The sequence below is a fragment of the Crossiella sp. S99.2 genome (assembly GCF_023094165.1).
Taxonomy (GTDB): Bacteria; Actinomycetota; Actinomycetes; order Mycobacteriales; family Pseudonocardiaceae; genus Crossiella.
The window spans coordinates 1-57,671 of sequence record NZ_JALMDK010000019.1 but is presented as its reverse complement, the minus strand read 5'-3'; the positions used below and the strand labels follow the sequence as shown (position 1 = coordinate 57,671).

Genomic DNA, 57,671 nt, shown 5'->3' with positions numbered 1-57,671 from the left:
GGCGGCCGGACTGGACGAGGTCACCGGCCTGACCGTCTACTTCGGACTCATCGACCGGTTCACCGCGGTCGCCGCCGACGAGTACCTCCAGGCCGTCGCGGACGGGCTGAGCACGCCGCGGGCCGCCTGGCGCAACGGGATCCAGCTCGGCGCGCTGACCCGGCGGGACGACATCCGGCTGCCGTTCGTGGCCGGGGAGATCACCGCACTGCCCCAGCTCACCACCGAATCCGTGCGGCTGGCCGAATCACTGGGCCTACAGCGCGGTGACTGGCACACCGTGCTCTCCGGCACGCACGTGCTCAGCGTGTTCGACCGGGTGCACGCCCTCGATCGGGCCGAGGCCATCGAGGCGTTGTGCCGCACCAGCCTGCTCGACCTGGCCGGACGCGCTCTCTTGGCGGTGCTGGCGGTCCGTGCCGAGGGTGTCAAGGACGGTCAGCCCGCCGAACTGTCCTCGGTGCTGCGCGGTCCGGGCAACGCGCCGATCACCGGTGCGGTGGCCGCCTTCGCCGCACGGGCGGTGGCCAGGGGCGAGGTTCCGCCGGGGCGGCACTACGCCACCGATGTGCTGGACCCAGTGGCCGTGGTGGCCGAGCTGACCGGTCCCGGTGGCCCGGCCGTCGCGGGCGCGGTGCACAGCATCGACACCGACGAGGAGGGCGAGCTGTGACCGGCCCGGAAGCCATGCGGCAACTGGAGAACATCGGGCTGGCCGCCATGGCAGAGATCGTCGCGGGCGCGGGCGAAGGCACCGCCGAGGAACTCGCCGCCACACTGCGAGTCGCGCCCCGGCACCGCGGGCTGTTCGGGCGCTGGCTGGTCGCACTCACCGGCGCGGGCCTGCTGACTGCCAACGGCGATCGGCTGCGCTGCGCACCCTCTGCCCGCACCAACGGGCTCGACGCCGCCTACGCTGAACTCGGCTTCCCGCAACGGATGGCGGCCTTCCACTGCGCCGCGCTCGCGTCATTGCCGCAGCTGCTGCGGGGTGAGATCGCCGTGCAGGACCTGCTCTTCGCCGACGGCGACCACCTCGCCGCACTGGCCGCCTACCAGGACAACCACGCCACCAAGGCCCTCAACGCCGCCTGCGCCGACCTGGTGCGCGCCGCCGCGGGACCAGAACCGTTGCGGGTACTCGAAGTCGGCGGCGGCGCGGCGGGCACCACCGAGGCCGTGCTCGCCGCGCTGGCCGGACTTGAGGTGGACTACCTGTTCACCGATCGGTCCACACTGTTCACCGTGGCCGCGGCCGGACGGCTCAACGTGCGCACCGCCCGCCTCGATCTCAACCGCGACCTCGCCGACCAGGGTTTCGCCCCGGGCAGCACGGACGTGGTGGTGGCGGGCAACGTGCTGCACAACGCGGTCGACCTCGGCTTCTCCCTGCGGGAACTACGCGAGGTGCTCGTGCCCGGCGGCACGCTGGTGTTCACCGACTGCGTCCGGGACAACCACGCGGTGCTCACCTCCATGCACTTCCTGCTCTCCGCCCAGGACGGCGACCCGGCCCCGGGCAGCGGCGATCGGCGCGGCGCGGAACTGTTCCCGCCGGCCGAGCACTGGCAGGAGGAGCTGATCGCGGCCGGATTCATCCCGGCGACCGTGACCCAGCCGGACATCCCCGGCGGGCAACGGCTCTTCCACGCCGTGGCCGCACCGCGTACCAACGAGATCGACGACCTGCTGCGCGACGCGCTCGGACCGAACCCGGCGCGCACCGCGGTGCTGCTATCCGACGGCGTTGCCGCGCAAGCGGTGCGGGCGGCGGGCGGCACTGTCCTCAGTGGATCGGAGGACACCCGGCCCGCCGCCGTGCTCGCCTTCCTGGAACGCAGCGGGGCAAGCACGGCTGTCCTTCCCGCCGCACTCGCCGACGCTCTCGCCGCCGACCCTGCGGCGGCGCTGACCGACCTGGCCGAGCTGACCCGCGTGGTGTGCGTCGGCGAGCCGCACGACCCCGGCGCACTGGCCGAACTCGGTCCCGAGGTACACGTCGTGCGGCCAAGCACCCCGGCGGTGGAACCGGTCGCAGCTGCTGAAGCCGAGGCCGAACTTGCCTTGGCGGGCCTGGATGTCACGGCCGCGGCCGAGGTCTCCGACGCGGTGAGCGCACTGTGCCTGCGGGCCATGCTCGCGGCCCTGCACCACACCGGCAGCTTCACCGCCGGGTCCGCGCACACCGAAGCCGAGATCCTCACCACCGCCCGTGTGCTGCCCGAATTCCACCCGCTGGTCCGGCGCTGGTTGACCGTGCTCACCGGGGAAGGTCTGCTGGCACTGGCCAACGGCCGCTATTCGTCCACAGTGGACGCTGGCGCGGACCTCGCCGCCGACTGGGACCGCCAGGCCGAACGGTGGGCGGCCACGCTCGGCTCAGCGCACACCGTGGCCTACGTGCGCCAGAGCGCCGGCCTGCTGCCCGAACTGTTGCGCGGCACCGAACAGGCCGTGCACCTGCTGTTCCCGGAGGGCCGCACCGAGGTGGCGGCCGCGCTGTACCGGGAAAGCGCCACCGCGCGCTACCAGCGGGCTGCGGTCGCCGGAGCACTGCGCGCAGTGGCCGAATCCACGCCAGGAAGGTTGCGGGTGCTGGAGGTCGGTGCGGGCACCGGCGGCACTACCGATGCCGTGCTGCCCGCCCTGCGCGGCCAGGACGTCGACTACCTGTTCACCGACGTCTCCCGCTACTTCCTGGAACAGGCCCGCGGCCAGTTTGGCGACCGGATCCGCTACGGCCAGTACGACATCGACGCCGCCCCGGCAACCCAGGGCATGGCGCCCGGCCAGTTCGACGTGGTGCTGGCCGGTGGCGTGCTCAACGCCGCTGCCGACACCGACACCTCCGTTCGCTGGCTCACCGAACTGCTCGTGCCCGGCGGCTGGCTGGTGCTCACCGAACCCACCGCCGAGGAGCACTGGGTGATGGCCTCCCAAGGGTTCCTGATGGCCCAGGCCCAGGACGCCCGCGCCGAGTCCGGGGCCACCTTCCTGTCCCTGGACCAGTGGCTGGCCGTGCTCACCGGCGCGGGCCTGCACGTCGAACCCGTGCTACCGCCCGCCGAGCACCCGCTGACCCGCCTGGGGCATCGCGTCTTCCTGACCCGCACCCCTGAGAGGACCTGACATGTGCGGCATCACCGGCTGGGTCGCCTTCGAGGCCGACCTGACCACCCAGCGGCCAGTCGTCGAGGCGATGACCGCCACCATGGCCGACCGCGGCCCGGACGAGAGCGGCGTGTGGCTGGACCGGCAGGTGGCACTGGGACACCGGCGGCTGGCCGTGATCGACCTGCCCGGCGGCCGCCAGCCCATGCGCGCGGACACCCCGGCCGGACCGGTCGTGCTGGTCTACTCCGGCGAGGTCTACAACTTCACCGAACTGCGCACCCAGCTCACCGGCCTCGGCCACCACTTCCGCACCGGCAGCGACACCGAGGTGGTGCTGCGCGGCTACCTGGAGTGGGGCGAGCAGCTGGCCGAACGCCTCAACGGCATGTACGCCTTCGCGATCTGGGACGGCCGCGAGCAGAAGCTGGTGCTGGTGCGGGACCGGATGGGCGTCAAACCGCTGTACCTGCACCGCACTCCCGACGGCGTGCTGTTCGGCTCCGAACCCAAGGCGGTACTGGCCAATCCGCGCTTCCGCAGGCGGGTGGACACCGGATGCCTGCGTGAGCTGGTCGGTTTCACCAAGGCCCCAGGCTGGGCGCTGTGGCGCGATCTGCACGAGGTCGAACCGGGCACCGTGGTCACCGTGGACGCCTCCGGGGTGCGCGAACGCGTGTACTGGCGGCTGGAAACCACCGAGCACACCGACGATACCCAGGCCAGCATCGCCAGGGTCAGCGAGCTGCTCACCGATGTGGTGGCCCGCCAGGTGGTCGCCGACGTGCCGCGCTGCGTGCTGCTCTCCGGTGGCCTGGACTCCAGCGCGGTCACCGCCCTGGCCGCCAACGAACTCAGCGCGTCAGGCGAGAAACTGCGGTCCTTCGCGGTGGACTTCGCCGGGTACGAGGAGAACTTCCGCCCCGACGAACTGCGCGAGACCCCGGATTCCCCTTTTGTGCGCGAGGTTTCCGCGCACGTGGGCACCGAACACCAGAACGTGATGCTCGACTCCCGCGCGCTGATGGACCCTGCCCTGCGCCGGGCGGTGGTCGCGGCCAGGGACATGCCGATCGGCCTCGGCGACATCGACAGCTCGATGCTGTTGCTGTTCCAGGCGATCCGGCAGGAATCCACCGTCGCGCTCTCCGGTGAGTTCGCTGACGAGCTGTTCGGCGGCTACGCCTGGTTCCACCACCCGGCCGCCCGGGACGCCGACACCTTCCCCTGGCTGGCCTTCCAGAACACCTACACCGCCGACCGCAGCACCCCGCTGCGCCCGGAACTGCGGGCCGCACTGGACATCGGCGGTTACGTGGCCGACGAGTACGCCACCGCGGTGGCCAAGGTCGAGCACCTCGACGGCGCGGACGCGTTCGCCCGCCGGATGCGCACCAGCAGCCACCTGCACATCACCCGCCTGGTCCGGGCCATGCTGGACCGCAAGGACCGGATGTCCATGGCGGTGGGCCTGGAGGTGCGGGTGCCCTTCGCCGACCACCGCCTGGTCGAGTACGTCTACAACACGCCCTGGTCGCTGAAGAACGTGGACGGCCGGGAGAAGGGCCTGCTGCGCCAGGCCGTCGCGCACCTGCTGCCGCAGTCGGTCGTCGAGCGGGTGAAGAGCCCGTATCCGTCCACACAGGACACCGGCTACGCGCTGGCCCTACAGGAACAGGCCCGCGAAGTGCTCGCCGAGGCGGGCAGCCCGGTGTTCGCGGTGTTCGACCGGGCCTGGCTGCACCAGGTCGCCACCGGACCGGCCGAGGCGGTCACCGGCGGCGTGCGCACCGGCGTGGAACGCGCCCTCGACTTCCACCACTGGGCCGATCTCTACCGGCCCGAACTAGACCTGGTCTGAGGAGAACTCGATGCTCGACATGAGGGATGCCCTGCTGCTCGGCGAGGAGTTCATCCAGGACTCGCACACCGTCGCGGCCGGCATGCGCGAGACCACCCCGGTGCGCTTCGCCGTGCTACCAGGTGGATTCCCGGTGTGGCTGGTCACCGGGTACGCCGAGGCGCGCGCGGTGATGACCGACGCCCGGTTCAGCAGCCACCGCGTGTACGACCGCCTGGAACGGCTGCGAATCGGCCCGGACGCGGAGAGCTCCTTCTCCGACGACCTGGTGATGAACCTGCTCAACCTCGATCCGCCCGATCACACCCGGCTGCGCAAGCTGGTGGCCAAGGCGTTCACCACCCGCTCGGTAGAGCCGATGCGCGAGCGCATCGAGCAGATCACCGACGAGCTGCTGGACGCCATGGCGGGCAAGGAGTCCGTGGAGTTCCTGGCCGATTTCGCCTACCCGCTGCCGATCCAGGTCATCTGCGAACTGCTCGGCGTGCCCTTCGCCGACCGGGACGACTTCGTGGACTGGTCGCGCACCATGGTCGCGGCCACCACCCCGGAGGAGATCGGCGCGGCCTCCATGCGGATGGCCGCCTACCTCGGCGACCTGGTGGAGGCCAAGCGGATCGAGCCGACCGCGGATCTGCTGTCGGAGCTGGTGCACGTCAGCGCGGACGGTGATCGGCTCTCCCGCCGCGAGCTGATCGCCACCGCCGTCGTGCTGCTCACCGGCGGCTTCGAGACCACCGTCAACCTCCTCTCCAGCGGCCTGCTCGCCCTGCTGCGGCACCCCGACCAGCTCGCGCTGCTGCGCGCGGACCGCTCGCTGCTGCGCAACGCGGTCGAGGAGTTCCTGCGCTATGAGACCCCGAACAACCTGTCCTCACCGCGCTACACCACCGAGGACGTCGAACTCGGCGGGGTACGCATCCCCGAGGGGCACTTCGTGATGGTGTCCTGGCTGGCGGCCAACCGCAGCGACCGCTTCGCCGAACCGGACCGACTGGACATCACCCGGGCGGCAGGCGGGCACCTGGCCTTCGGACACGGCATGCACTACTGCGTTGGCGCGCCACTGGCCCGGCTCGAAGGCGAGATCGCCTTTGACAGACTGCTGGGCCGCTTCACCGAAATCGAGCTGGTGTCCACTGTGGACTCACTGCGCTGGCGGCACAGCACCGCCATGCACGGCCTGGAAACCCTGACGCTGAGGCTGCGCTGATGGCCGAGCGACCGTACCCGTTCAACAACCCGGAAAGCCTTGCCCTGTCGGCGGAATATGCCGAGATCCGGCAGTGCCCCGGCCTGACCAGGGTGCGCCTGCCCTACGGCGAACCGGCCTGGCTGGTCACCCGGCACGAGGAGGCCCGCGCGGTGCTGGCCGATCCCCGGTTCAGCCGCGCCGAGGCCAGCCGGCGGGACGCGCCGCGCACCACGCCGGTGAGTCCGATCGGCATCGTGGCCATGGATCCGCCCGAGCACACCCGGCTGCGCAAGCTGGTCGCCCAGGCGTTCACCGGCAGGCGCGCCGAGGCCCTGCGGCCGTTCGTGCGCGAGCAGGCCGAGCAGGCGGCACAGGCGTTGCGGGCACACGGCGGTCCAGCCGATCTGGTCGAGCATGTCGCGCTGCCGGTGCCGATCCAGGTGATCTGCGAACTGCTCGGCGTGCCAGTGGCCGACCGGGACCGGTTCCGGGCCTGGAGCGAGGTGGTGCTCTCCACCAGCGGCAGCACCCCCGCACAGTTCGGGCAGGCCACCGGGCAGCTGATGGCCTACATGGGCGAGCTGCTCACCGAGCGGCGCACCGCTCCGGCAGGCGACCTGATCAGCGCACTGGCCGAGGCGGGCGCCGATGGCGAACGACTGTCCGAAGTGGAACTGGTGCAGCTGTGCATTGCGTTGCTGCTCGGCGGTTACGAGACCACCGCCACCGAGCTGGCCAACTTCGCGCACACCCTGCTCAGCACTCCCGGCGCCTACGCCCGGCTGTGCGCCGAACCGGAGACGATCGCCGAGGCGGTGGAGGAACTGCTGCGCCTGGTCGCCATGCCCTCGGCCGCGGCCATGCCCCGCTACGCCCGCACCGACCTGGACATCGGCGGCCAGCACATCTGCCGGGGCGAGGCCGTGCTGGTGGCCCTCAGCGCCGCCAACCACGATCCCGCGCGCTACCCCGATCCCGAACATCTCGACCTGAACCGCCCGCCCCGGCAGCACCTGGCCTTCGGGCATGGCAGCCACCACTGCGTTGGCGCCGCCCTGGCCCGCGTGCAACTCCAGGAAACCCTGCGCGCCCTGACATTGAACCTGCCCGGACTGCACCTGGCCGGCGAGGTCAGCTGGAAGCCCGCCGCGTTCCTGCGCGGTCCGCGGGTGCTGCCGGTGGCCTGGTGAACGAGAGAGGAAACCCCGTGCTGCACCCGACCGACCCCGCCGCGCTGACCAAGCTGCTGGCGAGCACCCTCGACCTGCCCGAGCAGCAGATCGGCCCCGAGGACAACCTCATCGAACTCGGCCTGGACTCCATCACCATGATGCGCCTGGCCGGCTCGTGGCGGAAAGCCGGACTGCGCATCGCCTTCGGTGACCTGATCGCCGATCCGCGGGTGGCCGCCTGGCAGGTTCTCCTGGCAGCGGCCGAGGCCCCCGCACCCGGTGCCGCGCCAGTACTCGCCGAGATCGACGAGAGCGCGCCGTTCCCCCTCGCCCTGATGCAGCACGCCTACTGGGTGGGCCGCCAGCCCGGCCAGCGGCTCGGGGATGTGGCCGCGCACTTCTACCACGAGTTCGACGGCGACGGTGTCGACCCGGAACGCCTGGAACCGGCTGTGCGCCAGGTGATCGAGCGGCACGGCATGCTGCGGGTGCGCATCGGCGACGACGGCACCCAGCACCTCAGCCCGTCCCGCTGGCCCGGCCTGACCGTGCACCGCGACCCCGACCTGACCGTGTTGCGCGAGCGGTTGTCCCATCGTGCCATGGACATCGGCGCTGGCGAGGTCTTCGACGTGCAGCTGTCCCTGCTGCCGGATGGCCGCACCCGGGTGCACGTCAACCTGGACATGGTGGCCGCGGACGCGCTCAGCCTGCGGGTACTGCTGGCCGATCTGGCCACCGCCTATGCCGGACAACCGTTGCCGCCCTTGGCCTACAGCTTCCCGCGCTACCTCGCCGACCGATCCGCCGAACCCACCGCCGCCGACCTCGCGTACTGGCGGGACCGCCTGCCCGAACTGCCCGGCGCACCGCGACTGCCCACCACCGGCGGCGGCACACCCGTGGTGCAGCGCAGGCACCGCTGGCTGGCCCCGGACGAGGTGCGTGCGTTGGCGCACAACGCCCAGCGACACGGCCTGACCCCGGCGATGGCCCTGGCCGCCGTGTTCGCCGAAACGCTGACCGCGTGGAGCGCCGAACCGCGATTCCTGCTGAACCTGCCGCTGTTCGACCGCGAACCCCTGCACCCCGACGTGGACGCCCTGGTCGGCGACTTCACCTCCTCGGTGCTGCTGGAATGGGACGGCAGCCAACCCGGCAGCTTCGCCGAGCGCGCCGCCCGGCTGCAGCAACGTTTCCACGCCGATGTCGCGCACACCGCGCACTCCGGGGTGGACGTGCTGCGTGATCTGTCCCGCCTGCACGGCGAACAGGTCCTGGCCCCCGTGGTCTACACCAGCGCGCTCGGCCTGGGCGAACTGTTCTCACACCAGGTCCGGGACACCTTCGGCGACTCAGCCTGGATCATCTCCCAGGGCCCGCAGGTGTGGCTGGACGCCCAGGTCACCGAACTCAACGACGGCCTGCTGGTCAACTGGGACATCCGCGAGGACGCCTTCACCCCCGGCGTGCCCGAAGCGATGTTCACCGCCTACTGCGGCCTGCTGGACCGCCTGCTCACCACCGCCGACACCTGGACCACCGAGGTCCGCCCACTGCTGCCCGCCGCGCAAACCGAAGTCCGCGACCGGGTCAACGCCACCGACGTGTCCCGCCGGCCGCAGGCCCTGCACGAGCAGTTCTTCACCCAGGCCAAGGAAACGCCGGACGCGCCCGCGTTGCTGTGCGACCAGGAAGTGCTGACCTACGGCGAACTCGCCGCCGCCGCACTCCGGGTCGCGGGCCACCTGCGGGCCCAGGGTGCGGACGGCCTGGTCGCGGTGTCCCTGCCCAAGGGCCCGGAACAGGTGGTGGCCGTGCTCGGCGTGCTCGCCGCCGGGGCCGCCTACCTGCCGCTGGCCGTGGATGCGCCTCCCGTGCGTCGGGAGCGAATCCTGCGTGCCGCCGGCGTGACCCACTTGATCGACAGTATCGAGGTCGACGCGGAACCCTTGTCGGAACCGGTGTTCGCCGACGGACTGGCCTACGTGATCTTCACCTCCGGCTCCACCGGCGAGCCCAAGGGGGTGGAGATCACCCACGCCGCCGCGGTCAACACCGTCGCCGATCTCAACGCCCGCTTCGAGATCGGCGCGACTGACCGCACACTGGCGTTGTCCGCACTGGAGTTCGACCTGTCCGTCTACGACATCTTCGGCCCGCTCTCGGTCGGCGGCGCGGTGGTGTGCGTACGCGAGCACGGCCACCGGGATGCCTCAGCCTGGGTACGGGAACTGTTGCGGCACAACGCAACCGTGCTCAACTGCGTGCCTGCACTGCTGGACATGGTGCTCACCGCGGCTGACACCCCACTCCCGCTGCGCACTGTGCTGCTCGGCGGGGACAGGGTCACCGTGGACCTGCCCGCCCGCCTGACCACCCTCGCCCCCGGCGCGCACTTCGCCGGACTGGGCGGCACCACCGAAACCGCCATCCACTCCACGGTCTGCGAGGTCACCGCGGTCGATCCACAGTGGACCTCGGTGCCCTACGGCACGCCACTGGACAACGTCCGCTGTCGAGTGGTCGACGCGCTGGGCCGGGACTGCCCGGACTGGGTGCCCGGCGAACTGTGGATCGGCGGCGCCGGAGTCGCATTGGGCTACCGTAACGACCCGGTACGCAGCGCGGACCGCTTCGTCGAACACAACGGCCTGCGCTGGTACCGCACCGGCGACCTGGCCCGCTACCGCGACGGCGGCGTGCTGGAGTTCCTCGGCCGCGCCGACCACCAGGTGAAGCTGCGCGGCCACCGGGTCGAACTCGGCGAGGTCGAAGCCGCGCTCACCGAACACCCGTCGGTCAGCGCCGCGGTGGCCACCGTGCTGGACCGCCGGGTACTGGCCGCCGCGGTCACCGGCGCGGTCGATGAGACCGAGTTGCTCGCCTTCATCACCGAACGGCTCCCCGCCGCCATGGTGCCCGGTGTGCTGCTCACCCTGCCCGCCTTCCCACTCACCCCCAACGGCAAGGTCAACCGCCCCGCCCTGCGCGCCCTGCTGGAGGAACGCGACGCCGGGTCCGCACAGGTGATCACCTTGCCCAGCACCAAAACCGAGATGCTGCTCGCCAATATCTGGCAGGAACTCCTGGGCGTACCCGCCGTGGGCCGCGAGCACGACTTCTTCACCCTCGGCGGCGACTCCCTGCTGGCCACCCGCCTGATCGGCAAGCTGCGTGCGGCCGGACTGGCGGGCGCGGCACTGTCCGACCTGTTCGCCAACCCGGTGCTCGCCGCCTTCGCCACCACCCTCACCACCGTCACAAACGGCCCCACCCAACAGGAACTCATCGCCGACCCCGACCACCAGCACGACCCGTTCGCACCTACCGACGTGCAACGCGCCTACTGGCTAGGCCGTTCCAGGGAGTTCACCCTCGGCGGCGTCGGCTGCCACTTCTACCGCGAGTACGACGTGGCCGACCTGGACCTGACCCGCCTGGAAGCCGCGGTCAACCAGCTCATCGCCCGGCACGGCATGCTGCGCGCGGTCTTCGACGAACGCGGCGATCAGCGGGTGCTGCCCGAGGTCCCGCACTTCACCGTCGAAGTAGCCGAGAACCCGGAGCAGCTCCGAGAAGCCTTGTCACACCACGTGTTCGACCCGACGGAATGGCCGCTGTTCCGTATTGCCGTGGCCCCCAACGGAACCAGCACCCGGCTGGCCATCGGCATCGACAACCTCATCGCGGACGCGCTGAGCGTGCTCATCGTCTACACCGAACTCGCCGCCCTGCACGACCACCCCGGCACCACTCTGCCCCCGGTCGAGCTGTCCTTCCGCGACTACGTCAGGAGCCTGCCCGCCGAACCCGCTCCGGCCTCGTCCGCCTACTGGTCCACCCGCCTGGACACCCTGCCACCCGGCCCCGCACTCCCCCTGGCGATCGACCCGGCCGAGATCACCCGGCCCCGGTTCACCCGGCGCGCCACCGTGCTCGATCCCGTGCGCTGGCAACGGGTGCTGCACCTGGCCCGCGAGCACGGCAGCACCCCGTCCTCGGTGCTGCTCACCGCCTTCGCCGAGGTGCTCAGCGCGTTCAGCGCCCGCCCCGACCTCACCCTGAACCTGACCCTGTTCGACCGCCGCGAGGTGCACCCGCAGGTGGCCAGGGTGCTCGGCGACTTCACCTCGCTGCTGCTGGTCGGCTACCAGCCTCAGCCTGGCGAGGTGTGGCTGGACCGGGTGCGCGCGGTCCAGGCCGATCTGTGGCGCGCCCTGGACCATCGCGAGGTCTCCGCCATCCAGGTGCTGCGCGAACGCAGCAGGCGCACCGGCGAGGCCGAGGTCACCATGCCGGTGGTGTTCACCAGCGCGCTCGGCCTGCCCACCGCGGCCCCCGCCGGCGCCGGACTGCTGGCCAACCCGGTCTGGGGTGTCTCGCAAACGCCGCAGGTGTGGCTGGATCACCAGGTGGTGGAACGGCACGGCCCGGACGGCGTCGCGGTCGAACTGAACTGGGACGCCGTCGAGGACCTGTTCCCGGCCGGCCTCCTGGACGCCATGTTCGCCGCCTACCTGCGCCTGGTCGACTGGCTCTGCGCCGAGGACTGGACCAGCGCCGTCCCCAGCGCTTTGCCCGCCGCACAACGGGAAACCAGGGCCGAGGTCAACGCCACTGCCGAACCCCAGCAGGAAACCCTGCTGCACAACGGTTTCTTCACCCAGGCCGCCCGCCACCCGGACGCGATCGCACTGTACGCGGGCCCGGATCGGGTGACCTACGGCGAACTCGCCGACCGCGCCCTGCGGGTGGCCGGACTGCTCACCGAGCACCACCTCGCCCCCGGCGAACCCGTTGTCCTGCACCTGCCCAAGGGCGTGGACCAGATCGTCGCCGTGCTCGGCGTGCACGCCGCAGGCGGGGCCTACGTCCCGGTCGGCGTCGACCAGCCCGCCGTCCGCCGGAACAGGATCATCGCCACCTCCGGCGCCCGCCTGACCCTCACCGACGACCTCGCCCGCGGCCTGCCCGGCACCGTACTCACCATCTCCGACGCCCACACCCCAGCCGCCGAATTGTCCACTGTGGACAGTGACACCCTCGCCTACGTCATCTTCACCTCCGGCTCCACCGGCGAGCCCAAGGGCGTGGAGATCACCCACCGGGCCGCGGTGAACACCGTCGAGGACATCAACACCCGCTTCGGTATCACTGCCGCGGACCGGGTGCTCGCGGTGTCCGCCCTCGACTTCGACCTCTCCGTCTACGACATCTTCGGCCTGCTCGCCGCGGGCGGCGCACTGGTGCTGGTCGGCGAGGAGGAACGGCGGGATGCCCGGCGCTGGGCCGAACTGGTCCGCGAACACGGTGTCACGGTGTGGAACACGGTGCCCACCCTGCTGGACATGCTCCTGGTCGTCGCCGAGAACGGCCCGCCCCCGGAAACCCTGCGGCTGGCCCTGGTCTCCGGCGACTGGGTCGGCCTGGACCTGCCCGGCCGCCTCGCCGCCACCGCGCCGGCGGCCCTGCTGGTCGCGCTCGGCGGTGCCACCGAAGCCTCGATCTGGTCCAACGCCCTGGAGGTTCGCGAGGTCGACTCGGCCTGGCGCTCGGTGCCCTACGGCTATCCACTGCGCAACCAGCGCTACCGGGTGGTGGACGCCTTCGGCCGGGACTGCCCGGACTGGGTGCCCGGCGAACTGTGGATCGGCGGCACCGGCGTCGCGCTGGGCTATCGCGGCGCACCGGAACTGACCGCTCGGTCGTTTGTCGACACCCCCGACGGCCGCTGGTACCGCACCGGCGACCTCGGCCGCTACCAGCCCGGCGGCCTGCTGGAGTTCCTGGGCCGCACCGACCAGCAGATCAAGGTGCGCGGCCACCGGGTCGAACTCGGCGAGATCGAAGCGGTACTCAGCCAGCACGAAGCCGTGGAACGAGCCGTGGTCGTGCAGGTCCGTGGCCGCCTGTCCGCCGCGATCGTGCCCAACGGCAAGATCGCGGAACGCATCCTGCTGGACTGGGCCGCGGCCCGGCTGCCCGGCCACATGGTGCCCGACTCCGTCACCGAGTTCCCGGAATTCCCGTTGAGTGCCAACGGAAAGGTCGACCGGGCCGCCATCGCCGCCCGCAGTGGCACCCGCGCCGACACCGCGCACACCCCGTCCGGCCCAGTGGAAACCGCCATCGCCGAACTGTGGACCAGAGTCCTGGACGTGCCGCAGATCGGCCGCCAGGACAGCTTCTTCGCGCTGGGCGGCGACAGCGTGCGCGCCATCCGGTTCATCGAACTGGCCCGCCAGGAACTGCGCCGGGACATCCCCCTGGCTCGCTTCTTCGCCGCTCCACTGCTGCACCTGGTCGCCGCCGCCGCGGTCCCGGCCGGTGCGGCGGAGGTGGAGGAAGGGGAGATCTGACCGGCGCACCGGTCCCTACCGCCCGGTCGGCGCGGCCGCTCAGCCGCGCCGACCGGGTCCCTACCACTCGGTCGGCGCGCCATCCCGGCCGCGCCAGCCGGATCCGGTCACACCGTGAGCACCAGCTTGCCCCTGGTCCGCCCGGTCTCGCCGAGCTTGTGCGCCTGCGCCGCCTCGGCCAGCGGGAACACCGTGTCCACCTCAACCCGCAGCTTCCCCTGTGCCACCAACGCGTTCAGCTGCTCCAGCCCGGCGTGATCCGGCTCGACCAGCACCCCGGTGAACCGCACCCCGGCGGCCTCGGCGAGAACAGCGGCCGCCGGTGCGGGCGCGGAGGGCACCACGATCAGCAGGCCGCCCGGCCGGAGGGTCTGCACCGAGCGCTCGCCGTACTCACCGCCGATCAGGTCCAGCACCAGGTCCACGTCGCGAACGGCCTGGCCGAAATCGGTGGTGGTGTAGTCGATGAGTTCGTCGGCGCCCAGGTCACGCAGGAAGTCGTGCTTGGCCGCGCTGGCGGTGCCGATCACGTGCGCGCCGCGGGCCTTGGCGATCTGCACCGCGAGGTGACCGACGCCGCCGGCCGCGGCGTGCACCAGAACCCGTTGGCCCGGCTGGACATCGGCGGTGTCGACCAGGGCCTGCCAGGCGGTGAGACCGGCCAGCGGCAGGGCGGCGGCGTGCACGTGGTCAAGGGCGGCGGGCTTGCGCGCGAAATGCCGGGACGGGGCGGTGGTGTACTCGGCGTAGGCGTTGCCCCGGTGCGGGAAACGCGGCATGCCATAGACCTCGTCGCCGACCTGGAACCGGGTCACGCCCCCGCCCAGCGCCTCGACCACGCCGGAGACGTCCCAGCCCAGGATCAGCGGCGGCTCGCCCAGCAGTCCGGCGACGCCCTGGCCGGCCCGGGTCTTCCAGTCCACCGGGTTGATGCCCGCGGCCTTGACCCGGACCAGGATCTCGGTCGGCAGCGGTTCCGGCCGCGGCACCTCGGCCACCCGCAGCACCTCCGGCTCGCCGTAGGAGTCGAGCTGTACGGCGCGCATCGTGTTGCCCATGATCTTCCCTCTCCGCGTGGTCCCTGTCTGCGCACCACTCTCCTATCCTTGGTCTCTTTCGGCAATTAGGCACTTATTTGTGCTATAGGTACCTGAGAGAAACCATCGCTGAACTGCGGATTCAGCGGACGGGCGGCTGGTAGCGCCCACCGGGGAACGCGGGGTTCTGCTCGGCGTACACGCACAGGTACTTCCGCCCGGCCTCGACGTGCCACACCACCTTGTCCAGCATCTCCACCGCGAACGCCGGCGCCTCGCCCAGATCCGGCCAGACCACCACGAAGCGATTCCCCTTGGCCTCGTGGAAACCGTTGCGCACCGAGTCCAGCAGCGCGTCCCAGCTCAGTGAGCTGACCAGCACCGGGTCCTGCGGCAGGTGCCGGCGGACCGCGGTGAAGAAGGACTCGCGGCCGGGGTCGCCGTGCATGGACAGCTCGTAGCGCGGGTACCGGCAGCGGTCGGTCTCCGCCCGCACCTGCGCCAGCCAATCCGGCGTCCCGAACCACACGCCCGACCGGATCCGTAAGCGGTCAGCCACGGACCCGCACCACCAATTTCCCGATTGCGCCACCGTCTTCCATCAGCTGGTGCGCTGCGCGGATCTCCTCCAGCGCGAACACCTTGTGGATGCGCACCGGCAGCTTCCCGGCCTCGATGAGTCCCAGGTAGCGCTGCAGGTCGGCCTGGGACAGGTCGCTGCTCTGGCCGCTGTACGCGGTGAGCCGGACGCCGTTGGGCAGGTAGTCCATCGGGTAGAAGTCCGGGATGGTCCACTCGTCGCTGAGCATGCCGGTGAAGCAGACCGTGCCGTGTGTCCCGGTGGCGCGCAAGGTGTCCGGCAAGGTGTTGACGCCCACCAGCTCCAGCGCCGCGTGCACGCCTTCGGGCCGGATTTCCCTTACCCGTGCGGCAATCGAGCCGTCGTCGACCAGCGGGTGGTCCACACCCAGTTCCCGCAGCACGTCCAGGCGGGCCGGATTCCTGGTGGTGGACAACACTTCCAGGCCGTGTTCCTTGGCCAGCACCGCCGCGGCCACGCCCACCGAGGAGGTGCCGCCGCGAACCAGGAAACTCTGCCCCGGCTGGATCGCCAGCCCGGTGTGCAGCGACCCGTGCGCGGTCTGCAGCATCTCCGGCAGCGCACCCAGCGTGGCCCAGTCCAGGCTGGTGCGCACCGGGGTCACGCTGCTCGCGGGCACCACGGTGTACTCGGCGTATCCACCGTCGTAGGCCCGCCCCATCCCGCCCATCATCGCCACCACCGGCTGCCCGGCCGCGAACTCGCCGCCGGGCGCGAGATCCACGGTGCCGGTGGCCTCGATGCCGGGGATGATCGGGAACACCGGGTTGCTCGCCAGCCCAGTGCGCAGGTGCTGTTCGGACTGGTTGAGCCCGAACGCCTCCACCCGGATCCGCACCCAGCCCGGCTTGGGCTCGGGGATGGGCACCTCGCGGAGTTGCAACGCCTCGACCGAGCCCGGACCGTCCAGGACCACCGCACGCATCGTCGTCATGCGGTGATCAAACCCAATCCGGCCACCCGATGCAGCGCGGCTCGCCAGGCAACGGCGTCCGGCAGTCCGGAAAACCACCCAGCCGCATTCGCACACCAACTCCGGCGACACGCCGGAAAGCAATCCCGATATCGACGATCGGGACTGCCGATACGCGCGGCAGCCCCGATCGGGTAAATTCGGTTTTACATTCGCCCTGCTACGCTCACGCGGTGCAGAACAACGAACAGGACCGATCCACGCAGGTGCTCACCGCACTACTCGTGCCCGCATTCGCATTGGTCGCCATCGCCGGTTTCATTTCCGAACCGGAGTGGCTGAAGCTGACGCTGCTGATTGTGGCCATCGTGGCGATGTGCGCACTGGGCTTCGGCCTGCTGCGGATCATCCGGCGCCGCCGGGCCAGTCAGGACTGACCGGGAGCGCCCGTCAGCTGGACGCGCGCAGGGCCGCGATGGCCCACTCGAAGGCGGGCACCCCGTCCGGCCCCGGCCGCGGCGGCCACCCGTTGAGCACACCCAGCAGCGCCCAGTAACGCGCCACCCGGCGATCGGTGAACACCGCCCAGCCATCGGCCAGCCGCACCCGCTCCGCCGCGGACAACTCCGGCGACACCACCCGGCCGATGATCTCCTTGGCCTCGGCCGAATCCGGCGCGATGCCGGCCTCGACCGCCGCACCGGCCGCCGCGATCACCTGCTCGGCCGAGGGCCCCTGCGCCTGCACCTCCCGGCCGACCTCGTTCTGCCCGGCCACCACCATCTGCCGCACCCGATGCTGGAAGTCCTGGTCCCGCACCAGTTCCGCCAGCTCCACCCAGGCATCCACCTGCTCGTCGCTGGGATCATCCGGCAACTCCGCCGGCAACTGCCGCATCGCCGCCGCCAACCCGGCCCCCGGCGCCGCCGGGTCCGCGCCCTCGAAGGCACGCTCGACGAACTCGTCCAGGACGCGCTGCCGCTCCCCCGCGGACAGCCTGGCCAAATCGTTCATCAGTCTCATCTCCTCGGTCGATCCACCACGTCGAACGACCGCCCGCAACACCGCCCGGCGCACCCGCAAAGTCCGGATCTCCGCATCCAGCGCCGTCACATGCGTGCGCGCCACATCAGTCACCGTGACCTGCTCAGCCAGCACCCGCGACACCGTGCCCAGGTCCAGGCCCAGCTCACGCAAGGTCCGCACCAGCTCCAGCCGGGCCACCGCGGCCGCGTCGTAGAGCCGGTAACCCCCATAAGACCTGGTCGTCGGTGGTAGCAGGCCGCTGTCGGACCAGAACCGGATGGTCCTGGTCGACAGACCGGTGGCGTTGGCGAGCTGTCCGATGGTGAACAGCTCGGTCGGGTCGTTCACGGGACTCAGCCTGAACCTTCCAGCAGGTGGAAACTCAAGCCCATTCTCACCTAGACCCCGCTATCCGGCCCGGCACCACGTCCAGAGCGGCGAGCAGCAGCAGCGGGACACGCGCGGTCACTCCGGCGCGAACAGGTCGTCGAGTGTTGCTTCCCTGGCGACCAGCAAGGCGCCGGCGAGCACCGGATTTCCCACTACCTCACTGAAAGCCAGGCGGGGCTGAGAGACGGCAACGCCGGACAGCTCCTCGGCCAGCATCGCCAGTAGGCAGTCGCCACCGGCGGTCGCGGTCCGGCCGCCGAGCACGACCAGTTCCGGGTCCAGCACGCAGATCACCGCGGCCAGGCCGGTGGCGATCCGCACCGCCAGCTCGCGCAGAAACAGCTCGTTGCCGCGGGCGGTGACCTCCCAGGCGGTCTCGCCGATCAGACCGAACTCGCGGGCGAGTTCGAGCACGCCCTCGGCCCCGGCGATGAGCTGGTATCCGCCGTGGCCGCCGGTGCGGACCGTGCGGCTCAATGGGATGCCCGGCACGGGCAGGTAGCTCACCTCACCGGCCGCCCCGGTGGCCCCGGACCGGATCCGGCCATCGAGCACCAGTGCCATGCCCAGGCCCTCGTCCAGCCACAGCCACACGAACGACTCCGAGCCGCGGGCGACACCCACGGCCTGCTCGGCGCGGGCGACCAGGTTGACGTCGTTGTGCACGCTCACCGGCACCGCCAACTCCTCGGCGAGCCTGCCGGCCAGAGCCGGTTGCTGCCAGCCGGTCAGGTGGTCGGCGAAGGCCAGTCGTCCGGTGTCCGGGTTCAGCGCCCCCGGGCAGCCCAGCGCCACCCTGGCCAGGTCGCCGGTGCGCAGTCCGGCCTGGGCCGCCGCGGCGTCCACCACAGCGCGCAGCCGGCTCAGCGCGCTGTGGCCGGTTCGCGCGGTCGACACCACCTGGCCGGTCAGGTCCGCCACGGACACCTCGATGTGCTGGTGGGTCACGTCGACGGCGGCGATGTGCGCGGCTTTGGCGTTGGCGCTGAACAGCTTGGCGTTGGGTCCGCGGCCGCCCTCCTGGATTCCCGCGGGCAGCACCAGCCCTCTGGTCGCGAGGCGGTCAAGGAGCTGGGTGGTGGTCGGGGCCGCCAGGCCGGTCAGCCGGACCAGCTCGGTCCGCGAGCGGGGGCCGCCGGAGAGCAGCAGTTCGAAGGCGGCGCGGTCGTTGATCCGCCGCAGCAGCGCCGGCCGGCCAGGCTCCGGTTCGGTCCCCGCATTGGAAGTTTTCCTCACTAATCGATATTACCTGTTCAGACAAGGTCTTGACTTGACCACCTGCCGCGTCCATCCTTCTCGCAATACGAAGGTTTCCTTCCTAATCCTGCCGCCAGTCAGGAGACTGATCATGTACTCGACGTTCCCGCGGTTGGGCGCCCTGCTCGCCGCCGCGGCCCTGCTGCTGCCCGGATCCGCCGCCGGTGCCACCCCGAAGCCGGCGGACTGGGAGCTGACCTGGCAGGACGAGTTCAGCGGGCCCGCGGGCTCGGCGCCGGACCCCGGCCGGTGGCGGCACCAGGTCGGCGGCGACGGCTGGGGCAACGAGGAACTGCAGTACTACACCCCGGGCAACCGCAACGCCGCGCACAACGGGCAGGGGCAGCTGGAGATCACCGCCCGCCGGGAGACCCCGGCGGGTTCGGACTGCTGGTACGGCCAATGCCAGTACAGCTCGGCTCGTTTGGTCACCAACGGCACCTTCGCCCAGCAATACGGCCGGTTCGAGGCGCGGATCAAGGTGCCGCGGGGCCAGGGCATGTGGCCCGCGTTCTGGATGCTGGGCGCGGACTACGACGAGGTCGGCTGGCCGTACTGCGGCGAGATCGACGTCATGGAGAACGTGGGCAAGGAGCCCAATACCGTCTACGGCACGGTGCACGGCGATGGCTACTCCGACGAGAACGGCATTGGCGGCAGCACCACCAGCCCGGACGGCAGGCCGCTGGCGGACAATTTCCACACCTACTCCGTGGAGTGGGGTCCCGGTGAGATCAACTGGTTCGTCGACGGCAGGCACTATCACCGGGTGACCCCGGACGACCTCCCTTCGGGTGCCCCGTGGGCCTTCGACAAGCCGTTCTTCATGCTGCTCAACCTCGCCGTGGGTGGGGTCTGGCCGGGCAGCCCGGACGCGTCCACCCGATTCCCGCAGCAGCTGGTCGTGGACCACATCCGGGTCTACTCCTGGGCAGGTGGCAAGGCGCCCGCGCCTGCCAAGAACCGCACCGTCTCGTCCTGACCGGAGAAGGGGATCGCCCGGATGCCGGTGACCAGTACCGGTCAGGGCAATTGTTGCCACCGTTGAAGTATCCCTATGGTGCGCAACAGACTTCAGCCACCGACCACGTCTGTCCATAGTGGACCGATGCTGGCCGTCCGCACGGGAGGCAGGCAGATGGCCAAGCAGGTGAACCGGCGCGACTTCCTCCGGATCTCCGCGGCGGGTGCGGGCGCGGGGGCGGCGTCGATGGCGTTGCCTGCCGCGGCGGCCGATCCGGCGGACCCGGCGACCGAGCCTGGCCCGCTGGCGCTCACCGCGGAACGGCTGACCGTGGAGTACGCCGAGAACCCGCTCGGCACCGACGTGGGACGCCCGCGCCTGGCCTGGGTGCTGCGGTCCGATCGGAACAACACCGTCCAGTCCGCCTACCAGGTCCAGGTGGCCACCGATCCGGTTCGGCTGGCCAGGGGTGAGCTGGTCTGGGACAGCGGCCGGGTGAACTCGGCCCGCAGCCTCGGCGTGGTCTACGACGGCCCGGGTCTCAGCCCTGGCACCCGCTACCACTGGCGGGTCCAGGTCTGGGACGGCGTCCAGGTCGCCTCCGGCTGGAGCGCGCCGGCCTGGTGGGAGACCGGCAGGCTCGGCAGGCCGTGGGCCGCGTCCTGGATCGGCGCGGCCGCCCCGCCACCACAGCCCACAGTGGACGGCGCGTCCTGGATCGGCGGTCCCGGCTGGACTCTGGAAGGCGCCCCGGTGGGCTCGCGGTGGTTCCGGGCGGCGCTGGACCTGTCAGGGGCGGTACGCAAGGCGACGCTGGTCGCCACCGCCGATGACAACCTCACCGTGCACGTGCACGGCCGCGAGGTGATCTCCGCGATGGGGCCTGGCAATGAGTGGAATTCGGCCCACCTTCGCGATGTGACCGAGCAGGTGCGCGCGGCCGGTAACCGGGTGGTGCTGGCCGTCGAGGCGGCCAACCGCGGTGGCCCCGCCGGACTGCTGCTGCGGCTGATCGTGGAGTTCACCGACGGCACCACCCGGGAACTGCGCACCGGCGCGGGCTGGCGCGCCACCGACACGCACCGGCCGGACTGGACCAGCCCCGGCTTCAACGACACCGGCTGGCCGGCGGCCGGGGTGCTGGCGGTCTACGGCGAGGGTCCCTGGCGGCGGGATGTCGCGGTGCCCGTCCGGGAGAACCCGGCGCCGTTGCTGCGCAAGGACTTCCACCTCAGCGCGCCGGTCAGCCGGGCCCGGCTGTACATCAGCGGGCTGGCCTACTGCGAGGCTCATCTCAACGGGCGCCGCGTCGGCGACCAGGTGCTCGACCCGGGTTTCACCGGCTACGACAAGACCGTCTTCTACGCCGTGCACGACATCACCGAGCTGCTTCGCCAGGGCGCCAACACCATCGGCGTCACGCTGGGCCGCGGTTTCTTCGGACTCACCACCCGCAACGTGTGGGACTGGCATCTGGCCAAGTGGCACGGCGAGCCGAGACTGCTGGCCCAGCTGGAGATCGAGCATCTGGACGGCCGCCGGACCACAGTGGGCACCGACGGTTCCTGGCGGCTGACCGAAGGACCGACCCGGTCCAACTCGCTGTACTCCGGGGAGACCTACGACGCCCGGCTGGCGCCCCAGGGCTGGACCAGTCCCGGCTTCCAGGAAAACCCGCCGTGGACCGCCGCGCTGGTCGTACCTGGACCGGGTGGCACCCTGCGCGCCCAGCCCAACGAGCCGATCCGAGTGGTGGAGACGGTGCGGCCCACCAGCGTGCGCGAACTCCGCCCGGGGGTGCACGTGGTGGACATGGGCCGCACCATGTCGGGCTGGACCCGGCTGACCGTGCGTGCGCCGGCCGGAACCCGGATCTCCTTGCTGCACGGGGAAAAGCTCAACGCCGACGGCAGTGTCCAGTCCCAGAACGAGCATGTGAAGGACGCGCGGCAGCAGCGGGACGAGTACCTCGCCGCGGGCACCGGCCTGGAGACCTGGGAACCTCGCTTCTCCTACAAGGGTTTCCGCTACGTCGAGGTCACCGGTCTGCCGGTGGCGCCACGGCCGGAGGAGGTGGCCGGCCGGGTGGTGCACAGCGATGTCCGCCAGGTCAGCGAGTTCCGCTGCTCGCAACCGATGTTCGAGCAGCTGGACGGGATGATGCGGCGTACCATCCTGGGCAACCTGCACAGCATCCCCACCGACACCCCGATGTATGAGAAGAACGGCTGGACCGGGGACGCGCAGGTCGGCGCGCCCTCGATGGCCTATTCCTTTGGCATGCAACGCTTCTTCAGCAAGTGGATGGGCGATCTGGCAGACAGCCAGAACAGCGCGGGCCAGGTGCCGGTGATCGTGCCCAACGGTGGCCGCTGGGGCTACCAGCAGCTGGCCCCCTCCCCGGAGTGGACGACGGTCTTTCCTTTCCTGGCAAGGGAAATGCACCGCTGGTACGGGGACGACCGGATCGGCGCCGAGCACTGGACCGCGCTGACCCGCTACCTGGACTGGGAGATCAACCGGATGCGCGGCGGCCTGGCCGAGACCGCGCTGGGCGACTTCCTGCCGCCGGACTCCCCCGGCGGCATCGCCGGCGAGGACACCCGGCTCACCGCCACCGCCTACCTGCACCGGGCCTTGATCAGCACCGCCGAGCTGGGCGAACACCTGGGGCAGCACAACACCGCCGCCCGGTACCGTCAGGTCGCCGGCGCCGCCAGGGACGCCCTCAACCGCACGTTCCTGCGCAACGGCCACTACAACAGTGACCGGGACAACGGCTACCGCCAGACCAGCAACGCCATCCCGCTGGCCTTCGGGCTGGTGCCGGTGGAGGCGGTGCGCTCGGTGGTGGACAGCCTGGTCGCCGACATCCGCCGCCGTGGCGACCACCTCAACACCGGCTGTCTGGGCACCAGCGTGCTGCTGCCGGTGCTGACCGCGCACGGCTATCCCGATGTGGCCTACGCCATCGCGGTGCAGCGCAGCGAACCCAGCTGGGGCTACTGGATCGAGCGCGGGGCCGACACCATGTGGGAGATGTGGCATCAGGGCTCGCGGTCCCACAACCACTACTTCCAGGGCACGATCACCCAGTGGTTCCATGAGCACGTCGCCGGATTGCGGCCGCTGGCCAACGGATACCAGCGCATCCTGATCCGGCCGGATGCCCGGGTCGACCTGGGCTGGGCCCGCACCTCGATCGAGACCGTGCGCGGGCGGGCCGCGGTCGACTGGGCCCGGACCGGCACCGGCCTCACCCTGACCACCGCCGTCCCGGTCGGCGCCACCGCGGAGGTGCACGTCCCGGCGAACGCGCCCGCGGACGTCATCGCACCCGGTGGCGCGGTGTTCCTGGGACAGGACAACGGTTACGCGCGCTACCAGGTCGGCTCCGGCACCTGGACCTTCACCACCAGCCGAGCCTGAACCTTGCTCCGACGGAGTTCTCGTACCACTTGGGCCAACTGGTACGCCCGCTTGGGCAAAACCGGCGTACCAGTTGGCCCAACTCGCCGGATTGGGTCGCGCTATCGGCCGGTGGGCGGTTGAGTTGCGGTGAGGTCGGTCTTTACTCGCTCGGCGGTCTCCCGCAGGGCGGTGGCCAGTACCGGCTGCCGGTCGCGGGTGAAGCGGACGCTGGGCACGGCGATGGCCAGCGCGGCCACCACATCGCCCGCGTTGTCGCGCAGGCAGACGGCCATCGCGCTCACCCCGGCCTCGGTCTCCTGGTCGTTGATCGCGTAGCCGCGCCGCCGGGTGGCCGCGAGGTGGCGGAGCAGCTTGGCCATATCGGTGTGCTGGTCCTGGCCGGTGGTCGCGTACAGCTCCGCGACGGCCTGCGGGGTCAGGTCCGCGAGCATCGCCCGCCCGCCGGAGCTGATCGCGGCGGGCAGGATCAGGCCCCGGCGATCGCCCACCCGCAGTGTCTGCGAGCACTCCACGCTGGCCACGAACCGGGTCTCGGTGCCCACCCTCAGCAGCAGGTTCACCGTCTCCTGCAGGGTGTCGCACAACGTTTCCATGTGCGGGCGGAGCAGGCGCCGCAACTCCAGCACGCGCCCGCCGATCGCCTGTGGCGCGGACAGCGCGGGCCCCGGCAGGTAGTTGCGGGCCTCGTCCTGCACGGCGAAATCGCGGTAGACGAGCATCGCGAGCAGCCGGTGCGCGGTGGAGCGGGCCGTGCCGAGTTCTTCGGCCGCTTCGCTGACCCGCAGCGTGCCGTTGTCCCGAAGCAGTTGCAGCAACTGGAGAGCGTGGTCGACGGACTGCAGCGGGTACGGCGGCTTGTTCTTCATAGCAGAATCATACTTCTGCACTCTGGAACATGTCCTACGGTTGGCGTTATGCCGGAGATTGCCACCCGACCGCAGGACACGACCGAACCGCGGCCGCAGGTCCAGCCCGAGGACAGCCGCGAACTGCGTGACCTCTACGCGACCTTCGGCGCGGAGCACCTGGTTCCACTGTGGACTGGAGTGGACGACCTGATCCCGCGGCAGCCCGCCCCGCGAGCCGTCCCGCATGTCTGGCGATGGCGAACTCTCTACCCGCTCGCCCAGCGCGCGGGTGAGCTGGTCCCGGTCGGGCGTGGTGGCGAGCGGCGGGCAATCGCGCTGGCCAACCCTGGGCTCGGCGGCAGGCCGCACGTCTCCCCCACCCTGTGGGCGGCCATTCAGTACCTCGGCCCGCACGAGGTGGCGCCGGAGCACCGGCACACCCAGAACGCCTTCCGGTTCGTGGTGGAGGGCGAAGGCGTGTGGACGGTGGTCGACGGCGACCCGGTGGCCATGCGGCGCGGGGACTTCCTGCTCACGCCCGGCTGGCACTTCCACGGGCACCAGAACGTCACCGACGAGCCGATGGCCTGGCTGGACGGACTGGACATCCCGTTCGTCGGCGCGACCGACTCCGGCTTCTTCGAGTTCGGTCCGGAACAGCTCAGCGACGAGCGGACCCCGCCCCGCTCGCGGGCCGAACAACTATGGTCCCACCCCGGGCTACAACCCGTGGCACTGCTGGGTAAGCGCCCGAGTTCGCCGCTGGCCGCCTACCGCTGGGAACACACCGACCGCGCGCTGACCGACCAGCTGGCCGTCGAGGAAGCGGGTTACCCGGCCACCGTCGAGCCGGGGCACGCCGCGATCCGGTTCACCAACCCGGCCACCGGCGGGGACGTGCTGCCCACCATCCGCGCCGAGTTCCACCGGCTGCGGCCCGGCACCGAGACGGTCGCTCGCCGCGAGGTCGGATCCAGTGTGTGGCAGGCATTCGACGGCACCGGCTCGGTCATCGTCAACGGCGTCACGCACCGGCTGGAGCGCGGCGACCTGCTGACGGTGCCGTCCTGGGCCGAGTACCGGCTGCGGGCCGAGACCGGCCTGGACCTGTTCCGGTTCGGGGACGCACCGATTTTCGAGGCCCTGCACCAGGATCGCCTGGAAGTCGACGGCGTGCTGGTGCGGCAGGCCGGGCGCGCCGTCGACAGGGGAGGCGACCGATGAGACTCGCGACGATCCGCACAACCGTTGGCACGGCGGCGGTCCGGGTGGACCGGGACACCGCGATCGAGGTCGACGGCGCACCGGACGTGGGCGCGCTGCTGGCCGACCCGCGGTGGCGGGCGCGGGCCGCCACCGCCGACGGCCCACGGCACCCGGTGGGCGGACTGGACTACGCGCCGGTCGTGCCGCGGCCCGGCAAGATCGTATGCGTCGGCCTGAACTACCGCACCCACATCCAGGAGATGGGGCGCGCGCTACCGGCCCACCCGACGTTGTTCGCGAAGTTCGCCGAGGCGCTGATCGGGCCGTACGACGACCTGGTGCTACCTGCCGAGTCCGAGGCGGTCGACTGGGAGGCGGAGCTGGCCGTGGTGATCGGCCGGCCGGTGCGCCGCGCCGACCCGGAGGAGGCGTCGGCGGCGATCGCCGGGTACGCGGTGATCAACGACGTGACCATGCGGGACTGGCAGTACCGCACCACCGAATGGTTGCAGGGCAAGACATTCGAGGCGACCACCCCGTTCGGGCCGCACCTGGTGACCACCGACGAGGTGGCCCCCGACGCGCTGATCGTGTGCGAGGTCGACGGCGAGGTGGTGCAGGCCTCGCGGATCAGCGATCTGGTGTTCGGCCCGGTCGAACTGGTCAGCTACATCTCCACCATCCTCACCCTCAGCCCGGGTGATGTGATCGTCACCGGCACCACGGGCGGCGTCGGGCACGCCCGCTCCCCCAAGCGTTACCTGCACGGCGGGCAGCAGCTCGTCACCCGGATCTACGGGGTCGGCGAGCTGGTCAACACGGTGCGCGCGCCGGCGGTCGCGCGGTGAGCGCCACCACCGACCAGGCCCAATGGCAAGCGTGGATGGACGAGGGGTACGTCTACCTCGCGCAGTGGCTGAATATGCTGTCGGACAAGCAACTCGACGAACCCTCCGGGCTGGCGGGCTGGACCCGCAGGCATGTGCTCGCGCACGTGGGTTTCAACGCGCGGGCGCTGGGCAGGCTGGTGCACTGGGCGGCCTCCGGGGAAGCCACCCCGATGTACGCCGACGAGTCGGCCCGAGCCGCCGAGATCGCGCACGGGGCCCTGCTGCCAGTGCCCGAGCTGCGCGAACTGGTGCGCACCGAGCAGTTCCGGCTCAACGTCGCCCTGCACCTGCTGGAGCCGGCGGAGTGGGAGGTCACCGTGGTGACCGCTCAGGGCCGCGCGGTGCCGGCCGGCACGATCCCCTGGCTGCGCGCCCGCGAGGTGTGGGTGCACGCCGTCGATCTGCAAGCAGGCGCGGACTTTCCCGACTTCCCCGCCGACCTGCTGGACGCGTTGATCATCGACGTGGTCCAGACCCGGCGGCGGCGCGAGCAGTCGCCCGCGCTGGTCCTCGCACCTCTCGATCGCGACGAGGAGTGGATCATCGAGGCGCCCGGAACCCCGATCCGGGTGCTGGGCCGCGCCGCTGACCTCGCCCGGTGGCTGACCGGACGCGGTGTCCGCGAAGTCCGGTCGGCCACCGGCGAGCCCCTGCCCGACCTCGGCCCGTGGCTGTAGCTGTTTCCCAGTCCCCGTAAGCATAAGGAGTCGCCCATGTCCGATCTCCCCACCGGGCAGCAACTGCTCGGCGGCAGACTCGTCAGCTCCTCGCGGGTGACGACCTCGATCAGCCCGGCCGACGGCAGTGTGCTCGGCAGCTACGCCGACGCTGATCAGGCCCAGGCCCGCGAGGCCGTCGCGGTGGCCCGCGCTGCCTTCCAGGAGACCACCTGGTCCCGTGACCGGCGGCTGCGGCACCGGGTGCTCACCGACATCGCCGACGCGATCGAGCGGCGCACCGACGAGTTCGTCCGCCTGCTGGCCAGGGAGAACGGCAAGATCCTCGGCGAGGCCGGGTTCGAACTCAGCCTGACCGCGCCCAAACTGCGCTACTACGCGGCGCTGGCGCTCAGCGAGGGCGGGCGGGCCGCCGAGGTCGCGCCGGGACTGCACATCCGCACCGTGCCGGAGCCGATCGGGGTGGCGGGCGTGATCGTGCCGTGGAACTCGCCGGTCGTGCTGTCCGTGCGCTCCTTCGCCCCGGCGCTGGCGGCCGGCTGCACCGTGGTGATGAAACTGCCCGGCCGGACCGGGCTGGTCAACGGTCTGCTGCACCAGGTGCTGGCCGATATCGACAGTCTGCCCGCCGGCGTGCTCAACTCGCTCACCGAGTCCGGCGACGCGGTCGCCCGGTTCCTGGTGTCCTCGCCGGAGGTCGACGCGCTCAGCTACACCGGCAGCACCACGGTCGGACGGGCCATCATGGCCGGCGCTGCGGGCACCCTCAAGCGGCTGTCGCTGGAACTCGGCGGCAAGACCCCGATGATCGTCTTCGACGACGCCGACCTGGACGCGGTGGTGCCGGTGCTGACCAAGGCGGTGACCACCTTCAGCGGGCAGTTCTGCATGACCGGGAGCCGGGTGCTGGCCCAGCGGGGCATCGCCGACGAGCTGCGGGCCCGGCTGTCCAGTTCGCTGGAAGCGGTGAAGGTCGGCCCTGGCGATGACGAGACCAGCGAGATGGGGCCGATGACCGACACCGCGAGCGCGCGCCGGGTCGACGATCTGGTCGCCGCGGCGGCCGGCCACGCGACCGTGCTCGTACGCGGCGGGCTGCCCCAGGACGCCGGGCACAGCGCCTACTTCCGGCCGTCGCTGATCGAGGTCGCCGACACCGACTCTCCCTTGGTACAGCAGGAGATCTTCGGGCCGGTGGCCACCTTCGAGGTCTTCGACACCGAGGCGGAGGCCGTCCGGCGGGCCAACGCCACCGAGTACGGACTGGCCGCCTCGGTCTGGTCACGCGATGTCGACCGGCCGTTGCGAGTCGGCCGCGAACTGCGCGCGGGCACCGTGTGGACCAACAGCTGGGCCATTGTCGCGGACCAGTTCGAGGAGGGCGGCTTCGGGCAGAGCGGCCTGGGCAGGCTCAACGGTCTCCGCGGGCTGAGCCAGTTCCAGGAGGACAAGACCTACGTCCAGCAGCTGGGCTGACCCGCCGGAGATCGCCAGGACCGTCCGCGCGCATTCTCCTTTCTCCCAACCAAAGGACCCCTGGAACTCATGGAAACAGGTCTTGCCGGGTCGGCTGCTGCCGCGAGCGGGCAGGAGGAGCCCTACCGGTATCGCCGCCGGGAACTCCGCGAGCCCGACTGGCGGCGCTTCCCCGGCTGGCGCGAGGTGACGCCCGCACAGTGGCGCGCGGCCCGGTGGCAACGCGCGCACAGCGTGCGGAACGCGCGTCAGCTGCGCGCGCTGGTCGGTGACGCCCTGCCCGACGGCTTCTACCGCGACTGGGCCGACGACCGGAAACACCGCGGCACCTGGGACACCCCGCTCTCGCCCCAGCAGCTCAACACCGTGGCCCCCGAGGTCGAACCGGGCGCCGCGGGCTGGCTCACCGACGCGTTCTACGCCGACCCGGTCCGCCGGTACATCCTGCCGGTGCGCAGCGATCGCCTGCGGCAGTGGCCCTCCCATCCCTTGGCCAGCCGCGACCCCCTGCACGAGCAGGACCAGCGGGTGGTCGAGGGCCTGACCCACCGCTTCGCGGCCAAGGTTCTGGTGGAACTGCTCTCCACCTGCTCCCGGCACAACGGGCACTGCACGCGGACGGACCCGATGGGCACCTGCACCGCGCACGAGCACATCCTGGCGTACCTGCGCGCGCACCGGCGCATCCGCGACGTCGTAGTCGCCGGCAGCGACCTGGCCGACGTGCCGTGGCCGCGGCTGTCCAGGTTCCTGACCCGGCTGCTGGAGATCGAGCACATCCGCGACATCGGACTGGCCAGCCGGGCGGTGATCAGCCTGCCGCAACAGTGGGGCGCACCCGCGGTGCTGGCGGATCTGGCCAGGATCGCCGGCCTGGCCCGGCGGCGCGGGGTGCGGCTGGCCATGCACACCCGCGCGAACGCCGCGCAGCAGATCACGCCGATGGTCGCCGAGACCACCCGGGGGCTGCTGGCGGCCGGGCTGCGGGATGTGCGCAACCAGGGCGTGTTGTTGCGCGGGATCAACGACAGCCGGGCCGGGCTGCTGGAGCTGTGCTTCACGCTGTGCGATCACGCGATGGTCCAGCCCAGCCAGTTCTACCTCTGTGACCTGATTCCCGGCGTCGAGCACTGGCGCGTGCCGGTCAGCCGCGCGCAGGAGTTGCAGCGGCAGATTCTGGGTTACCTGCCCCGATTCGCCACCCCGCAGATCGTGTGCGACGTGCCGTTGCTGGGCAAGCGCGGCGTCGAGCGGTACGAGGACTACGACCGCGAGCGGGGCATCACCCGCTGGACCAGGACCCACCGCACGCCGCTGCAGCGGGACGAGGGCGCCGAGGACCGCGGCCACCGGTACTACGACCCGATCGACTCGTTACCGGAGTCGGGCAGGCAGTGGTGGCTCGACCATCACCCCCGTCCGACTTCCGCCTGACCAGTACCCGGCCCCGAGAAAGACCGTAGGCCCGCCATGCCCGCTGCACCCGCACCACCCGTGCCCGCCGACCTGCTCGGGCTGTGGGCCGACGCGGTCCGCGACCACCCGCGCTCCCCCGCCCTGCGCCACGACAGCGGCACCATCACCTATGCACGCGCCGAGGAGATCACCGACGCCTGGGCGGCCGAACTGGCCCACCGCGGCGCCCGGCCGGGAAGCTTTGTGGCACTGGAGGTCTGCTCGGCGGCCGACCTCGTGCTGGGCCTGCTGGCCGTGCTCAAGTGCGGGGCGGCCTGCACCGTGCTGGACCCCGCGCTCCCGCCAGCGGACCGGGCAGACCTGCTCGCGGTGCTCGGCTACGACGTGCTGCTGGCCGGACCCGCGGTCATCCAGGGCGTGCGGCTGGACCTGGGTGTCCTGGCGGATGCGCCCTTCGCCTGGCGGCACCGGCTCACCAGCGGCGACCAGATCGCCTACGCGCACTTCACTTCCGGCCGCACCGGCACGGCGATCGCCCGGCGCTCGCTGGCGTTGTTCGCGGGCGGGGTGGCGGGACGGCTCGGGCTGGGCCCGGCCGACCGGTGGCTCCAGTTGGGCTCCCCTGCCGCCGACGTGGTCCTGGAGGAGGTGCTGCCGGTGCTCGCCGCGGGTGGTTCGGTGGTGTGCCGCAAGGACTTCACCGCACTGGACGTGCCAGAGCTGCACCACCTCATCGAGCACACCGGCGCCACGGTGGCAGAGCTGTCCACCCGGTCCTGGCTGGCGTACGCCCGCTGGCTGCGCAGGCACGAGCTGCGCACCGCGCCGCGGCTGCGCGCGGTTCTCGTCCGCGGCGAGCGCCTGGACCCCGGCGCCTACCGCGACTGGCAGCACCGGGGTCTGGCCGCAGTGCACCACGTGTACGGGATGGCCGAGACCACCGTCACCAACACCGTCCACAGTGGACAGTTGACCGGCTCGGCAACCGAAGTGCCACTGGGCACACCCCTGCCCGGGGTGGAGCTGAGCATCCGCGACGGCGAGGTGTGGCTCAGCGGTGAGTTCGTCGGACTGGGCCACCTCGGCGATCCCCCGAACCCGGACCGGTTCCACCTGGAGAACGGCGTGCGCCGCTACCGCACCGGCACGCTGGGCCACCTCGACGACAACGGGGACCTGGTGTGCACCGGCCAGGTGGACGAACAGCTGACAGTACTGGGACACCAGGTAGCCCCCGAGGCGCTGGCCCGGCTGCTGGAACGGCATCCACTGGTGGCACAGGCCGTGCTGGGACCGGATGCCAGCGGCACCCGCCTGCTCGCCTTCCTGGTGCCCGCCAACGGCGAGACCGGCAGGGTGGCCAAGGCGCGGATCCGGGAACTGCACGCGTTGCTCGACGGTGTGCTGCCACCGGCCCTGCTGCCCCGCACCTGCCTCCGGGTGCCGAAGCTGCCAGGAAACCCCGCAAACGTCGAGTTGGCCAAAGTCGTACGCATAGTTGGCCTAACTGGGCGTACCACTTGGGCCAACTCGACGGCGGGCCTCAGCATGCGCACTGGTGACCACGTGCACGTTCCCGATCCGCCCGAGGGCGTCGCGCCGGCCGGACGCCAGCTCGGGGTGGTGGGCGGGTGAAGGTCATCGATGTGCTGGTGCTCTCGCCGCACCCTGACGACGACGTGATCGGCTGCGGTGGGTCCATCGCCAAGCACGTCCGGGCCGGCGCCAGGGTGACCGTGGTCATCCCCGCCGGGCGGGAGCGCAGCATGCTGGCGGAGAGCTATCCCGGCGAGACCTTCGAGGCCGAGACAGACGCGGCGAACAACATGCTCGGCGTGCACCGCTGCGTCAAGCTCACCGCGCCTTTCGGGGATCTGCCACCGGATCGGGGCTTCCTCACCGAGCTGGTCAAGATCATGCGGGAGGTTCGCCCACAGGTGGTGTACCTGCCGCACGCGGATGACGACGACCTGGAGCACCAGGCCGTGCACCAGGCGGGGCTCACCGCGCTGCGCACGGCGCAGTCGCAGTTCGTCCACCGGCACGGCCTCGCCATGCCCGCGCCGAAGCTGGTGCTGGGTTACGAGGTGTGGGCGCCGCTGTCCCGGTTCCAGTACGTCGAGGACATCGGCGCGCAGCTGGAGACGAAGGTGGCCGCGATGCGCTGCTACCAGTCCCAGCTCAACCACCGCTCCTGGGACGAGGGGGTCCGCGGTCTGGCCGCCTACCGGGGCCTGATCACCTCCGGCGGCGGATACGCCGAGGTGTTCCAGGTGCTGAGCCCGGCGGGTGGGCGGCGTGACTGAGCGGCTGGTGGTGTGCGGTGTCGGCGCGGGCATGTCCCGGTCGCTGCCCGAACTGCACGCGCCCGACGTCCAGCTGGTCGTGGTCTCCGACCGGCACGACGAGTGGACCGAGCGGGCGCGGGCCGTGCCGGTGCACGCCGACCCCACCGACCTGGACGCGGTGCTGGCCGCCCTGGACGCGGCCGGGATGACCACGGCGGCCGGGGTGTTCTCCCTGGGCTGCGACAACCTCCCGGTGATCTCGGGCCTGGCCGGGCACTTCGGTTGTCCCGGCCTGCCGGTGCCGGTGGCGCTGGACTGCACGATGCGGCACCGGCGGATCGAGTTGCTGCGGCGGGCCGGACTGGACACCCCGCGCTTCGCGGTGGTCGCCGGTCCGGCCGCGGTCCGCCGTGCCGTCGCCGAACTGGGCCTGCCGCTGGTGGTCAAGCCCGCCGACCGCGGCGGATCGGTCGGCGTCGCCAAGGCCACCACCGAGGCGGCGGCGCTGGAACTCGCCGCCCGCGCGAAACGGTTGTCCCCCAGCGGGTTGGTGCTGGTGGAGGAATTCCTCACCGGCACCGGGTGCAAGCTGGCGGCCTTCTGCGCCGACGGACGGCTGCATCCCTTCGGCTTCGTCGATCGGGATTACCCGGAGCAGGAACGGTTTTTCCCGCACTGCCACGAATCGGGCCAGAGCTACCCCAGTTCGCTGCCACGCGAGCTGGTGGCCAAGGCGATGGCGGTGACCCGGACGGCCGCGCTGGCGCTGCGCCTGGACCCGGCGGTGATCGACGCCGACCTCCTGGTCACCGCGGACGGGCGGGTGGTCCTGCTGGAGATCACCGGCCGGATCGCCGGATCGCGGATCGCGACCGAGGTGATGCGGCTGGCCACCGGCGTTGACCCGCTGCCCAACCTGGTCCGGCTGGCCCTGGGTCAGCCGCTGGCCCTCGACGAGCTGCGTCCGGTCTGGCACGAGCCGGTGGTGCAGCGCTTCCGGCCACCCACCCCCGGGGTGGTCGAGTGGACGGGCGAGTTGTCCGCCCACCCGACGGACGCCCGCGTGCAGGACCTGTTCTGGGGCATGGATCTGCTGCCCGGTCAGGACCTGCACGCCTACCTCGGCGGCGCGGAGGTGCTCGCCGGGGTGATCGCCACCGGCGCCGACCGCGCCGAAGCGGAACGCGTCGCGGCGGCCGCGCTGGCCGACCTCCCGTTGCGGATCCGCCGCACCGCCAGTTGATCACCGAGGACGGACATGGTCACCGAACAGGACATCCGGCGCGGGCTCGCCGACACCAGCGTCATCATCCCGCTGGGCGCGGATCCGCGGATCGCGGCCTGCATCGACTCCATCGACGAGGAGGTGGAGATCGTGCTGGCGCTGCACCACCCCAGCGAGCAGCTCAAGGAATGGATCAGGAACCACCCGCGTCCGCTGACCGTCACCGAGGTCGACGATCCCGGCAACCTGGGTGCGGCCTGCAACGCGGGCGCCGAGGTGGCTTCGGGCCGCTACCACCTGCTGATGGACCGCGGCGGCACGTTCGCCCCGGGCGCGGTGCGCCTGCTGGTCACCGCCGCGCTGACGCACCCGGTGGTCACCGGGTGGGTGGTCTACGGCGAGGCATCGAACACGCTGGGCAAGCTGGTCGCGCGGGTGCGCGAGTACGACGTAGGCGACTACATCAACGCGCTGTCGCCGCCGCTGATCTGCCACCGCGACATCGTGCCGCACATCGGCGGCTACCTCTACGATCCGCTGCTCCGTCGGCGCGCGGGCCGGGAGTTCGACTTCCGGTTGCAGCTGGCCGGGATTCCCGTGCATCGCGTCCCGGCGGCGCGCGTCTGCCGCGAGGCGCGGGCCGGGCTGCCGGCCCTGCGCGGCTACTACCGGCAGGGCATCGGTGAGGGCATCGCGCAGGAGACCGGTGTGGTCAGCACGCCCGCGATCCCGTTGCTGTGGCGCGGTTACGAGGCCGCGCGCACGCTCGTGGACTGCGCGCGGATCAAGGGTCCGGGCGCGGCGGCCTGGTACGCACTGTGCCAGCTCGCCTTCCACGCGGGCACCCTCGCGCACCTGATCTCCGACCCGTACGGGGCCCGCGAGCACTACCCGAGGACCGCGGCCAGGGTGCGGGTGCTCAGCGCGATCCCCTCGCGTTACACCACACTCACCGAGTCCCAGCGGGAGGCACTGCGCCGCTCGCATCGCCGTCAGGGCCGGGTGATCGACCCGGTCGGGGACCTGTCCGTGTTCACCCGCGCCGCGGGCACCCCCGCATGACGCCGCCGGTGCGCGTGGTCCACCTCGGTCAGCAGCCGCCCGAGAGCTACGTGGCCGCCGTCTACCTCGGCGGTCCGGCGCAGCCGTCCTGGCGTGCGCAGGCGGTGGAACTGTTGCGGCGCTGGTGGAACGGCGCCGGGGAGCTGGTGGTGTTCTCCCCCGAGCCGGAGCGCGGTTCCCACTGCGTGCCCAGTGCCGAACAGGCGGTGTGGGAGGAGCAGGCGATGCGGCGCGCGGACGTGCTCCTCCTGCACATCCCGCCTGGGATTCCCGATCTGGTCGCCAACCTCAAGTGGGGCGCGTGGTGCGCCTCGGGCCGGGCGGTGCTCAGCTGCCCGCCGGAAGCCGACGGCCTGCCGCACTTCGCCGAGCAGCACGGCGTGCCGGTCGGCCACTTCCTGGAGGAGGCGGTCTGGTCCGCGCTGGGTATGCTCGCCGGCGGTGCCCGGCGCTCCGGTGGCGCGCGGTCAGTGCCGCTGCTGATCTGGCGCACACCACAGTTCCAGCGCTGGCTGCGCCGCCTCGCCGACGGCGAGCAACTCCTGGACGCGCGGGTGGACTGGGTGCGGCACGCGCCCGCCGACGCGCACCGGTGCTGGTCGATCCGGGTGCTGACCAGGGTTCCCGGCGCGCAGGCTGCCTGGCGGCGGCTGAGCAGCGATCGGCCGGACGAGTGGGCGCTGGTCGCGCACGGCGAGGTCGACGGCGAACCGGTGGTGCTGCTGACCGGCGACCACCCGGCCTTGCCCGGCGGGCCGCTGCCCGGTGACGGCGCGCCGCCGGTCGCCGCGGCACTGGCCGAACTGGGCCTGTGCTGCGGGCCGGAGCGGGTGGTGTGGCACGCCCCCGCGCCCGCGGATGTCACCTCGGCGCACGTGGTGCTGCCCCGGTCGGTGCAGCTGTCCGCGGCCGAGCTGGTCACCCTGCCGCGGGCCGCCCTGGTGGTTCCGGTGGCGACGCTGACCGCGTACCGCGGTGTCGCGTGGAGCACCTTCGGCGTAGTGGCCGGGGTGCTCAGCTCGGCCGGTTCCGGACTCGGCGACGTCCGCCCGGCCGGTCGCCAAGATCGGAGACCGGCACAGCCCGCGGCGCCATGACGCTGCTCGAACGGGCGCCGGAGGCCGGTCAGCCGGCGCGGACAGCCTCGCCCGAGCCGTCCGCGGCGCGGCATTGCGTGTGCTGGCAACGGATTGACTTCCACCCACGGGGGGCGATCATCGGGGTTATGCGGTGGCGACGAATGTCCTTGGCCCTGGCGGCGGCGATGTTCCTCAGCCTGGTGCCGCCGGTCGCCACGGCCGCGGCGGAGCCGGTCTGCGTGACCTCCTGCGACGGCCTCGATCCCAGCCGCGCGCAACGCGAGACCTTCCCGGTGCCGGAGCGGCGGATCAACGGCAGGCGGCTCGTATTGCACGTCTCCGACCCGGATGGCATGGCGTGGGCCAGCATCGACGACGGCGACACCGGGGACAGGGTGTGGCTGGACCGCTCCTGGGACGGTGGGCAGAGCTGGGACGGCCTGCTGGGCCTGGCCTCGATCCCGGCGACCTGGACCGGCACCCGCACCCTGATGTTCAACCGGGCCGACCCGGTGCGGCACCGCCGTGGCCTGCTGCGCGCCTGCGGTGACGCGGGCGGCGTGGCCTGCACAGACTGGCTGTACCCGGTGGTGTGCGCCGAGCACTGCGACGGGCGTGCGCCGGAACTCGCGGTCGAACCGGTGATTCCGGTGCCCGGCAGCGGAATCCGGGGTCGCACGGTCGCCCTGCACACCGACCGCAACGGGTTGGCCTTCGCCGCCATCACCGCGGGCCGTGCGGGCGATGAGGTGTGGCTGGACCGCTCCTGGGACGAAGGCCGCGGCTGGCCGGACGGCAGTTCCTTGGGGCGCAAGGCAATTCCTGCCGGTCAGACCGCGACCCGCAGCACGATGATCAACGCGAGCGACCCGTCGGCACGGCTGTTCGGCGGCGCGGTGCGCGCCTGCGGCCGGGCCGTCGAGGGTCAGGAAGGCACCTGCACCGCGTGGGCCCGCCCGCCGCGCGGCCGCGTCGACGCCGCCGCCGACGCGCTGCTCTGGTGGTATGACCCGGCCGGCGCCTGGTGGCCGCACAGCTGGTGGAACAGTGCGGTCAGCACCCACGCGATGATCGACTCCGGCCTGCACCCCGGCCTGGCCGACCGCGTGTTCGAGACCAACAAGGGCACCTTCCCAGCCGGGCAACGCGGCAGTGATCCCATCGAGGGCAACTTCATCAGCCGCTCCATCGACGACAGCGCCTGGTGGGGCCTGGCCTGGCTGGCCGCCCACCGGCGCACCGGCGAGCGCAAGTACCTGGACTCCGCCCTCGGCATCGCCCAGTACGTGCACGGCTTCTGGGACACCGGCACCTGCGGCGGCGGTGTGTGGTGGGACCGCGAACGAACCTACAAGAACGCCGTCACCACCGGCCTGTACCTGCGGCTGGCCGCCGAACTGCACCGCGGGCTGCCCGGCGACACCCTGTGGCTGGCACGCGCCCGCACCGGCTGGGACTGGTTCGAGCGCAGCGGGATGATCAACCCCGACGGGCTGGTCAACGACGGATTAAGCAACTGCCGCAACAACAATCAGACTGTGTGGTCCTACAACCAGGGCCTGGCCATCGGCGTGCCCACCCTGCTCTGGCGGATCACCGGCGAATCCCGCTACCTCGCCGCCGCGACCCGGCTGGCCACCGCGGCCACCACCCGCCCCGAACTGACCCGCGACGGCCTGCTCACCGAGTCCTGCGACCAGCCCGGCCGCACCTGCGATGACAACCAGCGCCAGTTCAAGGGCATCTTCCTGCGCTACTTCGCCGAATACACCCAGGCCGCCACCACCGGCCGGGACTACCTGACCCGCCAGGCGAACGCGATCTGGACCCGTGGCCGCGACCCACTCAACCGGCTGAGCCAGCGGTGGGCGGGCGACGCCGAGGAGCGCAACTGGCGCAGTCACGCGAGCGCCTTCGCCGCACTGGTGGCCGCGGGCGGGGTCACAAGCCCTGGGACGTAACGGCTTCGGGCCCGGCGGGCTGGATGATCCCGGTCACCTCGCCGAAGCCGATCCGGCCGCCGTCCGCCGCCGGCGCGGTGGCCCGGATCGTCACCCGGTCGCCGTCGGCGAGGAAGGTGCGGGCGGAGCCGTCGGCGAAGGTCACCGGCTCGGTCCCGTTCCAGGACAGCTCGATGAACGAGCCGACCTGATCGCGGCCAGGCCCGGGCACGGTGCCGGAGGCGAAGAAGTCGCCGGTGCGCAGCGATGCGCCGTTGGCGGTCAGGTGCGCCAGCTGCTGCGCCGCGCTCCAGTACATCTGACCAAACGGCGGCCGGGAGACCACCACGCCGTTCCACTCCACCTCCAGCCGGAGATCGAGTCCCCACGGTTCGTCCACACGCAGGTACGGCAACGGTTCCGGGTCTTGCACGGGTCCGGACACCCTTGCCGCGGCCAGCGCTTCCAGCGGCACGACCCAGGCCGAGACCGTGGCGGCGAAGGACTTGCCGAGGAACGGCCCCAACGGCACGTACTCCCACGCCTGGATGTCCCGCGCGGACCAGTCGTTGACCACCACCACGCCGAAAACATGTTCTGCGAACTGGGAAATCGGCATCGGCGCGCCCGGCTCGGTGGGCACCCCGACCACAAAGCCGATCTCCGCCTCGATGTCCAGCCGGGCCGAGGGACCGTAGACAGGCGGGGTCTCGGCGTTGGGCCTGCGCTGGCCACGGGGGCGGGTGATCGGGGTGCCGGACACGACGACCGTGCCCGCGCGGCCGTGATAGCCGATCGGCAGGTGCTTCCAGTTCGGGGTCAGCGGATCGCTGCCAGGGCGGAACAGCTTGCCGAGGTTGGCCGCGTGGTGTTCGGAGGCGTAGAAGTCCACGTAGTCGGCCACCTCGAACGGCAGATGCAGCCGCACCCCGGCCAGCGGCAGCAGGTGTGGCAGAACCTGGTCCCGGTGGACCGGATCGGTGAGCTTGCCGGTGAGCCAGGCCCTGGTGGACCGCCACACCGCTGGCCCGAGCGCCATGAACGCGTTGAGATGCTTGGTGGACAGCGCCTCGGCGGCGTCCAGCGCGTCGGCCGCGGCGAGCGCGGCCAGGTCGAGGACGTGATCGCCAATGCGCACCCCGACCCGGCGCGGGCCGTCGCCCACGGAGAACACACCGTACGGGAGGTTGTGCACCGAGTAGGGCGAGTCCGCCGCGATCGGCAGCCAGGTGTTGCGGAACAAGGGATCTCCTTCAGCGGGACGGGTTGGTGAGCAGGCCGAGCCGGCACAGGTCGGTGATCGGATCGGTGATGCCGCACGTGCCGTAGGAGACGAAGGCGTCCCGGACCAGGGACCGGTCCGGCTCGCCGAGTGCGCGGACCGAGCTGGTCACCGCAGGCGGGTGCCGCTCGGCCAGCAGTCGTTCGATCTCCTCGCTGGTGGCGCCGTTGATTCCGGCGTGCACGGCGGTGATCACGTTGAGGAAGCCGTGGTGCTCGAACCCGGTTTCCGGCGCGGTGTGGCGGAGTGCATGGTGCAGACCGGCGGTGAGTTTGAAGGGCACGCCGCGGGACAGGCAGGCCAGCACGAACTCGGCGACCACCCGCTCCGTGGGAAACGCACTCGCCTCCAGCCCGCCGGTCCGGAGTTTGGCCCGATGGCCACCAGCCGCGACTCTGTCCACTATGGACTTAAACTCGGCCGTGACCGGCACCTGAAGGTAGCCGGTGACCGCGGGCGGCAGCAGCTCGGTCAGCGTCGCCTCGACCCGCCCTGCCGCGGTCACCGCTTCGGCAGCGGGGAGCGCGACCTCGACCGCGCGCAACACGATCCGGGGCTCGGCCAGGACCTCGGCCACCGCGGTGGCGAGGTCCGCACTCGGGGCGACCAGGCTTAGCGGCAGTGGTTCGTCGCGGTCACCGAGCAGGGAACGCAGTTCCGGCAGCCGCTCCGCGCCGCACAGGAACGGGCCGACGTACTCGCCGTACCAGGCCGCCGTGTGCCCGCCGTGCCCGCGGACCGCCTCGGCCATCGGGGTGTTGCCGGGCGGGAAGATCGCGGCGTTGTCGAACAGGCCGTCGAACAAGGTGCCGGTGGTCACTCGGCACCGCCGTCCCGACGGGCGTTCCAGGACCACGCGTAGGCCGGATCCTCGCAGTCGAGGGCGCCCTCACCCAGTCCGAGCGGGCGGAAGGTGTCGACCATGACCGCCAGCTCGTCGAAGAACTCCGCGCCCAGACTCGCCTCCGGCGTACCGGGCCCCGGTCCGTGCGCGTGCCCGCCGGGGTGCAACGAGATCGAACCCTGGCCGATCCCCGAACCCTTGCGCGCCTCGTAGTCGCCGCCGCAGTAGAACATCACCTCATCGGAGTCCACATTGGAGTGGTAGTAGGGCACCGGAACGGCCAGCGGGTGGTAGTCCACCTTGCGTGGCACGAAGTTGCACACCACGAAGTTGTGGCCCTCGAACACCTGGTGCACCGGCGGCGGCTGGTGCACCCGCCCGGTGATCGGCTCGAAGTCGGCGATGTTGAAGGCGTACGGGTAGAGGCAGCCGTCCCAGCCCACCACGTCGAAAGGATGGGTCGGGTAGGTCAGCACCGTGCCCACGATGCCGCCGGGCACGCTGCCGCGGTGCTTGAGGTAGACCTTGACGTGCTCGCCGGTCCGCGTCAGCGGTTCCGCCGGGGCGCGCAGGTCGCGCTCGCAGTAGGGCGCGTGTTCGAGTAACTGGCCGAACCTCGACAGGTACCGCTTGGGCGGCACGATGTGACTGTTCGCCTCGATGCAGTACGCGCGCACGGGTGTGTCGCCGGTCGGCAGCCACCGGTGCGTGGTGGCCGTGGGCACGATGACGTAGTCGCCCGGTCCGACCGCCAGCGAGCCGAACACCGATTCCATGATCGCGGTGCCGAACTCGATGTACACGCACTCGTCGCCCAGCCCGTTGCGGTACAACGGAGAATCCGCCTCGGCGACCACGTAGGAGAGGCGCACGTCGCTGTTGCCAAGCAGCAGCCTGCGTCCGTTGACCAGGTCCACGTTGCACGCGGCGGGATCGGCGAACAGCGAGTGCGACTGGAGGTGCCGCGGCCGCAACGGATGATTGTCCACAGTGGACAGATCGGGCAGCGACCAGGTGCTGGCGTCGACGATCGCGGACGGGATTTCCTTGTGGTACAGCAGCGAGGAGTCCGAGGAGAAGCCCTCCTCCCCCACCAGTTCCTCGTGGTAGAGCCGCCCGTCCGGGGCGCGGAACTGGGTGTGGCGCTTGGGTGGCACCTCGCCGACAGTGCGGTAGTGCGGCACGGTTGCTCCTTCCAGTCAGAACCGATCGAGGAGTGCGGAAACGCGGTCAGCCGCGCGACAGCTCGTCATCGGGGAGCGGGTTGTACACGAGCGCGAGGTGCAGGCCGTAGATCCAGTGCCACACGAAGACCGCGACGATGTACTTCCAGCCGAGATCGAGGCTGAGGAAGCCGGCCTCGGCGCCGCGGGCGGGCGCGTAGACGTAGGGTGTCATGAACGCGACGCTGACCACGGCCAATGCCGTGCCGAGCGTCAGCCCCTTGGCCAGGTTGCCGAACTGCGTGTTACGCCAAGGCAGTAGCGGGTGCAGCGCGCAGGCGAAGACCACCGCGAACACGATGCCGTCGAGGTAGTGGAACACGCCGCCGATGACGAACTTCTCGATGGCGGAACCGAATGGGGTGTAGACGAAGCCGTTGGCCGAGTTCCAGTCGAGCCGGGACAGCCCGACTCCCTGAAACCAGTAGCCGATGATGGTGGCGACATGGGTTGCCACCAGGCCGGCGAGCAGGGCGGCGGCAACGCGGTGCCGGGTGGCCCAGAGTCGCCAGGAGCGCACCGCACCCCCGTTGACCGATCGGCTCTCGACGTTGTTCTCCACAGTGAAGCTCCTTTGTGGACAGGGGCGGCGCCCAATTCCAGATGGTGCGCTATTCGCTCCCATGGTGCGAATAGCGCACCACTGTGTGCGAAGCTAGGTCACCCCGGCAATCCGGTCAAGCGAGCGGGTCCAGGACGACGCAGGCCACCCGGGTACCGTGCAGGTAGGAACCGGTATGTCCGGTTGCGGACTTCAGGAAGGTGGGTGGATGACGCCGCCAGTAGGAGCGGGCCCGCGCGCCGCCGCGGAGACCTCGCCGCCGGCCGCCGGGTCGAAGACCTTGGACAACGGCATCCGGCTGTTGAAGGAGGTCGCCCGCACCCCCGGCGGACTCACCGTCACCGAACTGGCCCGCGCGGTCGGGGTGCACCGCACCGTGGCCTACCGGCTACTCGGCACGTTGTCGGCGCACGGACTGGTGAGCCAGTCCGCGGACGGGCGCTACGAGATGGGACTCGGCGCGCTCGGCCTGTTCGGCGCGGTGCGCCCGGCGCTGCAGGAACTGGCCCGGCCCGAGTTGCGCAGCCTGGTGGAGCACACCGGCGCCACCGCGTTCGTCGCCGTGCTCGACGGCGATGAGGCGGTGAGCGTGGCCGTGGTGGAACCCGTGCGCAGCCAGGCCCACGTCGCCTACCCGGTCGGCCTGCGCCACCGGGTAGACCGCGGCGCGGGCGGCCTGGCGATCCTGGGCGCCCGCGCGCCGCAGCCGGACGAGCGCGTGGAGATCAGCCGCGCCCGCGAACTGGGCTACGCCACGAGCTACGGCGAGCTGGAGAACGGGATCTGGGGCCTGGCCTCGGCGATCCCGGTCACCGGGGCGGCGCCGGAGTCCGCCATCGGGGTCGTCGCACTGGGTCCGCTCGACGAGCCCCGCACGGCGGAGCTGGTGCTCGCGGCGGCGGCGACCATCAGCCGCCGGTTGTCCTGACCACCGGCAGTCCCGGCGTCTGCGGCAGCCTGCGGCAGCAGCAGTCCAGGCGGGACGCTGACGCCTCAATGCTCGACAGCTATCCAGCATCCTGATCGCCAGGCTGCGACGGGCAACTCCCCCTGGACTGGCCCGTCGACACTGAGCCCCACGATCACCGCTTTGCGCGGTCGGTCAGGCGGCGTGCCACTCGGAGTGCGCGCAGCTCGGCGGCGAGTCGCTGCGCGTCTCCGCCACCATCGACGAACCCCGCTACGAAGAGGAAAGCGACATCTTCCCGCTGATCCACACCCACCTGACCATAAGCGAGTGGCACGCCGTACTGGACCACGCGAAGGCGTATATGCGCGGCCACGCACACGCTTTCGTCATCGCGTCTGTGCCCGCCGACTTCCGGGAGGGCTGGGCCTCGGTGGGCCAGGAGGTGTTCCGGGAGTCCCGTGCGCTGCTGTACCCGGTCTAGCGTTTCCCGCCCGCCAGCAGCGCTTTTCCGATGGCCGCGCCGGACTCCAGCTTGCGGAACTGGACTGGTTGCAGGCCTCGCCCACGACACCACGCACATCCGCCCCAGTGTCCGCGGCGCCAACCGGGATCAACCCGCCACGAATGCCTTCACCGGGTGGATCGCCCGGTGCGCCACTCCCCGGCCGTGCCGAGGCGTGGCGCACAGGGCTGAGCTCACCTCAGCTGACCGGTCTGGCGTTCCAGATCGCCGACACCGGCGTGGGGCCGGTCTCACTCTGCTCACCGAGGACCGCGGGTGCGTCGTCGTTGAGCGAGTCACCGGCGACCACCAGCACCCGGTTCGGCACTCCGGTGGGCGAGAGCAGGTACTGCACCGAGCCCGCCGCGATGCCGTAGCCCCAAGTGGTGATGTAGGCGGCGTTGGCGCAGTCCACCTGCACGGCCAGCGTGTTCAGCACGTCCTTCTTGTCCTTGGGCACCGCGAGGCACTTACCGCTGGAACGGTTGATCAGGCGGTAGTTGTGCGGGTTGCCGCCGGGGGCCGCGCCGTAGTGGTCGTAGCGCACCGTCCAGTGGTCGGTGAAGGTGTTCACACAGCCGCGCTGCTCGACCACGGCGCGCTCGGCGGTGGAGTTGTTGTCCACCACCATGCACTTCCCGCTGTGCCCGTTGACGATCGCGGCCAGCACGTCATCCGGCCGGTCGTCCACCGCGCCGGGGACGAAGGCAATGGCGTCGAAGGCGACCTCGCCGCGTGAGCTGAGCGCGTTGATGTTGCTCAACCGGACCTTCGGCGTGTTGCTGAACTGGAAGAAGCCCAGCCGCACCCACCGGTTGCCGCCGCGCACCTGGACGACCCCGCCGTTGGGTCCTGGCGCGCTCCCCTCAGCGTCGGCCTGCTTCACCGTGCGGACGTCCGTGCCCAAGGCGGTCTCGATCTCGTACTTCACCTCGGCGACGGCCAGGTGGTCCGGGATGTGCGCGTAGACCTTGGCCACCCCGTCGATCCGCCGGTTGAGCGCCCAGGTGCCGGTGATCCGCAACGAGTCGTCCCGAGGGGCGACCTTGGTCTCACTGGTCCAGAAGTGCGCGCCGAACCCACCGCCGACCTGGTGCAGGTCGATCTTGCCCGGCTGCATGCCGTGCTGGTCCCTGGCGAAGTCCAGCTCGAAGGAACCCGCGTTGGACGGCCGGTAGCACTCCGGCACGCTGGCCGGCGGCACGTCGTTGGGCAGGTTGTCGATCACCAGCGCGTCCACCGGCAAGCCCGTGGTGACGCACCTGGGCGGGTAGCTGATCGTGGTCACCGCGTTGCCCGCCGAGTCCCGCCGCACGGGTTCCTCGGTCCGGTACCTGTCGCCGTCGAAGCGCAGGAACTCGTTCCCACAGGTCGCCGCGCAGTCCGGCTTCCAGGTGGCCGATTTGTGGTACCAGCACTTGAGATCGCGCTGCCCTCTGGCGTTGACGTGGTGGCACGGCCCGGCGGGCTCGCCGACCACCTCCGGCGCGGTGGGCGGCACCCACGGCCGGTCCGGGAAGCAGTCGTTGGAGGAGTCGCAGAACTGCTGGACGGGCGGCTTCGCCCGGTCCCGGTTGAGCGGCGCGCTGTCCCCGCCACCCCACCACGCGGCGCGGAAGAACGGCACCTCCATGCCCGGCGCCTCGTAGCCCGAGGGCGGGTTGGCGGCGAACCCGAGCACCTTCTCCGGGTACGGCCACTGCTGTGGCTTGGCAAAGTCCGACGGGCGCTTGCCGAAGGGCTGGCGGTCCGGCGGGTACTTGGGGTTGACCGGGTTGTTGCCCCAGCCGAGCCCGTAGGCGCCGTTCGTGCCTGCCTCGCCCGGCACGTGGTAGCCGGAGTTGTAGGCCCACAGCGCGTAGAACCAGTTCTCCGGCTTGGCCGGATCGTTGTTGTTCACCGTGATCCCGGCGGCCTGCAGCTCGTTCCACTTGGCCACCAGGATCTGCAGCGAGGCGGCGATGTTGGCCGCGTAGTCGGTCGCGATCGCCATCTGGTGGGCGGGCGGGCGGGGCTTGTCGTTCGGCTTGTTCGGATGCGGTTTGCCCGGCTGCCGCATGCCGTCGGTGACCTGGCCGACCCCGTAGCCGCAGTCGGCCTTGTCCCACCGGATCGTCCAGTCGTCGGCCTCGGATTCGTTGTAGTAGTCCACGCCGTAGTAGTTGCCCACCAACGGATTGCCGGTCTGGCCGGGCAGCACGTGCCGCTTGGCCTGCCACAGGTTGGACTCCTGGCCGAGCACCCCGAGCAGCACCTGCGCCGGAACGCGGCCGCCGTTGCGCAGCGCGGGCAGCGGGAAGAAGTCCTGCGGCCGGTACGCGCCGAGGCCGTTGCCCTTCCAGTCCGGCGGGCGCAGCACCTTCAGTTCGGACACCACCGCGTAGTCCACCGCCCACTCCACCTGCCGGGGCGAGGGCTGGTACACCTGGAGGTGGGGGTCGTTGCGCAGCACCGAGCACACCGCCCCGTCATCGATCGAGGAGGACTGGGCGGCCGGGGCGGCCGGAGCGGAACCGTTGGCCGCCGCGGGCTTCGCTCGTCCCCCGGCCACCTTCTTGTCCACAGTGGACTGAACGGACTTCCCGCTGCCGGTGCCGGTCACGTCGAGCTGGATCCGCGCGGGCTGACCGGCCACCGCGCTCAGCCCGGTGACCGCGGTCCGCCCCAGCGTGGACACCTGGGCCTGCGCGGGCGCGGCCACCGCGGTGACCGACGGCGGCAACGCGTCAACCGCCTTGGCCCCGCCGTGGATGAAAACTCGGCCTCCGGCGCCTGCGGTGGTGCCGACCTCGCCGAGGGCGCCGGTGGCCAGCGTGGTCGTGTCCTTGCCCGCGAACCGCCGCACCCGGCTGGTCGTGCCGTCCAGGTCGGTGAAGACCACCCCGCCCCCGGCGTCGGGGATCAACCGGTGCGCCACCCCCTTGCTGGGGGCGATCCGGGTGCGCACCCCGGTGGGCGCCACCCGTTCCAGCTGTCCGGCGCTGGCGATCACCAGGGAGTCGCCTGCCGGCACCGCGGAGGTTGCCTGGCCGGGGATCTCGACCCGGCCGCGTTCCTTGCCGGTGGCGGCTTCCACGGTGATGACCCTGGTCCGGCCGAGGTCGTTCTCCCCCGCCTGGGTCAGTGCCACGGTGTCGGCCGCGCCGCAGCCGGGGTTGAAGTAGGCCAGGGTGGTGCGCACCGGCAGGTCACGGACCTGCCCGGTGTCCAGATCGACCACCGCGGTGTAGCCGCCCCTGGCGAAGAGCTGCTCGTCGGAGGCGAAGGCGCGCGGCGCGTACACCACCACCGCGTGCCTGCCCGATGCGCTCAGGCAGGCGTTGCCGATCCACCGGTCGGTGTCCATGCCGGGACGGGACAGCGTGGCCGCGGTGCGCCAGCCGTAGTCCTGCGCGGCATCCGCGACCAGCACGTGGAACCCGTCGGCGTCACCGGTGGTGGTCCACAGGCGGTCGCCCGATTTCTGCCAGTCCGGTCCGAAAACACCGTCCCTGGTCTGCTTTTCGGTGGCCGCGGTGGCCACCGCGGCCGTGCTGAAGGAACCAAGCAGCGCCAGCACCAGTGCGGCGCATCTCATCCGTCTTCTGCTCATCGATCCCCCTAGTGGTTGCTGGAGTGCGCCGGATCGGCGGGGATGCCGTGGGTGCGGCAGAAGAACGCGCGGGTCGGGTTGATCCCGGGATCCGGACTCGCGCTGATCTGCCACGGGTTGCCCGTGCGTTCGGGTTTGGCCGCGCCGCACGCCCGGTAGGCGTTGTCGCTGATGTCGTTGGGCAGCGAGCTGAAGTTCTGGAAGTCCCCCTTGAGCACCGGGGCGGCCCCGTTGACCCGGTTGCCGTCGCGGTCGATGGCCAGGCCGTTGTGGTAGAGGTACTGGTCCGGCATGAAGCTCGCGGTCAGCACCGGCACCTCCGGTTTGGCCTTCCTGATGATCCCGTCCGCACAGGCGAGGAAGCTGAGTTCCTGCCAGATCGGCGCCGCCTGGGTGAACGGGCTGGAGCCCAGGCCCGCCACGCCGTCGTTGGCGAAGAACGTGCTGTAGGACTGGCGGACCAGCTCCTTGACCGGGTCGGGCACCCGGACGTTGGTGTCCACAGTGGACATCCAGTTGCGCATGGCGGTGGTTGGCCCGGACTGGCTGAGCATCGGCCGGTAGGCGATCATGCCGCCCGCGGTGCCCAGGGTCTGCACACATTCGCTGCCGTTGCCCGCGGCCGGATCGAGGTCCACCAGCCTGGGCGCGATGCCGATGTGGTGGAACGCCCTGCCCGGCATGCCGCCGGTGGCCAGCGGGTCGACGGTGCGCCACACCCCGTCGTGCACCAGCAGGTCCGGCATGCTGTACCGCAAGTCCGGCACGGCCGTGCCGTAGGCGCGGTTGAGGTCGGTCACCAGGTTCAGCAGGAACTTCGGCAGGTGGGTGATGCCGCTGCGATTCTCATACCGCACCGACTCGCTGCCGGGCACGATCTTCCCGGTGTCGTCGGCGACGAAGGACACCACGGTCTTGCTCTTGAGCTTGTAGCGGTTGTCGTTGTCGAAGTGCGCGGGTCGCCGGTTGTCAGTCGGCCGGTCCAGATTGGTGTTGGCGAAGCCGATCCAGCCCGCGATGCTCCGGCCGGGTGGGTGGTTGACCGGATCCGTGCCCGCGGCGAGCACCTCGTCCCGCCACACCTCGGCGAAGGTGCCCAGGTTCTGCGGCACGCACCCGGAGTGCGGGGCGCTGGTGCACCGGGGCAGCCGGTGGATCGCCGAGGAGGTGTCGAAGGCCCAGTCGAACAGCGTCTGCCGGTCCTTGATGATCCCGCCGAGCGCCGAGCCGGGGAACGGGGTGTCGATGTTCTGGTTCTCGTCGAAGATGGCCACCGCCTCGACGGACTCCTCGCGGTAGGTCCCGTTGATCGGCACGAAGGCCACCGCGTCGAAGGCGATGTCGCGCACCCCGTCCCCGTCCTCGGTCACCGAGGACAGCGTCACCGCCGGGTGCGCGCCGCTGAACTGGTAGGTGCCGAGGGACACCCAGCGGTTGCCCGCGCCCGGCTGCGCGGTCACCTTGACCCTGGGACCATCCGCGCCGGTGATCTGGTACCGGGCCAGGTTGGTGTGCGCGCCGTGGTCGGGCAGCGCCACCATGATCTTCATCGGCCCGGTGCGGGGCTGCCCCAGCCGCCAGGTCGCCTTGGTCTCGAGCTTGCCGCCCTCCATGCCCGGGGTGCGGGCGTGGGTGAACCAGAAGTGGCCGCCGAAACCGCCGCCGATCTGGTGAGTGTCGATCTTGCCGGGCTGCCGTCCGCTCGCGTCGTTCTGGTAGGACAGGGTGAAGGTGCCCGCGTTGGTCCACGGGCGGGCGCAGTCCGGCCGCACCGACGGGGTGCCATCGGGCACGTCGTCGACGATGAGCGCGCCCTGCGGCAGGCCGCGCAGGTCGCAGGTCGGCGGGTAGCTGGCCACGTCCTCCTGGTAGGCGTACCCGGGGTCGAACCGCAGCAGCTCGTTGCCGCAGCTGTAGGCGCAGTCGGCCTTCCACGTGTTCGACTGGTGGTACCAGCACTTCAGGTCGTACTGCCCGGCGCCGTTCTGGTGATAGCAGGGCCCGGCAGGCTCGCCGACGACCTCCGGCGCGTTCGGAGTGACCCTGGGCCGTTCGGGGTGGCACTGGTTGCTGGGGTCGCAGAACTGGTTGACCGGTGGTTTGACCGCCCGCCGGTTGGCCGGTCCGGTGGTCGCGTCGCCGTTCCACCACGCAGGCCGGAACCCGGCCACCAGGTTGCCCGGGGTGTCGATGATCTCGACCGGGTGACCGGCCCAGCCCAGCACCTTCTCCGGGTACGGCCAGCGCTGTGGGTTCTTGGCGTCCTCGTAGGTGTACTCCAGGAACGGCGCGCGGTTGGCCGGGTACTTCGGGTTGGCCGGGTTGTTCAGCCAGCCAAGGCCCCACGGCGAGCCGTCGCCCTTGTTCGGATAGAAGCCCGAGTTGTAGGCCCACACGGCGAAAAACCAGTTCTCCAGCTTCGCGGAGTCCCCGTTGTTCACCTTCAGCCCGGCCGAGGCCACCTGGTTCCACTTGGCCTGCAGGATGCGCAGCCCGGCGGCGATGTTGGCCGCGAAGTCCAGGGCCACCGCGCGCTGGGTCTGGTACGGCAGCGCCACCTCGCCCGGTTTGGTCCGGCCGGCCAGGCGCATGCCGTCGGTCACCTGGGTGACGCCGTAGCCGCAGTCGGCCTTGCTGAAATCGATCGTCCAGTCATCGGCCGGATCGCCGTTGTAGTAGTCGATGCCGTAGTAGTTGCCGATCAGCGGGTTGGCGGTGACCCCTGGCACCGCGTACCGGCCCGCCTGCCACAGGTTGGACTCCTGGGCGGCGATGCCCAGCATCACCTGCGCGGGCACGTGCGTGCCCTCGACGAGCAGGATCGGCGGGAACAGCGCCTGCGGCTGGTAGCCGGGCATGCCCAGGTTCTTCCAGTTCCCCGGTCGCTGCACCATCAGCGCGCCGCGCACCGCCTGGTTCACCGCCCACTCCACCTGCCGGGGCCGGGGCTGCATGGCCTGGTCGCGGGGATTGTTGCGGGCCACCGAGCAGAACCGGTCCGCGGTGTCGGCCGGGTCGTGCGGATCACCGGCGGCCGTCGCGGCGGGCGAGGCGGCTGCGGGCTGCTCCGGCGGGGGCAGGTGCTCGGGCTGGGCGCGGAACTCGATGGCCATGCCGGTGCGCAAGGAGGTCGCGGACAGGGTCACCGCCTGCGGCGCCCTGCTGGGCACCCGCGCTCTCGGATCGGCCGTCTCGCCCTTCACCGAGGTCACCGCGAGACCGCCCCTGGTGGACGGCTGCGCGCCAGCGGGCACGGCGAGCACCTGGACCCCCTGGACCGTTTTCGCCTTGGCCGCGCCGGTGACGAACACCTGCCCACCCCGGCCGGAGGTCACATCCAGCGCGGTCAGCCCACCGGACTCGACCGTGGTCACGCTCCGCCGGGCCTGGTCGACCCGCCGCGCCGCCACCTGGTCCTGGCCGACGCGCTCCAGGTACACCACACCGCCGGCGCCGTCCGCGGCGAGCTTGAACGGCACGCCCGCGGTGGCGGCGAGGAAGTGCCGGTGCCCCTTCTCATCGACCCGCACCACCGCGCCGCTGTCCGCGGCCACGATGCCCTGCTCGGTGGGCACCGCGGAGGTGAGCTGGCCGGGCACCTCGATGGGCGCCAGCACCGCGGCCTTGGCCGCGTCCACCCTGAGCAAGCGGGTGCGCCCGAGGTCCTCGTCCCCGGCCTGGGTCAGCACCGCCTGCTCACCCGCGCCGCAGGACGGGCTGAAGTAGGCGAGGCTGGACCGCGCGCGCAGCCTGGCGACCGCGCCGGTGCGCAGGTCAACCACGGCGGTGAACGCGCCCCGGTCGAACAGCTCGGCCCGGTTGGTGAACGTCCTGGGCGCGTACGCCACCACGGCCCGGTCGCCGGAGGCGGTCACACAGGCGTTGCCGATCCACTGGTCGGCCTCCAGTCCCGGCTCGCGCAGACTGGCCGCGGTGCGCCAGCGGTAGCCGTTGCTCTCCTCGGCCACCAGCAGGTGCAGCCCGTGCTGGTCACCGGTGGTGGTCACCGCGCGATCCCGCGAGGCGCGCCAGTCCCGGCCGAGCAGTTCGGTTCGGCGTTCCTCGGCCACCGCGGCCTGAGCGGGCGCGGCGGGCGCCGCCGCCGCGGTGGGCGGCGCCAGCCCCATCGGGACCGTGGCCACCACTGTCGCCAGCACAACGACCGGCGCCTGCCATCTTCGACGTCTCACGTGCTTCCTCTCTCCCCAGTTCTCCGACGGCCGATCAGGCCAGGTTGGTCCACTTCATGGAGCTGATCTGGTTGTCCATCGAGATGTTCGAGGCGTCGAACTTGAAGTTGCGCAGGTCGTCGATGCACCGCGCGTTGTAGAGGCCCCGCTTGGCGCCCTGGTAGTGGGTGTGCTGGAAAAGCCACACGTCGTCGAAGTCGCCCACCCAGCCGCGGTTGCACACCGAGGAGGTGGTGTCGTGGCAGGGCCCCAGGGTGTCGGGGCTGCTGGCCCAGGCGTTGCAGTAGTCGGTGTAGTGGTATCCACTCCAGATCAGGACCCGGCCGTCCGGTGCGGCGGCCACCGCCCCGGGTTCCCCGGCGTGGGCGAGCTGGGCCGCCGCGGGCAGGATGGCGACCGCCGCGGCGACGGCGGCCAGCCGGGTGCGGATGCTACGGATCTTCATGGTGTTCCTTCTTTCGGTTGCCGGACAGAGGTTGTGGAGTCTCAGCGGGTGGCGGCCAGCACCGCGCGGGCGCGTGGCACCGCGTCCGCGCGCAGTCTCCGTTCGGTGTCCACTTCGGACTGGAACTCCCGGTTGAGCCGGGTGTCGTGCTCCCGGTCAAGGGTCGTTGCCGCGGCGGCGAATCCCGTGCGCACGGCGCAGCCGGCTTCGGCGACGGCGAGCTTCCGCTCGGCCTCGGCTGGCAGCGGCAGCGCGGCGCGGGCCTCGGCCGGGGTGGCGTGCGGGTGGCCCTCGGCGCGCATGCAGTCGGCCCAGGAACCGGCCGCCGCGGCGAACCGCGGGTCGGCGAGCACCCGCGAACGTCGCAGTGACGGCAGTTCCCGCACCACGGTCTCGGCCTTGAACCACTCGGCCAGTTCGCCGTAGAGCCGGGCCTCCGCCTCGGCCTGACAACCGTTGTCGCTGCGCGTGGTCAGCGCGCCGCCCGGCACCCGCACGCTCAACGCGCGGGGCCGGTCCCCGTGGATGGCCTTGAGCGCCGCCTCGGCCCGCCCGCGCGGCTGCCGCGCGTAGTAGCTCTGGTTGGGATTCTCGGCCGGGGGCTCCGGGGCGGGTCCGTAGCCGTGGGCCGCCGCCCAGGCGGGATCGTCCAGCGCGTAGGGAAAATCCCGCCTGGGCGGCGCGGTCGACGGTGCGCTGACCCGGTACTCGAACCCGAGTTCGCGCATGCACTCGCGGATGAGCGCCTGTTCGGCCTGCGCCAGCGCCGCGTGGTCGTCCAGCGCGGGCAGCGGCGCCGGGCCGGGACCCTCCGGGCGGGTCGTGGCCATCGTCACCACCACCGCGGCGAAGGCCACGACAGCGAGCACCGCCATCCCCATGAGCAGGCGTTTCAGCACCGCGAATTCCCCCAGTGAGCATCCGTCGACAGCGGAGATGACCTTGCCCCCGGCCACTGGCACGGCACTGTCGGATTGGTGTCACCGGTGGTCCGCGTGGCTAGACTGGCGCGACGGCTCATCCTGGGAGCGGAGTTGGCACTGGTTCCGCGGATCGAGATCGCGTTGCTCGGCTCTTTCCGCGTGCGGGTGGACGGCCGGGATGTGGTGCTCAGCAGTGATCGGCAGCGAGTGCTGCTCGCGGCGCTGGCGCTTGAGGTCGGCCGCACGGTCCCGGCCGATTCGCTGGTGGCGGAGGTGTGGCGCGGCGCGGAGTTGCCCGCCAGTGCCAAGGGCGCGGTGCAGACCTATGTGATGCGGTTGCGCCGGGTGCTCGGCCAGCACGTGATCGCCACCGACAGCCACGGCTACCGGCTGGAGCTGCCTGCCGAGGCGGTGGATGTCGCCCGGTTCACCCGGCTGGCCGAGCAGGCGGCGGAGCAGGGGCCCGCGCTCGCGCGGCAGCTGCTGACCCGGGCCCTGACCGAGTGGCGCGGGGAGCCGCACCTGCTCGCCCCCGGCAGGCGGCAGGCGCTGGGCGAGCGGCGGCTGGCGGCCGAGGAACGGCTGGCCGAACTGGACCTGGCCGAGCAGCGCCTGACCGGCTTGCCGGAGCGGTTGCGTGGGCTGCTCGGCGGCCACCCACTGCGGGAATCGTTGTGGCTGTTGCTGATCCGGGCGCTGGTCGCGGCCGGCCGCGGGGCCGAGGCGCTGGCCGAGTACGCCGCCTGCCGCGCGCTGCTGGCCGAGGAACTCGGCGTGGAACCAGGACCGGCGCTGCGCGGGCTGCACCTGTCATTGCTGGCCGGGACCCCGGCCGTGCGCACCCTGGTCCCTCGCCAGCTGCCCGCCGACATCCGGCACTTCGCCGGGCGGACCGCGGAACTGGCCGCGCTCGAGGACCTCCTGGGCCCGCCGGACCGGCGGGTGGGCACGATGGTGGTGATCGAGGGCTCCGCCGGCGTGGGCAAGACGGCCCTGGCCGTGCACTGGGGGCATCGGATCGCCGGACAGTTCCCGGACGGGCAGCTGTACCTGGATCTGGACGGCCACGGCGACACCGGGCCGATGTCGGCGGCCTCGGCGCTGGAGGTGCTGCTGCGCGCGCTGTCCGTGCGGTCGGCGGACATCCCGGGCACGCTGCCCGAACGCGTAGCGCTGCTGCGCACCGTGCTGGCCAGGCGGCAGGTGTTCCTGTTGCTGGACAACGCACAGGACGCCGAGCAGATCAGGCCGCTGGCGCCGATCCCCGGCTGCCTGGTCGTGCTCACCGCACGAGTCCCGTTGCCCGGTCTGAGCGCCACCGCGGGCGCGCACCGGATCACCCTCGGCGGGCTGTCCCGGACCGAGGCGCTGGGCTTGCTGCGGCACGGCCTTGGCGAACACCGCCTCCGCACCGATCCCCAGGCCGTCGAGCAGCTGATCGACCGCTCCGGTGGACTGCCCCTGGCGCTGGTGCTGGCCGGTGCACGGGCCGCCCGCTTCCCCGACCGGCCACTGGCCGAACTCATCGAAGACCACGCTCGGTTCGAGCTGCCCGGCGGGCGGCCACGGCCGGCCACCACACCCGCGCAACTGCCCGCCCCGCCCAGCCTGTTCACCGGCCGGGGCGCCGAACTGGCCCGCCTCGACCAGGTGCTGACCCCGGGCGGCACGGTCGCGGTATCCGCGGTCGGCGGGATCGGTGGCGTCGGCAAGACCGCGCTCACCCTGCACTGGGCGCACGCGAACCTGGCCGCCTTCCCGGACGGCCAGCTGCACGTCAATCTGTGCGGCTTCGACCCCATCGCCCAGCCGATGCCCCCCGCGGTGGCCCTGCGCGGCTTCCTGGACGCCCTCGGCGTGCCCGCCGCCGCCGTCCCGGTGGACGAACACGCCCAAGCCGCCCTCTACCGCAGCCTGGTCGCCGGCCGCCGCCTGCTCATCGTGCTGGACAACGCCCGCGACGCCGACCACGTGCGGCCACTGCTGCCCGGCAGCCCTGCCTGCACCGTGGTGATCACCAGCCGCCACCGCCTGGACGGCCTGCTCGCCACGCACGGCGTCCGCACACTGCCCATGGACGTCCTCACCGAACCCGACGCCCAGCACCTGCTCGCCCGCTACCTCGGCGCCGACCGGGTGGCCGCCGAACCACAGGCCGTGGCCGAGCTGCTGGCCCGCTGCGCCCGGCTGCCGCTGGCCCTGGGCATCGTGGCCGCCCGCGCCGCCACCCACCCCGGCTTCCCACTCGCGGCACTGGCCGAGGAGCTCCGCGACGAGGACACCCGCCTGGACGCCCTGGACTCCGGCGAGCCGGCCAGCAACCTGCGCACCGTCTTCGCCACCACCTACCAGGTTCTCTCCGCCGGCGCGGTGAACCTGGCCGGCCTGCTCGCCCTGGCGCCCGGCCCGGACCTCGGCCTGCCCGCGGCCGCGGTCCTGGCCGGGGCCGGCGAACCCACCGTCCGCGCCCGGCTCCGTGAACTGGCCGCGGTGCACCTGGTCCAGGAACACGTCCCTGGCCGCTACCGCATGCACGACCTGGTCCGCCGCTACGCCGCCGAACACGCCGGTGCGGCCGAGGAGGCGTTGCGCAGGCTGCTCGCGCACTACCAGGATCAGGTCGGGAAATTCCTTTCCCCCGCACTGCTGCCCGAGGTGGCCAACCTGGTCGCCGCTACCACGCACGCCGCCCGGCAGGGCTGGTTGCCCGGTCTGCCCGGACTGGTCAGAGGGGTGCTGCGGATGCTGGACGCACTCGGGCACTACGACACCGCGCTCAGCCTCGGCCGGCTCGTCCTGGACCTCGGCGACGCGGAGCTGACCGCGGTGACCTCGGCGTGCCTGGGCCTGACCTACTGGCACCTCAACCGTTTCGCCGAGTCGGCGACCCGCTTCCAGCGGGCGGTGGATCATGCCAGGGCAGTGGGTGACCGGCCGGCCGAGGCGGAGGGACTCTGCGGGCTGGGCCTGACCCACTGGCGGCTGGCGGAGTACGAGCAGGCGCTGGCCGAGTTCGAGCAGGCGTTGAAGATCGGCAGCGACTTCGACAACGCCTACCTGTGCGCCAACGCCCACCTGGGCGCCGGATTCGTGCACCATTGGATGGGCGACTACCAGCGCGCGCTCGAACACCACCAGGCCACGGTGGAGATCGCCAGGGTGGCGGGCGGCGTCGACTCCCTGGAGTGGAACGGGCTCAACGGCATGGGCATCGCGCTGGTACGCCTGGGCCGGGCGGAGGAGGGCAGGCAGCGACTCGCGGAATCCCTGGCGCTGTCCACCGCGGCGGGGGACCGGTACACCACGGGCTCAGACCTGTTCTGCCTCGGCTTCGCCCTCCAGGCCCTCGGCGAGGCGGCCGCCGCCGTCGAACACCACCAGCGGTCCCTCGTCATCGCCGTGGAGATCGGCGACACGCTGCACCAGGTCCGCGCGCTCCAAGGCCTGGGCGCCAGTTACGAACAGCTCGGCGAACCAGACCAGGCCGCCGGTTACCGGGCGCGCGCCCGCGAACTCGTCGACCAGTGCGGTTTCCCCTTGGCAGAAACCACGACCCTGTGGGCCGTGGCCCCACCCGGCTGAGGGATTCGCCTGCCGTCCGCGACCCCCGCGACTGCTCCCCGCCGCACGGTGGCGTCGCCTGGTCGCCTTGATCCAGCCCGACCACCGCATCGACCCGCCCTTCGCTGAACAGCCAACGCCGTCGGCGCGTAAACCTGGCTCTACTGGACCCAGTACCCCGACCACAGCCCCAACGAGACCATCCTCAGCGACCTGGCAGGACGGTGCCGGTGACCGTGCCGCCCGACTTGGTGAGGTAGTAGGTCACCTTGGCGCCGCTCCAGTAGTGGAAGGTGAGCGTCACCCGCGAGTTGTCCTTGACCGCGGCGAAGAACTCCGGCGTCAAGGTGGTGGCCCCGGTGGCGTAGTTGGGGGCGAACGCGCGGTCGAACTCCTTGAAGGAGGTCCACTCGTGCGGGCCCGCGTTGGCGCCGTCGGCGTACTTGGCCTCCATCGTGGCGAGCAGGTCACCGCGGAAGGTCGTCGGGATCGCGAACGAACTCGTCGTGCCGTTGGCGTTGGCCAATACCGGCTGGTCGTAGGTGATGAGGTTGAACCGCCACGGCAGGCCACTGGCGAAGCGGGCCGACAACACCGCGTTGATGCCGTACTGCCGCGATCCGCTCAGCCTGGTCATCGCCGAGGCGGTCAGGGTGAGCTGGCCCCCGGACACGGTGTAGTCGGCGCCGCGCACCAGTTCGGTGTTGCCATGGCGCAGCCCCGAGAACGAGGTTCCGTTGAGGTTCAACGTGATCGTCTTGGCGCTGAGGGCGCTGGACCGGGCGCTGAACACCTGGTCGGTGGACGCGGTGGCGGAGCGGGTCGTCCAGCTCGACTTGATCTGTGCGGCCAGTTCCGGGTCGCGCCACTGGAACGAGGTGCGGCCGAGGTGCTGGCCGTTGTCCCACAACATCGTGGTGATCTTGCGCAGGCGCGCCTGGTAGCCGAGGTACTCGAAGAACTTCAGCTTCTCACCCTGCTGGATGGTGCCGGTGTGCCGATCGAAACCGAGCAGGCCGTACTCGCCGAGAATCACCGGGACGCCGCGCGCGAGGAAGGTGTTGTGCACGCGGTCGACGAAGTCGGTGACGTCTTTCTGGGCGGTGGCGTCGAAGTGCGTGCCGCCCGCGACGTTCACGCTGAACGGCCAGTAGCCGTAGTAGTGCACTGTCGCGATCAGGTTCGGGTCGTTGAACCCGCGGATCGAGGTCGCCAGCTCGTCCAGGCGGGCCTGCTCGGCGGAGGTGTGCAGGGTCGGCAGCACGAGCAGGCGAGTGGCGTTGTTGCCGCCGGAGCGGCGCACGATGTCGCGGAAGGAGGCGTTCAGCTCGTGCAGCAACCGCGCCTCCTGGACAACGCCGGAGCTACCGGTGAACTGCGGCTCGTTGACACTCTCCAAGGTCAGCTGGGCCGGCGGGAACTCCTTGAACGCGGTGGCCAGCTGGGTCCAGATGGTGTTGTAGCGGCTGAGCACACCGGTGTGATCCGACGGCATGTTCAGGATCCACTGCCACGAGTCGTGATGGAGGTTGATCATGACGTAGAGGCCGTTCGCCAGCGCCCAGCGGACCACCTCCTTGACGCGGTTGAGGTACTCGGGCCGGATCTGGTGCTCCGGCGCCGGACCGGTGTGCTGGGTCCAGGTGACCGGGATCCGGATGCTCTTGAAGCCCTGGGCCTTCACGTTGCGCAGCAACGATTCCGTGACGCGCGGGTTGCCCCAGGAGGTCTCGTCGCCGCCGGTGGAGTCCAGCGTGTTGCCGAGGTTCCAGCCCGGCTGCATCGCCGCGACGTGCGCCATCGGACCGCCGGCCGCGCGATCTTTTCCGGCCTGGGCGGCCACGGCCTCGCCCGCGCCTGCCGCCAAGGTGAACTGGGCGATGAGGACTGCCAAGGGCAGCAGGAACCGCTTTCGGAAGAATGTCATTGTCTCTCCATGGCAGGGGAATCACGGGCCAGGATCACGATGACTGTCACCACCCGGGTTCGCTCCTGTCAACGAGCAATGCGCCAGGCGGGCTGAATTCGACTCGATTCGACCACAGCACCGGAATGTTCGACGCCGTTCAGGACCGCGGCCGAGGACCCCCGCCCACCGAGATCGGCGCGAAGCTCTAGGCCGCAACTCGCCGCCGTGTTGGCCGTTGGGCGGTTTCTAGTGGTGGTTGCATCGTGGTGGGCTAGCGATGCTTGGTGAGCAGGGTGTGCA

37 protein-coding genes (1 of these 37 running past the window's edge) are annotated in these 57,671 nt (G+C 71.3%); 22 read left to right on the top strand and 15 right to left on the bottom strand.

Going from position 1 to position 57,671, the window contains the following annotated elements; translation table 11 throughout:
• The 6 genes in view from MZC64_RS43075 to MZC64_RS43050 are tightly spaced (at most 17 nt apart) and all read left to right on the top strand, a layout consistent with a single transcriptional unit that may run on beyond the window.
• On the top strand, positions 1-673 hold the 3' portion of the coding sequence (locus tag MZC64_RS43075) for a saccharopine dehydrogenase NADP-binding domain-containing protein (protein ID WP_247765355.1). It extends 422 nt beyond the left edge of the window; the window shows 673 of its 1,095 coding nt (coding positions 423-1,095); its start codon lies off the left edge, out of view; its stop codon occupies positions 671-673.
• On the top strand, positions 670-3,129 hold the full coding sequence (locus tag MZC64_RS43070; RefSeq protein WP_247765356.1) for a class I SAM-dependent methyltransferase: 2,460 nt from the start codon (positions 670-672) through the stop codon (positions 3,127-3,129). Before MZC64_RS43075 ends, MZC64_RS43070 begins: the two co-directional genes overlap by 4 nt.
• 1 nt (position 3,130) lies before the next feature.
• Positions 3,131-4,972, top strand: coding sequence for an asparagine synthase (glutamine-hydrolyzing) (gene asnB / locus MZC64_RS43065; RefSeq protein WP_247765357.1), 1,842 nt, complete (start codon positions 3,131-3,133; stop codon positions 4,970-4,972).
• 10 nt (positions 4,973-4,982) lie between these two features.
• Positions 4,983-6,185 carry a cytochrome P450 gene (locus tag MZC64_RS43060; RefSeq protein WP_247765358.1) on the top strand — a complete coding sequence of 401 codons (1,203 nt, stop codon included), beginning with the start codon at positions 4,983-4,985 and terminating at the stop codon, positions 6,183-6,185.
• The gene (locus tag MZC64_RS43055; RefSeq protein WP_247765359.1) at positions 6,185-7,357 is read left to right on the top strand and encodes a cytochrome P450; all 1,173 of its coding nucleotides are present in this window, start codon (positions 6,185-6,187) and stop codon (positions 7,355-7,357) included. Before MZC64_RS43060 ends, MZC64_RS43055 begins: the two co-directional genes overlap by 1 nt.
• Before the next feature lie 17 nt (positions 7,358-7,374).
• Positions 7,375-13,701 carry a non-ribosomal peptide synthetase gene (locus tag MZC64_RS43050; protein ID WP_247765360.1) on the top strand — a complete coding sequence of 2,109 codons (6,327 nt, stop codon included), beginning with the start codon at positions 7,375-7,377 and terminating at the stop codon, positions 13,699-13,701.
• Between the two features lie 107 nt (positions 13,702-13,808).
• Here MZC64_RS43050 and MZC64_RS43045 read toward each other — a convergent pair whose 3' ends face one another.
• The 3 genes from MZC64_RS43045 to MZC64_RS43035 form a co-directional block, all read right to left on the bottom strand.
• The gene (locus MZC64_RS43045; protein ID WP_247765398.1) at positions 13,809-14,747 is read right to left on the bottom strand and encodes an NADP-dependent oxidoreductase; all 939 of its coding nucleotides are present in this window, start codon (positions 14,745-14,747) and stop codon (positions 13,809-13,811) included.
• Between the two features lie 133 nt (positions 14,748-14,880).
• A complete protein-coding gene (locus MZC64_RS43040; protein ID WP_247765361.1) occupies positions 14,881-15,297 on the bottom strand; it encodes a hypothetical protein in 417 nt (138 codons plus the stop codon).
• Complete coding sequence (locus MZC64_RS43035; RefSeq protein ID WP_308301134.1) at positions 15,290-16,273, bottom strand: zinc-binding alcohol dehydrogenase family protein; 984 nt, start codon at positions 16,271-16,273, stop codon at positions 15,290-15,292. Before MZC64_RS43035 ends, MZC64_RS43040 begins: the two co-directional genes overlap by 8 nt.
• A 212-nt stretch (positions 16,274-16,485) precedes the next feature.
• On the opposite strand from MZC64_RS43035, the gene MZC64_RS43030 reads away from it, so the two are divergent.
• Positions 16,486-16,689 (top strand): hypothetical protein, encoded by a 204-nt coding sequence (locus tag MZC64_RS43030; protein ID WP_247765362.1) that lies wholly within the window; start codon positions 16,486-16,488, stop codon positions 16,687-16,689.
• 13 nt (positions 16,690-16,702) lie between these two features.
• Here MZC64_RS43030 and MZC64_RS43025 read toward each other — a convergent pair whose 3' ends face one another.
• Together MZC64_RS43025 and MZC64_RS43020 are read right to left on the bottom strand one after the other, a co-directional pair.
• Positions 16,703-17,626: a MerR family transcriptional regulator gene (locus tag MZC64_RS43025; RefSeq protein ID WP_247765363.1), complete on the bottom strand. Its 924-nt coding sequence runs from the start codon at positions 17,624-17,626 to the stop codon at positions 16,703-16,705.
• Between the two features lie 117 nt (positions 17,627-17,743).
• On the bottom strand, positions 17,744-18,904 hold the full coding sequence (locus MZC64_RS43020; protein ID WP_247765364.1) for an ROK family protein: 1,161 nt from the start codon (positions 18,902-18,904) through the stop codon (positions 17,744-17,746).
• Positions 18,905-19,016: 112 nt separating this feature from the next.
• Here MZC64_RS43020 and MZC64_RS43015 point away from each other — a divergent pair, with 112 nt between their 5' ends.
• Positions 19,017-19,907 carry a family 16 glycosylhydrolase gene (locus MZC64_RS43015; protein WP_247765365.1) on the top strand — a complete coding sequence of 297 codons (891 nt, stop codon included), beginning with the start codon at positions 19,017-19,019 and terminating at the stop codon, positions 19,905-19,907.
• 126 nt (positions 19,908-20,033) lie between these two features.
• Complete coding sequence (locus tag MZC64_RS43010) at positions 20,034-23,318, top strand: alpha-L-rhamnosidase (RefSeq protein ID WP_247765366.1); 3,285 nt, start codon at positions 20,034-20,036, stop codon at positions 23,316-23,318.
• Positions 23,319-23,419: 101 nt separating this feature from the next.
• Here the strand turns inward: MZC64_RS43010 and MZC64_RS43005 are convergent, their stop codons facing one another.
• A complete protein-coding gene (locus tag MZC64_RS43005) occupies positions 23,420-24,187 on the bottom strand; it encodes an IclR family transcriptional regulator (protein ID WP_247765367.1) in 768 nt (255 codons plus the stop codon).
• 48 nt (positions 24,188-24,235) lie between these two features.
• On the opposite strand from MZC64_RS43005, the gene MZC64_RS43000 reads away from it, so the two are divergent.
• From MZC64_RS43000 to MZC64_RS42950, 11 genes are all read left to right on the top strand, one after another.
• Complete coding sequence (locus MZC64_RS43000) at positions 24,236-25,393, top strand: cupin domain-containing protein (RefSeq protein WP_247765368.1); 1,158 nt, start codon at positions 24,236-24,238, stop codon at positions 25,391-25,393.
• Positions 25,390-26,223: a fumarylacetoacetate hydrolase family protein gene (locus MZC64_RS42995; RefSeq protein ID WP_247765369.1), complete on the top strand. Its 834-nt coding sequence runs from the start codon at positions 25,390-25,392 to the stop codon at positions 26,221-26,223. Before MZC64_RS43000 ends, MZC64_RS42995 begins: the two co-directional genes overlap by 4 nt.
• The gene (locus MZC64_RS42990; RefSeq protein ID WP_247765370.1) at positions 26,220-26,942 is read left to right on the top strand and encodes a maleylpyruvate isomerase family mycothiol-dependent enzyme; all 723 of its coding nucleotides are present in this window, start codon (positions 26,220-26,222) and stop codon (positions 26,940-26,942) included. Before MZC64_RS42995 ends, MZC64_RS42990 begins: the two co-directional genes overlap by 4 nt.
• A gap of 36 nt (positions 26,943-26,978) precedes the next feature.
• Entirely contained in the window at positions 26,979-28,418 is a 1,440-nt protein-coding gene (locus MZC64_RS42985; RefSeq protein WP_247765371.1) for an aldehyde dehydrogenase family protein, read from the top strand.
• A gap of 69 nt (positions 28,419-28,487) precedes the next feature.
• The gene (locus MZC64_RS42980; RefSeq protein WP_247765372.1) at positions 28,488-29,852 is read left to right on the top strand and encodes a KamA family radical SAM protein; all 1,365 of its coding nucleotides are present in this window, start codon (positions 28,488-28,490) and stop codon (positions 29,850-29,852) included.
• 36 nt (positions 29,853-29,888) lie between these two features.
• Positions 29,889-31,469, top strand: a complete 1,581-nt coding sequence (locus MZC64_RS42975) for an AMP-binding protein (protein WP_247765373.1) — start codon at positions 29,889-29,891, stop codon at positions 31,467-31,469.
• Positions 31,466-32,140, top strand: coding sequence for a PIG-L deacetylase family protein (locus MZC64_RS42970; RefSeq protein ID WP_247765374.1), 675 nt, complete (start codon positions 31,466-31,468; stop codon positions 32,138-32,140). Before MZC64_RS42975 ends, MZC64_RS42970 begins: the two co-directional genes overlap by 4 nt.
• The gene (locus tag MZC64_RS42965) at positions 32,133-33,365 is read left to right on the top strand and encodes a hypothetical protein (protein ID WP_247765375.1); all 1,233 of its coding nucleotides are present in this window, start codon (positions 32,133-32,135) and stop codon (positions 33,363-33,365) included. Before MZC64_RS42970 ends, MZC64_RS42965 begins: the two co-directional genes overlap by 8 nt.
• Before the next feature lie 15 nt (positions 33,366-33,380).
• Complete coding sequence (locus MZC64_RS42960) at positions 33,381-34,409, top strand: glycosyltransferase family A protein (RefSeq protein ID WP_247765376.1); 1,029 nt, start codon at positions 33,381-33,383, stop codon at positions 34,407-34,409.
• Positions 34,406-35,506 carry a nucleoside 2-deoxyribosyltransferase domain-containing protein gene (locus MZC64_RS42955; protein ID WP_247765377.1) on the top strand — a complete coding sequence of 367 codons (1,101 nt, stop codon included), beginning with the start codon at positions 34,406-34,408 and terminating at the stop codon, positions 35,504-35,506. The genes MZC64_RS42960 and MZC64_RS42955 overlap by 4 nt, the downstream gene beginning before the upstream one ends.
• Positions 35,507-35,649: 143 nt before the next feature.
• The gene (locus MZC64_RS42950) at positions 35,650-37,449 is read left to right on the top strand and encodes a glycoside hydrolase family 76 protein (protein ID WP_247765378.1); all 1,800 of its coding nucleotides are present in this window, start codon (positions 35,650-35,652) and stop codon (positions 37,447-37,449) included.
• Here MZC64_RS42950 and fahA read toward each other — a convergent pair.
• From fahA to MZC64_RS42930, 4 genes are read right to left on the bottom strand one after another with little or no spacing between them, the layout of a single operon-like run.
• Positions 37,430-38,671 (bottom strand): fumarylacetoacetase, encoded by a 1,242-nt coding sequence (gene fahA, locus MZC64_RS42945; protein ID WP_247765379.1) that lies wholly within the window; start codon positions 38,669-38,671, stop codon positions 37,430-37,432. The genes MZC64_RS42950 and fahA overlap by 20 nt on opposite strands.
• 10 nt (positions 38,672-38,681) lie before the next feature.
• The gene (locus MZC64_RS42940) at positions 38,682-39,530 is read right to left on the bottom strand and encodes a hypothetical protein (protein WP_247765380.1); all 849 of its coding nucleotides are present in this window, start codon (positions 39,528-39,530) and stop codon (positions 38,682-38,684) included.
• On the bottom strand, positions 39,527-40,738 hold the full coding sequence (locus MZC64_RS42935; RefSeq protein ID WP_247765381.1) for a homogentisate 1,2-dioxygenase: 1,212 nt from the start codon (positions 40,736-40,738) through the stop codon (positions 39,527-39,529). Before MZC64_RS42935 ends, MZC64_RS42940 begins: the two co-directional genes overlap by 4 nt.
• Positions 40,739-40,784: 46 nt before the next feature.
• Complete coding sequence (locus MZC64_RS42930) at positions 40,785-41,339, bottom strand: hypothetical protein (RefSeq protein ID WP_247765382.1); 555 nt, start codon at positions 41,337-41,339, stop codon at positions 40,785-40,787.
• Positions 41,340-41,547: 208 nt separating this feature from the next.
• Here MZC64_RS42930 and MZC64_RS42925 point away from each other — a divergent pair, with 208 nt between their 5' ends.
• On the top strand, positions 41,548-42,267 hold the full coding sequence (locus MZC64_RS42925) for an IclR family transcriptional regulator (protein WP_247765383.1): 720 nt from the start codon (positions 41,548-41,550) through the stop codon (positions 42,265-42,267).
• 683 nt (positions 42,268-42,950) lie between these two features.
• Here MZC64_RS42925 and MZC64_RS42920 read toward each other — a convergent pair.
• The 4 genes from MZC64_RS42920 to MZC64_RS42905 are packed head-to-tail and all read right to left on the bottom strand — an operon-like array spanning position 42,951 to position 51,877.
• Positions 42,951-46,343, bottom strand: a complete 3,393-nt coding sequence (locus MZC64_RS42920) for an RICIN domain-containing protein (RefSeq protein WP_247765384.1) — start codon at positions 46,341-46,343, stop codon at positions 42,951-42,953.
• Between the two features lie 8 nt (positions 46,344-46,351).
• A complete protein-coding gene (locus MZC64_RS42915; RefSeq protein ID WP_247765385.1) occupies positions 46,352-50,533 on the bottom strand; it encodes a hypothetical protein in 4,182 nt (1,393 codons plus the stop codon).
• A gap of 34 nt (positions 50,534-50,567) precedes the next feature.
• Entirely contained in the window at positions 50,568-50,978 is a 411-nt protein-coding gene (locus tag MZC64_RS42910) for a hypothetical protein (protein WP_247765386.1), read from the bottom strand.
• A gap of 41 nt (positions 50,979-51,019) precedes the next feature.
• Positions 51,020-51,877: a hypothetical protein gene (locus MZC64_RS42905; RefSeq protein ID WP_247765387.1), complete on the bottom strand. Its 858-nt coding sequence runs from the start codon at positions 51,875-51,877 to the stop codon at positions 51,020-51,022.
• A gap of 135 nt (positions 51,878-52,012) precedes the next feature.
• On the opposite strand from MZC64_RS42905, the gene MZC64_RS42900 reads away from it, so the two are divergent.
• Entirely contained in the window at positions 52,013-55,483 is a 3,471-nt protein-coding gene (locus MZC64_RS42900; RefSeq protein WP_247765388.1) for a BTAD domain-containing putative transcriptional regulator, read from the top strand.
• A 184-nt stretch (positions 55,484-55,667) separates the two neighbouring features.
• On the opposite strand, the gene MZC64_RS42895 is transcribed toward MZC64_RS42900, so the two are convergent.
• Entirely contained in the window at positions 55,668-57,389 is a 1,722-nt protein-coding gene (locus MZC64_RS42895) for a cellulase family glycosylhydrolase (protein ID WP_247765389.1), read from the bottom strand.
• Positions 57,390-57,671 lie beyond the last annotated feature (282 nt).

Bases quoted from the DNA above. Each gene is read 5' to 3' on its own strand.
- MZC64_RS43000 (WP_247765368.1), top strand. From the start codon at position 24,236: ATGCCGGAGATTGCCACCCGACCGCAGGACACGACCGAACCGCGGCCG.
- MZC64_RS42955 (WP_247765377.1), top strand. From the start codon at position 34,406: ATGACGCCGCCGGTGCGCGTGGTCCACCTCGGTCAGCAGCCGCCCGAG.
- MZC64_RS43060 (WP_247765358.1), top strand. From the start codon at position 4,983: ATGCTCGACATGAGGGATGCCCTGCTGCTCGGCGAGGAGTTCATCCAG.
- asnB (WP_247765357.1), top strand. From the start codon at position 3,131: ATGTGCGGCATCACCGGCTGGGTCGCCTTCGAGGCCGACCTGACCACC.
- MZC64_RS43005 (WP_247765367.1), bottom strand. From the start codon at position 24,187: ATGAAGAACAAGCCGCCGTACCCGCTGCAGTCCGTCGACCACGCTCTC.
- MZC64_RS42980 (WP_247765372.1), top strand. From the start codon at position 28,488: ATGGAAACAGGTCTTGCCGGGTCGGCTGCTGCCGCGAGCGGGCAGGAG.
- MZC64_RS43010 (WP_247765366.1), top strand. From the start codon at position 20,034: ATGCTGGCCGTCCGCACGGGAGGCAGGCAGATGGCCAAGCAGGTGAAC.
- MZC64_RS42995 (WP_247765369.1), top strand. From the start codon at position 25,390: ATGAGACTCGCGACGATCCGCACAACCGTTGGCACGGCGGCGGTCCGG.
- MZC64_RS43045 (WP_247765398.1), bottom strand. From the start codon at position 14,747: ATGCGCGCCGTACAGCTCGACTCCTACGGCGAGCCGGAGGTGCTGCGG.
- MZC64_RS42895 (WP_247765389.1), bottom strand. From the start codon at position 57,389: ATGACATTCTTCCGAAAGCGGTTCCTGCTGCCCTTGGCAGTCCTCATC.
- MZC64_RS42920 (WP_247765384.1), bottom strand. From the start codon at position 46,343: ATGAGCAGAAGACGGATGAGATGCGCCGCACTGGTGCTGGCGCTGCTT.
- MZC64_RS42950 (WP_247765378.1), top strand. From the start codon at position 35,650: ATGTCCTTGGCCCTGGCGGCGGCGATGTTCCTCAGCCTGGTGCCGCCG.
- MZC64_RS42985 (WP_247765371.1), top strand. From the start codon at position 26,979: ATGTCCGATCTCCCCACCGGGCAGCAACTGCTCGGCGGCAGACTCGTC.
- MZC64_RS42925 (WP_247765383.1), top strand. From the start codon at position 41,548: ATGACGCCGCCAGTAGGAGCGGGCCCGCGCGCCGCCGCGGAGACCTCG.
- MZC64_RS42910 (WP_247765386.1), bottom strand. From the start codon at position 50,978: ATGAAGATCCGTAGCATCCGCACCCGGCTGGCCGCCGTCGCCGCGGCG.
- MZC64_RS43015 (WP_247765365.1), top strand. From the start codon at position 19,017: ATGTACTCGACGTTCCCGCGGTTGGGCGCCCTGCTCGCCGCCGCGGCC.
- MZC64_RS43035 (WP_308301134.1), bottom strand. From the start codon at position 16,273: ATGACGACGATGCGTGCGGTGGTCCTGGACGGTCCGGGCTCGGTCGAG.
- MZC64_RS42960 (WP_247765376.1), top strand. From the start codon at position 33,381: ATGGTCACCGAACAGGACATCCGGCGCGGGCTCGCCGACACCAGCGTC.
- MZC64_RS43055 (WP_247765359.1), top strand. From the start codon at position 6,185: ATGGCCGAGCGACCGTACCCGTTCAACAACCCGGAAAGCCTTGCCCTG.
- MZC64_RS42975 (WP_247765373.1), top strand. From the start codon at position 29,889: ATGCCCGCTGCACCCGCACCACCCGTGCCCGCCGACCTGCTCGGGCTG.